56 protein-coding genes and 1 tRNA gene (2 of these 57 running past the window's edge) are annotated in these 55,689 nt (G+C 59.1%); 34 read left to right on the forward strand and 23 right to left on the reverse strand.

Translation table 11 applies throughout. The features are described 5' to 3' along the window. On the forward strand, positions 1-1,136 hold the 3' portion of the coding sequence (locus IB250_RS12895; protein WP_192344356.1) for a sensor histidine kinase. It extends 253 nt beyond the left edge of the window; 1,136 of the gene's 1,389 nt are visible here — the last part of the coding sequence; its start codon lies off the left edge, out of view; it ends in the stop codon at positions 1,134-1,136. 90 nt (positions 1,137-1,226) lie between these two features. Here the strand turns inward: IB250_RS12895 and IB250_RS12900 are convergent, their stop codons facing one another. Further along, positions 1,227-2,048, reverse strand: coding sequence for an HDOD domain-containing protein (locus IB250_RS12900; protein ID WP_192344357.1), 822 nt, complete (start codon positions 2,046-2,048; stop codon positions 1,227-1,229). Between the two features lie 35 nt (positions 2,049-2,083). Further along, positions 2,084-3,025 (reverse strand): YgfZ/GcvT domain-containing protein, encoded by a 942-nt coding sequence (locus IB250_RS12905; protein ID WP_192344358.1) that lies wholly within the window; start codon positions 3,023-3,025, stop codon positions 2,084-2,086. Positions 3,026-3,173: 148 nt separating this feature from the next. Between IB250_RS12905 and IB250_RS12910 the strand changes: the two genes are divergently transcribed. Together IB250_RS12910 and IB250_RS12915 are read left to right on the forward strand one after the other, a co-directional pair. After that, entirely contained in the window at positions 3,174-3,428 is a 255-nt protein-coding gene (locus IB250_RS12910; RefSeq protein ID WP_007898624.1) for a succinate dehydrogenase assembly factor 2, read from the forward strand. Beyond that, positions 3,412-3,864, forward strand: a complete 453-nt coding sequence (locus IB250_RS12915) for a protein YgfX (RefSeq protein ID WP_192344359.1) — start codon at positions 3,412-3,414, stop codon at positions 3,862-3,864. Before IB250_RS12910 ends, IB250_RS12915 begins: the two co-directional genes overlap by 17 nt. On the opposite strand, the gene nadB is transcribed toward IB250_RS12915, so the two are convergent. After that, positions 3,833-5,449 (reverse strand): L-aspartate oxidase, encoded by a 1,617-nt coding sequence (nadB, locus tag IB250_RS12920; RefSeq protein WP_008074472.1) that lies wholly within the window; start codon positions 5,447-5,449, stop codon positions 3,833-3,835. The genes IB250_RS12915 and nadB overlap by 32 nt on opposite strands. A 557-nt stretch (positions 5,450-6,006) precedes the next feature. Here nadB and rpoE point away from each other — a divergent pair. The 4 genes from rpoE to IB250_RS12940 all read left to right on the forward strand — a co-directional run bounded on the left by rpoE (position 6,007) and on the right by IB250_RS12940 (position 9,855). Further along, complete coding sequence (rpoE, locus tag IB250_RS12925; protein ID WP_003172477.1) at positions 6,007-6,588, forward strand: RNA polymerase sigma factor RpoE; 582 nt, start codon at positions 6,007-6,009, stop codon at positions 6,586-6,588. Between the two features lie 30 nt (positions 6,589-6,618). Continuing rightward, positions 6,619-7,206, forward strand: a complete 588-nt coding sequence (locus IB250_RS12930) for a sigma-E factor negative regulatory protein (protein ID WP_192344360.1) — start codon at positions 6,619-6,621, stop codon at positions 7,204-7,206. An 8-nt stretch (positions 7,207-7,214) separates the two neighbouring features. Further along, a complete protein-coding gene (locus tag IB250_RS12935) occupies positions 7,215-8,177 on the forward strand; it encodes a MucB/RseB C-terminal domain-containing protein (protein WP_192344361.1) in 963 nt (320 codons plus the stop codon). 247 nt (positions 8,178-8,424) lie between these two features. Beyond that, a complete protein-coding gene (locus IB250_RS12940; RefSeq protein WP_192344362.1) occupies positions 8,425-9,855 on the forward strand; it encodes a DegQ family serine endoprotease in 1,431 nt (476 codons plus the stop codon). A 77-nt stretch (positions 9,856-9,932) separates the two neighbouring features. Here IB250_RS12940 and IB250_RS12945 read toward each other — a convergent pair whose 3' ends face one another. Next, positions 9,933-11,366 carry a M48 family metalloprotease gene (locus tag IB250_RS12945; protein WP_192344363.1) on the reverse strand — a complete coding sequence of 478 codons (1,434 nt, stop codon included), beginning with the start codon at positions 11,364-11,366 and terminating at the stop codon, positions 9,933-9,935. Between the two features lie 97 nt (positions 11,367-11,463). Between IB250_RS12945 and IB250_RS12950 the strand changes: the two genes are divergently transcribed. Then, the gene (locus IB250_RS12950; RefSeq protein ID WP_007898654.1) at positions 11,464-11,703 is read left to right on the forward strand and encodes a sulfurtransferase TusA family protein; all 240 of its coding nucleotides are present in this window, start codon (positions 11,464-11,466) and stop codon (positions 11,701-11,703) included. Between the two features lie 31 nt (positions 11,704-11,734). Further along, positions 11,735-12,805, forward strand: coding sequence for an AI-2E family transporter (locus IB250_RS12955; RefSeq protein ID WP_192344364.1), 1,071 nt, complete (start codon positions 11,735-11,737; stop codon positions 12,803-12,805). 126 nt (positions 12,806-12,931) lie between these two features. Here the strand turns inward: IB250_RS12955 and IB250_RS12960 are convergent, their stop codons facing one another. Then, entirely contained in the window at positions 12,932-13,405 is a 474-nt protein-coding gene (locus IB250_RS12960; RefSeq protein ID WP_008074467.1) for a peroxiredoxin, read from the reverse strand. Positions 13,406-13,415: 10 nt separating this feature from the next. Continuing rightward, positions 13,416-13,976 carry a glycine cleavage system protein R gene (locus IB250_RS12965; protein ID WP_007898662.1) on the reverse strand — a complete coding sequence of 187 codons (561 nt, stop codon included), beginning with the start codon at positions 13,974-13,976 and terminating at the stop codon, positions 13,416-13,418. Between the two features lie 326 nt (positions 13,977-14,302). Here IB250_RS12965 and dapA point away from each other — a divergent pair, with 326 nt between their 5' ends. The 8 genes from dapA to IB250_RS13005 all read left to right on the forward strand — a co-directional run bounded on the left by dapA (position 14,303) and on the right by IB250_RS13005 (position 20,031). Beyond that, the gene (dapA, locus tag IB250_RS12970) at positions 14,303-15,181 is read left to right on the forward strand and encodes a 4-hydroxy-tetrahydrodipicolinate synthase (RefSeq protein ID WP_030132650.1); all 879 of its coding nucleotides are present in this window, start codon (positions 14,303-14,305) and stop codon (positions 15,179-15,181) included. A gap of 17 nt (positions 15,182-15,198) precedes the next feature. After that, positions 15,199-16,314 carry an outer membrane protein assembly factor BamC gene (gene bamC, locus IB250_RS12975; RefSeq protein ID WP_008074465.1) on the forward strand — a complete coding sequence of 372 codons (1,116 nt, stop codon included), beginning with the start codon at positions 15,199-15,201 and terminating at the stop codon, positions 16,312-16,314. Positions 16,315-16,318: 4 nt separating this feature from the next. Then, positions 16,319-17,077, forward strand: a complete 759-nt coding sequence (locus tag IB250_RS12980; protein ID WP_007898669.1) for an MBL fold metallo-hydrolase — start codon at positions 16,319-16,321, stop codon at positions 17,075-17,077. A 28-nt stretch (positions 17,078-17,105) separates the two neighbouring features. After that, positions 17,106-17,819 (forward strand): phosphoribosylaminoimidazolesuccinocarboxamide synthase, encoded by a 714-nt coding sequence (gene purC, locus IB250_RS12985; RefSeq protein ID WP_007898671.1) that lies wholly within the window; start codon positions 17,106-17,108, stop codon positions 17,817-17,819. An 83-nt stretch (positions 17,820-17,902) separates the two neighbouring features. After that, positions 17,903-17,992: transfer RNA gene (locus tag IB250_RS12990), tRNA-Ser, on the forward strand. A 333-nt stretch (positions 17,993-18,325) separates the two neighbouring features. Next, positions 18,326-18,517, forward strand: coding sequence for a YegP family protein (locus IB250_RS12995; RefSeq protein WP_008074435.1), 192 nt, complete (start codon positions 18,326-18,328; stop codon positions 18,515-18,517). Positions 18,518-18,681: 164 nt separating this feature from the next. Further along, positions 18,682-19,608: a LysR family transcriptional regulator gene (locus IB250_RS13000; protein WP_192344365.1), complete on the forward strand. Its 927-nt coding sequence runs from the start codon at positions 18,682-18,684 to the stop codon at positions 19,606-19,608. Between the two features lie 57 nt (positions 19,609-19,665). After that, positions 19,666-20,031 carry a 5-carboxymethyl-2-hydroxymuconate Delta-isomerase gene (locus tag IB250_RS13005; RefSeq protein ID WP_192344366.1) on the forward strand — a complete coding sequence of 122 codons (366 nt, stop codon included), beginning with the start codon at positions 19,666-19,668 and terminating at the stop codon, positions 20,029-20,031. A gap of 3 nt (positions 20,032-20,034) precedes the next feature. On the opposite strand, the gene IB250_RS13010 is transcribed toward IB250_RS13005, so the two are convergent. The 3 genes from IB250_RS13010 to IB250_RS13020 all read right to left on the reverse strand — a co-directional run bounded on the left by IB250_RS13010 (position 20,035) and on the right by IB250_RS13020 (position 23,265). Beyond that, complete coding sequence (locus tag IB250_RS13010) at positions 20,035-20,970, reverse strand: LysR family transcriptional regulator (RefSeq protein WP_192344367.1); 936 nt, start codon at positions 20,968-20,970, stop codon at positions 20,035-20,037. A 147-nt stretch (positions 20,971-21,117) separates the two neighbouring features. Then, positions 21,118-22,065, reverse strand: coding sequence for a DMT family transporter (locus tag IB250_RS13015; protein ID WP_192344368.1), 948 nt, complete (start codon positions 22,063-22,065; stop codon positions 21,118-21,120). Between the two features lie 15 nt (positions 22,066-22,080). Beyond that, positions 22,081-23,265 carry a cyanate transporter gene (locus IB250_RS13020; RefSeq protein WP_192344369.1) on the reverse strand — a complete coding sequence of 395 codons (1,185 nt, stop codon included), beginning with the start codon at positions 23,263-23,265 and terminating at the stop codon, positions 22,081-22,083. A 515-nt stretch (positions 23,266-23,780) separates the two neighbouring features. Here IB250_RS13020 and IB250_RS13025 point away from each other — a divergent pair. From IB250_RS13025 to IB250_RS13050, 6 genes are all read left to right on the forward strand, one after another. Beyond that, complete coding sequence (locus IB250_RS13025; protein ID WP_192344370.1) at positions 23,781-25,163, forward strand: glutamine synthetase family protein; 1,383 nt, start codon at positions 23,781-23,783, stop codon at positions 25,161-25,163. A gap of 326 nt (positions 25,164-25,489) precedes the next feature. Continuing rightward, positions 25,490-27,139 (forward strand): phosphoethanolamine transferase, encoded by a 1,650-nt coding sequence (locus IB250_RS13030; protein WP_192344371.1) that lies wholly within the window; start codon positions 25,490-25,492, stop codon positions 27,137-27,139. A 73-nt stretch (positions 27,140-27,212) separates the two neighbouring features. After that, the gene (locus tag IB250_RS13035; RefSeq protein ID WP_192344372.1) at positions 27,213-27,875 is read left to right on the forward strand and encodes a class I SAM-dependent methyltransferase; all 663 of its coding nucleotides are present in this window, start codon (positions 27,213-27,215) and stop codon (positions 27,873-27,875) included. Between the two features lie 123 nt (positions 27,876-27,998). Beyond that, a complete protein-coding gene (gene rnd, locus IB250_RS13040) occupies positions 27,999-29,132 on the forward strand; it encodes a ribonuclease D (protein WP_123499040.1) in 1,134 nt (377 codons plus the stop codon). Next, on the forward strand, positions 29,129-29,422 hold the full coding sequence (locus IB250_RS13045; RefSeq protein WP_007898694.1) for a YcgL domain-containing protein: 294 nt from the start codon (positions 29,129-29,131) through the stop codon (positions 29,420-29,422). Before rnd ends, IB250_RS13045 begins: the two co-directional genes overlap by 4 nt. Positions 29,423-29,540: 118 nt before the next feature. Further along, positions 29,541-30,473, forward strand: coding sequence for a D-2-hydroxyacid dehydrogenase (locus tag IB250_RS13050; RefSeq protein ID WP_192344373.1), 933 nt, complete (start codon positions 29,541-29,543; stop codon positions 30,471-30,473). Positions 30,474-30,609: 136 nt separating this feature from the next. Here the strand turns inward: IB250_RS13050 and IB250_RS13055 are convergent, their stop codons facing one another. Then, complete coding sequence (locus tag IB250_RS13055; RefSeq protein WP_192344374.1) at positions 30,610-31,203, reverse strand: nitroreductase family protein; 594 nt, start codon at positions 31,201-31,203, stop codon at positions 30,610-30,612. Positions 31,204-31,480: 277 nt separating this feature from the next. On the opposite strand from IB250_RS13055, the gene IB250_RS13060 reads away from it, so the two are divergent. Next, positions 31,481-31,930, forward strand: a complete 450-nt coding sequence (locus IB250_RS13060) for a YcgN family cysteine cluster protein (protein WP_192344375.1) — start codon at positions 31,481-31,483, stop codon at positions 31,928-31,930. A gap of 256 nt (positions 31,931-32,186) precedes the next feature. On the opposite strand, the gene IB250_RS13065 is transcribed toward IB250_RS13060, so the two are convergent. The 4 genes from IB250_RS13065 to IB250_RS13080 all read right to left on the reverse strand — a co-directional run bounded on the left by IB250_RS13065 (position 32,187) and on the right by IB250_RS13080 (position 34,711). Continuing rightward, a complete protein-coding gene (locus IB250_RS13065; protein WP_008073137.1) occupies positions 32,187-32,564 on the reverse strand; it encodes a DUF2892 domain-containing protein in 378 nt (125 codons plus the stop codon). A 92-nt stretch (positions 32,565-32,656) separates the two neighbouring features. After that, on the reverse strand, positions 32,657-33,127 hold the full coding sequence (locus tag IB250_RS13070; protein ID WP_007942196.1) for an RNA methyltransferase: 471 nt from the start codon (positions 33,125-33,127) through the stop codon (positions 32,657-32,659). A 210-nt stretch (positions 33,128-33,337) separates the two neighbouring features. Next, the gene (locus IB250_RS13075; RefSeq protein WP_007898702.1) at positions 33,338-33,709 is read right to left on the reverse strand and encodes a YajD family HNH nuclease; all 372 of its coding nucleotides are present in this window, start codon (positions 33,707-33,709) and stop codon (positions 33,338-33,340) included. A gap of 315 nt (positions 33,710-34,024) precedes the next feature. Further along, on the reverse strand, positions 34,025-34,711 hold the full coding sequence (locus IB250_RS13080; RefSeq protein ID WP_007898703.1) for a spermidine synthase: 687 nt from the start codon (positions 34,709-34,711) through the stop codon (positions 34,025-34,027). Between the two features lie 96 nt (positions 34,712-34,807). Here IB250_RS13080 and IB250_RS13085 point away from each other — a divergent pair, with 96 nt between their 5' ends. Then, positions 34,808-35,098, forward strand: coding sequence for a hypothetical protein (locus tag IB250_RS13085; protein ID WP_063342779.1), 291 nt, complete (start codon positions 34,808-34,810; stop codon positions 35,096-35,098). Here IB250_RS13085 and IB250_RS13090 read toward each other — a convergent pair. Continuing rightward, the gene (locus IB250_RS13090; protein WP_008067546.1) at positions 35,095-35,568 is read right to left on the reverse strand and encodes a cyclic nucleotide-binding domain-containing protein; all 474 of its coding nucleotides are present in this window, start codon (positions 35,566-35,568) and stop codon (positions 35,095-35,097) included. The genes IB250_RS13085 and IB250_RS13090 overlap by 4 nt on opposite strands. Positions 35,569-35,782: 214 nt before the next feature. Beyond that, positions 35,783-37,837 carry a S9 family peptidase gene (locus IB250_RS13095; RefSeq protein ID WP_192344376.1) on the reverse strand — a complete coding sequence of 685 codons (2,055 nt, stop codon included), beginning with the start codon at positions 37,835-37,837 and terminating at the stop codon, positions 35,783-35,785. Between the two features lie 223 nt (positions 37,838-38,060). On the opposite strand from IB250_RS13095, the gene IB250_RS13100 reads away from it, so the two are divergent. Genes IB250_RS13100 through IB250_RS13110 form a run of 3 tightly spaced genes read left to right on the forward strand, consistent with a single transcriptional unit; the run spans position 38,061 to position 39,923 of the window. Then, positions 38,061-38,558, forward strand: coding sequence for an MFS transporter (locus IB250_RS13100; protein WP_123501092.1), 498 nt, complete (start codon positions 38,061-38,063; stop codon positions 38,556-38,558). A 32-nt stretch (positions 38,559-38,590) separates the two neighbouring features. Further along, the gene (locus tag IB250_RS13105) at positions 38,591-39,367 is read left to right on the forward strand and encodes a class II glutamine amidotransferase (protein WP_192344377.1); all 777 of its coding nucleotides are present in this window, start codon (positions 38,591-38,593) and stop codon (positions 39,365-39,367) included. A gap of 13 nt (positions 39,368-39,380) precedes the next feature. Continuing rightward, positions 39,381-39,923: a DUF2937 family protein gene (locus tag IB250_RS13110; RefSeq protein ID WP_008067554.1), complete on the forward strand. Its 543-nt coding sequence runs from the start codon at positions 39,381-39,383 to the stop codon at positions 39,921-39,923. An 80-nt stretch (positions 39,924-40,003) separates the two neighbouring features. Here IB250_RS13110 and IB250_RS13115 read toward each other — a convergent pair whose 3' ends face one another. The 4 genes from IB250_RS13115 to IB250_RS13130 form a co-directional block, all read right to left on the reverse strand. Beyond that, entirely contained in the window at positions 40,004-42,115 is a 2,112-nt protein-coding gene (locus IB250_RS13115) for a TonB-dependent receptor (protein WP_063342782.1), read from the reverse strand. Between the two features lie 13 nt (positions 42,116-42,128). Continuing rightward, the gene (locus IB250_RS13120) at positions 42,129-43,340 is read right to left on the reverse strand and encodes an MFS transporter (protein ID WP_192344378.1); all 1,212 of its coding nucleotides are present in this window, start codon (positions 43,338-43,340) and stop codon (positions 42,129-42,131) included. After that, entirely contained in the window at positions 43,330-45,252 is a 1,923-nt protein-coding gene (locus IB250_RS13125) for an IucA/IucC family protein (RefSeq protein ID WP_192344379.1), read from the reverse strand. The genes IB250_RS13120 and IB250_RS13125 overlap by 11 nt, the downstream gene beginning before the upstream one ends. A gap of 111 nt (positions 45,253-45,363) precedes the next feature. After that, positions 45,364-46,293 carry a LysR family transcriptional regulator gene (locus tag IB250_RS13130; protein WP_192344380.1) on the reverse strand — a complete coding sequence of 310 codons (930 nt, stop codon included), beginning with the start codon at positions 46,291-46,293 and terminating at the stop codon, positions 45,364-45,366. 147 nt (positions 46,294-46,440) lie between these two features. Between IB250_RS13130 and IB250_RS13135 the strand changes: the two genes are divergently transcribed. From IB250_RS13135 to IB250_RS13150, 4 genes are all read left to right on the forward strand, one after another. Further along, positions 46,441-47,724 carry an MFS transporter gene (locus IB250_RS13135; protein WP_123501098.1) on the forward strand — a complete coding sequence of 428 codons (1,284 nt, stop codon included), beginning with the start codon at positions 46,441-46,443 and terminating at the stop codon, positions 47,722-47,724. 78 nt (positions 47,725-47,802) lie between these two features. Beyond that, positions 47,803-48,555: a 5-oxoprolinase subunit PxpA gene (locus tag IB250_RS13140; protein WP_192344381.1), complete on the forward strand. Its 753-nt coding sequence runs from the start codon at positions 47,803-47,805 to the stop codon at positions 48,553-48,555. Continuing rightward, complete coding sequence (gene pxpB, locus IB250_RS13145) at positions 48,552-49,256, forward strand: 5-oxoprolinase subunit PxpB (protein ID WP_192344382.1); 705 nt, start codon at positions 48,552-48,554, stop codon at positions 49,254-49,256. The genes IB250_RS13140 and pxpB overlap by 4 nt, the downstream gene beginning before the upstream one ends. Continuing rightward, positions 49,253-50,179: a biotin-dependent carboxyltransferase family protein gene (locus tag IB250_RS13150; protein WP_192344383.1), complete on the forward strand. Its 927-nt coding sequence runs from the start codon at positions 49,253-49,255 to the stop codon at positions 50,177-50,179. The genes pxpB and IB250_RS13150 overlap by 4 nt, the downstream gene beginning before the upstream one ends. Positions 50,180-50,313: 134 nt before the next feature. On the opposite strand, the gene IB250_RS13155 is transcribed toward IB250_RS13150, so the two are convergent. From IB250_RS13155 to IB250_RS13165, 3 genes are all read right to left on the reverse strand, one after another. Then, the gene (locus IB250_RS13155) at positions 50,314-51,492 is read right to left on the reverse strand and encodes a vWA domain-containing protein (protein ID WP_038979369.1); all 1,179 of its coding nucleotides are present in this window, start codon (positions 51,490-51,492) and stop codon (positions 50,314-50,316) included. A 25-nt stretch (positions 51,493-51,517) separates the two neighbouring features. After that, positions 51,518-52,363: an AAA family ATPase gene (locus IB250_RS13160; protein WP_038979370.1), complete on the reverse strand. Its 846-nt coding sequence runs from the start codon at positions 52,361-52,363 to the stop codon at positions 51,518-51,520. Between the two features lie 144 nt (positions 52,364-52,507). Beyond that, positions 52,508-53,584 carry a DUF748 domain-containing protein gene (locus IB250_RS13165; RefSeq protein ID WP_192344384.1) on the reverse strand — a complete coding sequence of 359 codons (1,077 nt, stop codon included), beginning with the start codon at positions 53,582-53,584 and terminating at the stop codon, positions 52,508-52,510. Between the two features lie 126 nt (positions 53,585-53,710). Between IB250_RS13165 and cysK the strand changes: the two genes are divergently transcribed. Both cysK and IB250_RS13175 read left to right on the forward strand, forming a co-directional pair. Next, positions 53,711-54,685 carry a cysteine synthase A gene (gene cysK / locus IB250_RS13170; protein WP_123501108.1) on the forward strand — a complete coding sequence of 325 codons (975 nt, stop codon included), beginning with the start codon at positions 53,711-53,713 and terminating at the stop codon, positions 54,683-54,685. 249 nt (positions 54,686-54,934) lie between these two features. Then, positions 54,935-55,689, forward strand: partial view of an aspartyl/asparaginyl beta-hydroxylase domain-containing protein gene (locus IB250_RS13175; RefSeq protein ID WP_192344385.1) — the 5' portion only. The gene runs 184 nt beyond the window's last position; only the first 755 of its 939 coding nucleotides appear in the window; the start codon lies at positions 54,935-54,937; its stop codon lies off the right edge, out of view.

Here is a 55,689-nt window from a genome sequence, read left to right on the forward strand (position 1 = left end):
TTTATCTGGTCAATGACATCAATCAGAAGCTGATCTCGGGCTACGAAAACCTGCCGCCACCGCCACCGGGAACGCCGCGCACCGATGATTATCCGGCGCTGGCGCGTTTCTATAACGCCACTTATCAGGGGCAGAACGTGCGGGTGGTCAGCCTGCTCAAAGCGGTCAGCGAGCCGAACATGAACGGCATGGCGGAAATTCGCGTGGCGGAAACCGATGAGGCGCGGGTCCGCATGGCTCGCAGCCTGATGGCCGACACCTTGTTGCGGTTGGGCATGCTGGCGATCGGTGCATTGCTGATGGTGTGGTTTGCGGTCAGTGCGGCGCTGCGTCCGCTGGAGCGCTTGCGCACGGCGGTGGAAGAGCGTCAGCCTGATGACTTGCGGCCTTTGCCGTTGGTGGAAGTGCAGCACGAGTTGGGGCCGCTGGTGCGTGCGCTCAATCACTTTACCGAGCGTTTGCGCGGACAGTTCGAGCGCCAGGCGCAGTTCATTGCCGATGCCGCCCATGAATTGCGTACCCCGTTGGCGGCGCTCAAGGCTCGGCTCGAACTGGGTATGCGGTCGAATGAACCCGAAACCTGGCGCAGCACCTTGGAAACCGTCGCTCAGGGCACGGATCGCCTGACCCATCTGGCCAATCAATTGCTCTCGCTGGCACGAGTCGAGAATGGCGCCCGGGCAATCGCCGAGGGCGGTGCGCAGTTACTCGATCTCAGTCAGTTGGCCCGTGAGCTGGGCATGGCCATGGCGCCGCTGGCCCATGCGCGTGGCGTGGCGCTGGCGCTGGAAGCCGACGAACCGGTGTGGCTGCGCGGCGAGCCGACGCTGTTGAATGAATTGTTGAGCAACCTGGTGGACAACGCACTGGCCCACACGCCACCGGGCGGCAATGTGATCTTGCGGGTCATGGCACCGGCGGTGCTGGAGGTTGAGGACGATGGCCCGGGAATTCCCCTTGAAGAGCGGGATCGGGTGTTCGAGCGTTTTTATCGGCGTAACGAACAGGTGGCTGGATCGGGGTTGGGGTTGGCCATTGTCGGCGAGATCTGCCGCGCCCACCTGGCGCAGATCAGCCTGCACGATGGCGAGCAGGCGGGGTTGAAGGTGCGGGTGAGTTTTATTGCTGGAGAGTGATGGTGTTTTTTATGGCCTCTTCGCGGGCAAGCCTCGCTCCTACAAAATATATACGATGCTTTTGTAGGAGCGAGGCTTTCCGCGAAGCTCTTAGTAAAACATCGAACGCGACTCTTCCAGATCCCTGCACATCGCCTCGTTCTCCGGGTCGATCCCCAGCTTCTTGAAGGCTGGCACGCTGAAGGGATCGATACGGGCCAGTGGATGATCGGTGTCCTTGTGGCAATACAGGCTGGCCACTTGCACCAGATCGACATAGTCGACCCGCTCCGATTGCCGTTTGAAATCTAGATACAGCCCCGGCAATTGCACCAGCATTTCCGGAAACTCCCAGACCCTGAGCAATTTATCGCCGAGCAGCGGGTGAATCCGGTCGATCACATGGTTGAGGCTGACCGGGTCAGACAGCAATTCATAGTGATCTTCGGCGTAGGTCAGGATCGGCAGTACACCAATCTGATGCACGAGCCCGCCGAGCGCGGCTTGATCAGGCTTGAGCTGTGTGTAATTGCGGCACAGCGCATAGCTGACGCCGGCGATCTCCAGGCTCTTGCGCCAGACTTCGCGCATTTTCTGTTCCACCACTTCGGAACGGGCATTGAAGATCTGTTCCATCACCAGGCCGATGGCCAGGTTGCTGCTGTAATTGACGCCCAGCCGGGTGATGGCCGTGTGCAGATCAGTCACTTCCTGGGTTGCGCGCAGCAACGGGCTATTGACCACTTTGATCAGGCGCGCCGACAGCGCGGTATCGCGGCCAATCACTTTGCTCAATGTGCTGACACTGATTTCCGGGTCTTCGGCTGCCTTGCGAATCTGCAGGGCCACTTCCGGTAACGTTGGCAGAACCAGGTCATCGTTATCGATGGCCTCAACCAAATCCTGTTGGACCTTATCCGCCAGCTCGCTCATTTCTTTTCTCTAGGGTATTGCGACAAGTGCTGCTATTAACGCTGGATTTCGCGATCGCGATCCAGTTGGTAAGGCAAGTCGAGCAGATGCAGGCCCGGACCTTCGAGTGCGCCAAGGTGCAGGTTGCCATCTTCTGCCGCTTCGGCTTGCAGCACGGCAAGGAGTTCAATGTTTTGCCCGGCGCGGGCGGCCAGCACCACTTCACCGATCGAACTGTTGTGGGTCGGGGAGAACAGTTGGGTACCGGGCTCCGGTAATTCGCTGGCTTCCAGCTGCAGGCGATACAGACGGCGCTTGAGTTTGCCCAGGTATTGCATGCGCGCGACGATTTCCTGGCCGGTGTAGCAGCCTTTCTTGAAGCTCACGCCACCGACGGCTTGCAGATTGAGCATCTGCGGAATGAACAGCTCGCGGGTGCTCGGCATGACCTGGCCGATTCCGGCGCGGATCTGGCCCAGCAGCCATTGGTTCAACTCACCTTCGGCCAACAGAGCGGACAGCTTGCCCTTGATGGCGTCGGCCTGATCGGCGCGAACCCAGAGTTCAGCGCGATCCGGCGAGACGCGAAGGACGATCAGGCCGTCATTGCGCACGACGCTGTCGGTTTCTGCCGGCAGTTCCAGGCCCAGGCTGGCCAGTGCTGCATCGCCATGCTCAAGGCCAAAGCGAGCCCAAAGGGCGCTTTCATCAGTCAGTTTCGATTTGGAGAACACCGCGTACTTTTTCAGGTCCGCCAGTTGCGGCTCCAGCAGTTCGCTGGCCATCGCCATGAGCACACCATCGCCTTCGAGCAGAATGCGGAAACTCGACTGCATCCGGCCTTTCTGCGTGCAGCGCGCGCCAAGGCTGGCCTGGGTGTCACTCAGGTAATTAAGGTTGCAAGTCAATTGGCCTTGCAGGAATTTGCCGGCATCCGCGCCGCGTACCGCGAGAACGCCTTCGTGAGACAGGGTGCAGAAAAAAGCAGAATCGGCCATGGGTCATCGCAGGGTAAAGAGTCCGAGGGACATCATAAGGGGGCGCCCATGAAATGGGTAGTTCACAAAGGATCGATGGGGGCGACCAACGCCGACTGTTCGAGCGGGCCGGGGGCTGTATACTTGCCGCCTATTTGAGGAGCGCTCCATGGTCGAAGATGTTGAACTGAATCGCCTCTACTGGCACAGCCGCCGTGGCATGCTTGAGCTTGACGTGTTGCTGGTGCCGTTTGTGAAGGAAGTTTACCCGCACCTCAACGAGGTCGATCGCGCGTGCTACGTCAGGCTGCTCGAATGCGAAGATCAGGACATGTTCGGCTGGTTCATGGAACGTGCCGAATCGGAAGATCCGGAGCTTCAGCGCATGGTTCGCATGATCCTGGATCGTGTCCAGCCCAAGTAACGCGTTCGAATGCCGCTGGCATGCCTCACGGCAGTTGCTGGCGGCGTATCTTCTGGCCCAGCTTTTCGCGCTGGGTTCGTTGTTTCTTCTTTCCATGCCGGTCTGGGCCAGTTTGCTCGGCGCTTTTTGCTGTCTGGCTCATGGCGTTTGGGCATTGCCGCGACAGATTTTGCTGACACACCCTCAGGCGTTTCGCGGCTTGCGTCGCGATGCCGATGGTTGGCAGTTGTGGAATCAGGCGGTAGGTTGGCAGCCCGTGCAGCTGCGGCCGGACAGTCTGGCGTTGCCATTGATTGTGGTGCTGCGTTTTCGTCTGCGCGATGAGCGACGGATCAGGGCGATCTGTGTGCCGCGCGATTCGCAGGCGGCGGATGTGCACCGACGCCTGCGGGTTCGACTCAAGTTCAGTCGGCGTAGGTGGGCGGCACCAGAATAGTGTCCAGGGCGACCGGCAACATGTTCGGATAGTCGAGGGTGTAATGCAGGCCGCGACTTTCCTTGCGCTCCATGGCTGACCGGATCATCAGGTCTGCTACCTGAGCCAGGTTGCGCAGTTCGATCAAATCCCGGCTGACTTTGTAGTTACTGTAGAACTCGTCGATTTCGTCCAGCAACAGTTGCACCCGGTGCTGAGCCCGTTGCAGGCGCTTGTTGGTGCGCACGATGCCGACGTAGTCCCACATGAATCGCCGCAGTTCATCCCAGTTGTGCGCAATGATCACGTCTTCGTCCGAATCGGTGACCTGGCTCGCATCCCAAACGGGCAGGGCGGTTGGAATCGATACTTCTGGCAACTGCTCAAGAATGTCCGCCGCCGCCGAACGAGCGTAAACGAAACACTCCAGCAGCGAGTTGCTGGCCATGCGATTGGCGCCATGCAGGCCGGTGAAGCTGGTTTCGCCAATCGCATACAGGCCCGGCACATCGGTGCGGCCCCGCTGATCGACCATCACGCCGCCGCAAGTGTAGTGCGCCGCCGGTACCACCGGGATCGGTTGCTTGGTGATGTCGATGGAAAATTCCAGGCAGCGTTCATAAACCGTCGGGAAGTGCGTCTTGATGAAATCTTCGGGTTTATGGCTGATATCCAGATAGACGCAGTCAATACCCAAGCGCTTCATCTCATGGTCGATGGCGCGGGCAACGATGTCCCGTGGTGCCAGCTCGGCCCGTGGGTCGAAACGCTGCATGAAGCGTTCACCATTGGGCAGCTTCAGATGGCCGCCTTCGCCGCGCAGGGCTTCGGTGATCAGGAAACTCTTGGCTTGTGGATGATAAAGGCAGGTGGGGTGGAACTGGTTGAATTCCAGGTTCGCCACCCGACAGCCCGAACGCCAGGCCATGGCGATGCCATCACCGCAAGCACCGTCGGGGTTGCTGGTATAGAGGTAGACTTTTGCCGCGCCGCCCGAGGCAAGGATCACGAAGCGTGCGCCGTAGGTGTCGACTTCACCGGTGCCGCGGTTAAGCACATAGGCGCCGAGGCAACGGTCGCCTTCAAGGCCCAGGCGCTTTTCGGTGATCAGGTCGACCGCGACCCGCTGCTCCAGCAGTTCGATGTTGGGGCGCTGCTTGGCCTGATCGAGCAGGGTTCTGAAGATCGCTGCGCCCGTTGCGTCAGCTGCGTGGATGATGCGCCGATGGCTGTGACCGCCTTCGCGGGTCAGGTGAAACTCGAAACCACCATCTTCGGTGCCGGACTGTTCATCGCGGGTAAAGGGCACGCCTTGGTCGATCAGCCATTGAATCGCCTCTCTGCTGTGCTCGACCGTAAAGCGCACGGCATCTTCATGGCACAGGCCACCACCGGCGTTGAGGGTGTCATCGACATGGGACTCGACAGTGTCGGTGTCATCCAGAACGGCAGCGACACCACCCTGGGCCCAGAAGGTTGAGCCATTGGCGAGGTCGCCTTTGCTCAATACGGCGATGCGCAAATGACCGGGCAAGGTCAGCGCAAGGCTCAAGCCGGCAGCACCGCTGCCAATTACCAGAACATCGTGTTGAAACTGTTGGCTCATTTCAGGATTCCGCTCAAAGCGACCCGGGACGGGGTTGGCGCAAGACAGCTGGATCGGCGAGTCAAGACAGCCACACAGCCCACTAGTATATAGAGGGGGGGAGCGGCACAATAGCCGGGCCAGCATGGCATTGTGAAACTACTGTGACGGAAAAGGCTGGACACTTCGTCGGAAGTTTTTTTGATGGCTTCGGCGACAAGAGGACTGTATCGCGGATTTAACAGTCTTTTTCTCTTCACGGTTGCACAATGTCGGTTTAGGGCAGCTATAAATATGGAACTTTTGCCAAAGGCCCAAGATCAATAGACGGTTGCCTGAAACAAGGGACAGCGTCGGCTTCGGTGCAGGACTTGCGATTGGGTCCTTGCTGATGAATCCGATGACAAGATTATTCGCGCAGCCGGGTTATCCCGCGCTGCGCTTTTCGTGCGTGCCAAATCAGAGCCCGCAGGAAACTTGCTTGGAGGGGGAGAACTTTTGCGAAAAGCCCGAGTCTATGTTTGCAAGTCTGGTCGTTCAGTAATGCAAGCCTCCTTCGAGCTTATCGAGGAGTGTTCATGCTAACCCAGGAAGAGGATCAGCAGCTGGTCGAGCGCGTTCAACGCGGCGACAAGCGAGCTTTCGATCTGCTAGTGCTGAAATACCAGCACAAAATTCTCGGGTTGATCGTGCGTTTCGTGCACGACACCCATGAAGCCCAGGATGTCGCACAGGAAGCCTTTATCAAGGCATACCGTGCACTTGGTAATTTTCGCGGAGACAGCGCGTTTTATACGTGGCTTTACCGCATCGCCATCAACACGGCGAAAAACTATCTGGTTTCACGCGGCCGCCGGCCGCCGGATAGCGATGTCAGTTCCGAGGATGCAGAGTTCTACGACGGCGATCATGGCCTCAAGGATCTCGAGTCGCCAGAACGTGCATTGCTGCGGGATGAGATCGAAGGCACCGTCCATCGAACCATTCAGCAACTGCCAGAAGATTTGCGTACGGCTTTAACTTTACGTGAATTCGATGGTCTGAGTTACGAGGACATTGCCAGCGTCATGCAGTGTCCGGTGGGTACCGTGCGCTCCCGGATTTTCCGCGCCCGGGAGGCCATCGATAAAGCCCTGCAGCCGTTGTTGCAGGAAAACTGAGACAGCGGCGACAGCCAAGAGAGGAACGCCATGAGTCGTGAAGCCCTGCAGGAATCGCTGTCCGCAGTGATGGATAACGAAGCGGACGAATTGGAATTGCGTCGGGTGTTGAATGCCTTCGACGATGTTGAAACCCGCGATACCTGGGCTCGTTACCAGATCGCTCGGGCAGTTATGCACAAGGATTTGTTGCTTCCTCGTCTGGACATCGCGGCAGCAGTCTCTGCTGCGCTGGCTGACGAAGCCGTACCGGCAAAAGCCTCTCGCGGTCCATGGCGCAGCCTGGGTCGTCTGGCAGTCGCTGCTTCGGTGACCGTTGCCGTGCTGGCGGGTGTTCGTCTGTACAACCAGGACGAGATCGCCGGTGTCGAGTTGGCCCAGCAATCCAGTCAACCGGGTCTGACCGCTCCTCAGGTCAAGGGCCCCGCTGTATTGGCAGGCTACAATGAGAGTTCGGAAACCACTGGCCCTATGGCCAACGGCGTATTGCAAGGTCAGCCAGGCTGGCACGATCAGCGTCTGCCAGGTTACTTGCGCCAACATGCTCAACAGGCTGCATTGAAAGGTACTGAGAGCGCTCTGCCTTACGCTCGTGCAGCAAGTCTGGAAAACCGTTAAGGAGGATCATGCGCGCCATACCTCTACTTACGCTTCTGCTCAGCGGCTGGTTTGTTGTTCCAGCCCACGCCGATGAAGCCCAGGACTGGCTGAAGCGTCTGGGACAGGCGGAGCAAACGCAAAGCTTCCACGGTACTTTCGTCTACGAGCGTAACGGTAGTTTCTCTACCCATAACATCTGGCATCGCGTCCAGGATGGCAAGGTCCGCGAGCGTTTACTCCAGCTCGACGGCTCCGCACAGGAAGTCGTGCGCATTGATGGGCATACTCAATGCGTGAGCGGCACCCTGATAGCAGGGCTGGGGGACTCACCCAACTCCACCGCTCGGGCACTCGATCCACAAAAGCTAAAGAATTGGTATGACCTTGCCGTCATTGGCAAGTCGCGTGTGGCCGGGCGTGCGGCGGTGATCGTGTCGTTAAAGCCTCGCGATCAGCATCGTTACGGTTTTGAGCTGCATCTGGACAAGGAAACCGGTTTGCCGTTGAAGTCATTGCTGCTCAATGATAAAGGGCAACTGCTGGAGCGGTTCCAGTTCACCCGACTGGACACTGCCGAGGTTCCTTCCGACAGCGATTTGCAGGCAGGTTCTGATTGCAAAACCATTACCCTCGACAGTGACAAGGCTTCCGCCGTCAAAACTGCGCAGGTCTGGCATTCGGACTGGTTACCGCCAGGTTTCGAGCTGACCAGCAGTACCTCTCACAAGGACCCGGAGACCAAAGCCCAGGTCAACAGTCTGATGTTCGACGACGGTCTGGCCCGATTCTCGGTATTCCTTGAGCCGTTGAATGGCGCAACAGTCACTGATACGCGCACCCAGTTGGGGCCAACCGTTGCTGTCTCCCGGCGATTGACTACACCGCAAGGCGAGATGATGGTGACCGTTGTCGGTGAAATACCGATTGGCACCGCCGAACGGATTGCGCTGTCCATGCGCAACGATGCCGCGGCTACCAGCAAGCAGTGAGTTGAGTCAGCCGTGCTCGCCTATCTGGGGCTGGTTGGAGCGGGGATCGGTAATGGCTGTCGCGCCATTAATGTCTCGAAATGTTTTGCCGAGCATTTTCATTTGCAAATATCCCGAATTTTTTTTATAGGTCAGAACCCCTCGGCTCTGGCCTTGTTTGTTGTTCCCGGAACAAAAATACCGGCGTATCGTTTCCGGTGTTCCTTGCTCCATATCGCTTAACCATGCTCGTCGTAACGGGAGCCGTATGTCGATACCACGCTTGAAGTCTTATCTCTCCATTTTTGCCACCGTGCTGGTGCTCGGTCAGGCGGTCGCTGCGCAAGCGGTCGAGTTGCCTGACTTCACGCAGTTGGTCGAGCAAGCCTCGCCCGCGGTGGTTAACATCAGTACTACCCAGAAGCTGCCGGACCGTAAGGTGTCCAGCGAGCAAATGCCTGACCTTGAAGGCTTGCCGCCGATGCTGCGCGAGTTCTTTGAACGGGGCATGCCGCAGCAGCCGCGTTCCCCCCGTGGCGATCGTCAGCGTGAAGCGCAATCCCTGGGCTCGGGCTTTATCATTTCGTCCGACGGTTACATCCTGACCAACAACCATGTGATTGCCGATGCCGACGAGATCCTCGTGCGCCTCGCCGATCGCAGTGAGTTGAAAGCCAAGCTGATCGGTACCGATCCGCGCTCTGACGTCGCTTTGCTGAAAATCGAAGGCAAGGACCTGCCGGTTCTGAAGCTTGGCAAGTCGCAGGACCTGAAAGCCGGTCAGTGGGTCGTGGCCATCGGTTCGCCGTTTGGCTTTGATCACACGGTAACCCAAGGTATCGTCAGCGCCATCGGCCGTAGCCTGCCGAACGAAAACTATGTGCCGTTCATCCAGACCGACGTGCCGATCAACCCGGGTAACTCCGGTGGTCCGCTGTTCAACCTGGCCGGTGAAGTGGTCGGCATCAACTCGCAGATCTACACCCGTTCCGGCGGCTTCATGGGCGTGTCGTTCGCGATCCCTATCGATGTGGCAATGGACGTTTCCAATCAGCTGAAAAGCGGCGGTAAAGTCAGTCGTGGCTGGTTGGGTGTAGTGATCCAGGAAGTGAACAAGGATCTGGCCGAGTCGTTCGGTCTCGAGAAGCCGGCCGGTGCGCTGGTGGCTCAGATCCAGGATGACGGTCCGGCTGCCAAGGGTGGTCTGCAAGTGGGCGACGTGATCCTCAGCATGAATGGTCAACCGATCGTCATGTCCGCCGATCTGCCGCACCTGGTAGGCGCGCTGAAGGCTGGCTCGAAAGCCGATCTTGAAGTGATTCGCGAAGGCAAACGCAAGAATGTCGAGCTGACCGTCGGCGCTATCCCTGAGGAAGGCAAAGAGCTGGAAGCCCTGCCTAAATCCAGCGTCGAGCGCAGCAGCAATCGCCTGGGTGTTTCCGTGGTCGAGCTGACCGACGAGCAGAAGAAAACCCTCGACCTCAAGGGTGGTGTGGTGATCAAGGAAGTACAGGACGGTCCTGCTGCCCTGATCGGCTTGCAGCCAGGCGATGTGATCACTCACCTGAACAACCAGGCAATCGGCTCCTCCAAGGAATTCACGGACATTGCCAAGGCACTGCCGAAGAACCGCTCGGTGTCGATGCGGGTTCTGCGTCAAGGTCGCGCCAGCTTCATCACCTTCAAACTTGCTGAGTAAACCGGTTGTCGGCTGAATAAAAAACCGCCTCGAAAGAGGCGGTTTTTTTGTACCTGGATTTTTTGTTTCTGAAGCGGTCAGCCCATCATGTCCTTGACCATGCGTTCCTGCTCCATCAACTCACGTTGCCGTGCGTCGATGCGCGATGACAGCGGGAAATTGGTGCCAGCCTTGCGCTTGGCGAAGTCCAGTTGCTGGATCGCCTGGCGATAGTCGCCGACCAGCGCAAAGTACTCCGCACGAGCCTGATGCAGACCGATGATGTTGCCCGACAGGCCACGAGTCTCGGCCACCATGTACCAGACGTCCGGATCATCGGGTCGGCTCTTGAGCAGGGTCTCCAGTGCTTTTTCCGCTTCGACCGCTCGATTCTGCTTGAGCAGCAGGTCGACGCGCACCTGATTCAGCGGGTAGTTGCCGGGGTATTGAGTGAGCATCCGGTCGACCCGTGATTGAGCATCGGGCAGACGATTATTGGTGATGTCGAGATCGACCTGCGCCAGGTTGTAGATGATCTCGTTCGGCGATTTGGCCAGCAGCAGCTTGAGGTTCTCCCGAGCCTCATTCAGCTGGCCGCCCTTGATCTGGGCGATCGCGAGGCCATAGCGCGCGACGTCATTTTTCGGGTTTTCATCGAGTTGGGCCCGGAAGCGCTTGGCGCCCAGGCCTGGGGTTTCTTCATAGATCAGCTGCACACGTGCGCGAATCAGCTGATAACGCATGCTGTCTTCGATACCGCCTGGTTTGGCCTGTTCGGCGCGGTTGCGGGTGTCGGCGATCCGCGATTCGGTTACCGGGTGAGTCAGCAGGAATTCTGGTGGCTTGGCGTCGAAGCGGTATTGGCGCATCAGCCGTTCGAACATGGTCGGCATCGAGCGCGGGTCGTAGCCGGCCTTTTCCAGATTCATGATGCCGATACGGTCGGCTTCCTGTTCGTTCTGGCGCGAGAAGCGTCGTTGTTCCTGAATCGCCGCTGCCTGGGTACCGGCAATGGCCGCGATCCCTGCATCGCCTGCACCGGCCGCGGCAATCACGATGCCAGCCAGCAGCGCAGCCATCATGGGCACTTGCATGCGTTGCGACGCTTCGACACCGCGGGCGAAGTGACGCTGCGACAAGTGAGCCAGTTCGTGGGCCATTACCGAAGCATATTCACCCTCGGTCTGGGCATTGAGGAACAAGCCACCGTTGACGCCGACAATTCCGCCCGGCGCGGCAAAAGCGTTGAGCTGCGGGCTGTTGATCAGGATGAACTCCAGACGCCGGTCATTGACCTGGCTGGTTTCTACCAAGCGGTAGACGCTGGATTCGACGTAATCCTTGAGCTGCGGATCGTTGAGCTGCGACACCTGACTGCGCAACAGCGCCAGCCAGGCACGGCCCAATTGGTGTTCCTGTTGCGGCGAGACGATGGCAGAACTGGCGTCACCAAGTGACGGCAAGTCGTCGGCGAAGCCCGGTGAGGCGAGCAGGCAAGCGAGCGTCAGCAGGGTAGGGCGCAAAAAAGTCATGCACAAAGCCTTAGTCGACAAAGACCTTACTGTAGCCGGACACTACGCTTGGGACCAGATATTCTAAGCGGCTTAACCCCCGCCCCGGAGTGATTCAATGACTGACGCAGTAACCCACGACGCCGAACTGGACGCCAGCGGTCTGAATTGCCCATTGCCGTTGCTCAAAGCCAAACTGGAACTCAACCGACTGGCCAGCGGTGCGGTACTCAAGGTGATCGCCACCGATGCAGGTTCCCAGCGCGACTTTCGCACCTTTGCCCGATTGGCCGGTCATACGCTGCTTCGTGAAGAAGATGAGGCGGGCGTTTACCGTTATTGGTTGAAAAAAGCCTGAAACCTGCTGCGTTCGTTTCTAAGGATTATTGATGTTCAAGGTGTTACGCGACTGGATTCAGCGCTACTTCTCGGATGAAGAAGCCGTGGTGCTGGCGGTGCTGCTGTTTCTGGCATTTACCGCGGTGCTCACCCTGGGTGGAATGCTCGCGCCCGTACTGGCCGGTATGGTGCTGGCGTATCTGATGCAGGGGCTGGTAGTGACCCTCGAGCGCCTGCGCGTGCCAGGGGGCGCGGCGGTGGGGCTGGTTTTCGCGTTATTCATGGGGTTGTTGCTGGTTTTTATCATCATCGTGGTACCACTGCTCTGGCACCAATTGATCACGCTGTTCAACGAATTGCCCGGCATGCTCGCCAAGTGGCAGTCGCTGCTGTTGCTGCTGCCCGAGCGCTATCCGCATCTGGTATCGGATGAGCAAGTGCTGCAGGCGATCGAGGTGGCACGGGGCGAGATCGGCAAGTTCGGCCAGTGGGCGCTGACATTCTCGCTGTCGAGCCTGCCGCTGCTGGTGAACATCATGATCTACCTGGTGCTGGTCCCGATCCTGGTGTTCTTCTTTCTCAAGGACCGGGAGATGATCGGCCAGTGGGTCCGCGGTTATCTGCCGCGCGAGCGGGCGCTGATCACCCGGGTCGCCCAGGAAATGAACCGGCAGATCGCCAATTACATTCGCGGCAAGGTCATCGAAATCTTCATTTGCGGTGGCGTGACCTACATCGCGTTCGTGGCGCTGGGGCTCAACTATTCGGCGCTGCTGGCGTTGCTGGTGGGTGTGTCGGTGGTGGTGCCTTACGTCGGGGCGGTGGTGGTGACCGTGCCAGTGCTGCTGATTGCACTGTTCCAGTGGGGCTGGAGCGATCAGTTCATCTATTTGATGGCGGTCTACGGGATCATCCAGACACTGGACGGCAACGTGCTGGTGCCGCTGCTGTTCTCGGAAGCGGTCAACCTGCACCCGGTGGCGATCATTTGCGCGGTGCTGTTGTTTGGTGGGTTGTGGGGCTTTTGGGGTGTGTTCTTTGCGATTCCCCTGGCGACGCTGTTCAAGGCTGTGCTGGATGCCTGGCCGCGCAAGGAACCGATGGTGGCGCCGCTGCTTTAACGGTCAGTACTGGTTATGCGGTGAGGCTGATGGCCTCATCCCGAGCAGGCTCGGTCCCACAAGATTTGCACAAATCCTGTGGGAGCGAGCTTGCTCGCGATGGCGTCCGAACGGGCACTAGATGAATCAGGCTTTATTGAGGGCCTGAGCAGCAGCCAAAACCGCATCCACATGCCCCGGCACCTTCACGCCGCGCCATTCCTGACGCAGTACTCCGTTCTTGTCGATCAGGAACGTGCTGCGATCAACGCCCATGTATTCCTTGCCGTAGAGCTTTTTCAGCTTGATCACGTCGAATTGCTGGCACAGCGCTTCTTCCTTGTCGCTGATCAGCTCGAAGGTGAACGCCTGCTTGGCCTTGAAGTTCTCATGGGATTTCAGACTGTCGCGAGACACGCCGAAAACTTCGGTATTGGCGGCTTTAAAGGCATCGAGCTGATCACGAAAACCCTGGCCCTGGGTGGTGCAGCCTGGCGTGCTGTCCTTCGGATAGAAGTAAATCACCACTTGCTTGCCTTTGAGGCCCGCGAGGCTGACGGATTGCCCGCTGGTGGCGGGTGCTTCGAAGTCGGCAACCGGTTGGTCGATGGCTACGGCCATGAAAGCTTCCTTACATTGGGTTTTGTGGGCGCCACGGTTCAATCAGTGCGTCCAGATTCATGGCGTCGGCAAAATCCAGGAACTGGTCACGCAACCAGCTGATCTGGGTGCCGGCCGGCAAGGTCACGGTGAACGTGGCGTTAAGCATGGTGCCGCCGGTCTGCGGAGCCTGATAGGTGTCGCAGGTCAGGTTTTCCAGTTCGACATTGTGATCCATGAAGAACTGGCACAGCTCGTTGATGATGTCCGGACGGTAGGCCGAGCTGACGTAGGCAACGTATGGCAGGGCCTGGGGACGGTTCTCCAGGGCCGCGCTGCGAACCACGTTAACGGTGAAGGCGTGCCGTTTGGCCAGCACGGGCAGGCTGCCTTCGAGGCGCGCCAGGGCGTCCCAGCTGCCCGAGATTTCAAGGATCAACGCACTGCATTCACCATGACGCGTCAGGCGGGAGGTGACCACGGCGCAGCGGTTTTCATGGCTGGCGCGGCACAGGACGTTAGTCAGCTCCATGGGGTTGGCGCCGAGGGCACTGATGACAAGGAATTGTTCGCGAACTGTGGGGGTGGACATGCAGCATTCCTAAAGCGATGAGCGGTCGATACTTTTAAGGGCTTTTTTTACCGGGACGAGCCTGCGGATGCGAATTCAGAAAACCCGGCCGAAGGTTGCGACGTGCTCCAGAGTGGCGAGAGCGAGGGGTGGCAACGCTGGATCGGGGCTTGTGATGCCGAAAATGGAGGCTGGAACACGGCGTACGAGCTTATCAGTACCGATCAAAGTCTGAAGGGTAGCGAAAAGCAGCGCCAAGGGGAATGGCAGCAGCGCAGTACTTCGCTTGTACAAGCATCTTGGCGCCAGTACCATTACCGCTCTCTTTTTCCGGCAGGAGCGGTTGCATGATTGCGGGCAGTATGGTGGCACTGGTCACACCCATGGATGCACAGGGTCGTCTCGACTGGGACAGCCTGAGCAAACTGGTGGACTTCCACCTGCAAGAGGGCACCAACGCCATCGTGGCGGTCGGCACTACAGGTGAGTCGGCCACGCTTGACGTGAACGAGCACATCGAAGTGATTCGTCGCGTGGTTGCCCAGGTTGCAGGGCGTATTCCGGTGATCGCCGGTACGGGCGCCAATTCGACGCGCGAAGCGATCGAACTGACGACCAACGCGAAGAACGCCGGCGCCGACGCGTGCCTGCTGGTAACCCCTTATTACAACAAGCCGACGCAAGAAGGCCTGTACTTGCACTTCAAAGCAATCGCCGAAGCCGTCGACATCCCGCAGATCCTTTACAACGTGCCGGGCCGTACCGCCTGCGACATGCAGGCCGAGACGGTGATCCGCCTGTCGACCGTGAAGAACATCATCGGCATCAAGGAAGCCACGGGCGACCTGCAGCGCGCCAAGGACATCCTGGCCGGCGTAAGCAGCGACTTCCTGGTGTATTCCGGTGACGACGCGACCGCGGTCGAGCTGATGCTGCTCGGCGGCAAGGGCAATATTTCGGTGACCGCCAACGTCGCACCGCGCGCCATGAGCGAGTTGTGTGCCGCGGCCATGGCCGGTGATGCCGTCAAAGCCCGGGCGATCCATGAAAAGCTGATGCCGCTCAATAAAACCCTGTTTATCGAATCCAACCCTATCCCCGTGAAATGGGCACTGCATGAAATGGGCTTGATGCCGGACGGTATCCGTCTGCCGCTCACCTGGCTCAGCGCTGCCTGTCACGAACCGCTGCGGCAGGCCATGCGCCAGTCCGGCGTCCTGGTTTAATTGAGGAAGTACTACGCATGAAGCGATTGGCCGGACTTTCCGCACTTGCCTTGATTATCTCCAGCACCAGTGGCTGCGGATGGATCTGGGGCCCGGAAGGTTATTTCCGTGACCGTGGTAGCGACTACCTGGAAGCGCAACAGACTGCACCGATGCAACTGCCACCGGACGTCAGCACTGCCAAGCGTCTGGATCCGTTGTTGCCGATCCCGCGCAACGTGGCTGACGACACCGCCAAGGGCGAATACATCGTGCCTCGTCCGCAGCCGTTGTCGGCCGCGGCTGATGCCAGCGACTACACCCTGCAGAAGAGCGGCGATTCGCGTTGGGTCATGGCCCAGCACCCACCGGCTGAAGTCTGGCCCGTGGCCGTGCAGTTCTTCCAGGACAACGGTTTCCGTCTGGACGAGCAACGCCCGCAAACCGGCGAATTCACCACCACCTGGCAGCGTTCCGACGAACTGTCCGCAGCAATGGCCAAGCGCCTGAGCGCAGCCGGTGTCGGCGCCGACAGTGAAAGCCGTGTGCGGGTGCGTATCGAACCAGGCGTGCAGCGCAACACCAGTGAAGTCTACGTGGTCAGCGCCGAGCGTCCTGCCGGCAGCACCGCCAATGTGGATTTCACCAATCGTTCGGTTAACACCGGCCTGGACGCAGCACTGGTCGACGACATGCTGGCAAGCATGAGCCGCACCTCGGAGAAGGGCGGTTCGGTCTCCATGCTGGCCTCTCGTGATTTCGATACGCCAAGTCGTGTCAGCCTGACCGAAGATGGCAGCGGCAACCCGGTGCTCAACGTCGGTTCCGACCTGGATCGTGCCTGGTCGAGTGTCGGTCGTGCGCTGGAACAGGGCGAATGGCGTGTTGAAGACATCAACCGCAGCCTGGGCCTGTACTACATCAACCTCGCCGAAAAAGCCGAGAAAAAGGACGAGAAACCAGGTTTCTTCAGCGGTCTGTTCGGCAGCAAGCCGGACAAGGAAGAAGTTGAAGCCCGCGCCGAGCGTTATCAGGTTCGCCTGAGCAAGGTTGGCGAGAACGTCCAGGTAACCGTCGAGAAAAACATCAACACCGTGGCGCCAGCAGACGTGGCGCGTAAAGTGTTGAGCGTGATTCAGGACAACCTGGGCTGATCACATGCGTTTTGCCGTTCTCGGCAGCGGTAGCCAAGGGAACGGCACGCTGATAGCCAGCGACGACACGTATGTACTGGTGGATTGTGGTTTCTCCCTGCGAGAAACCGAAAAACGCCTGCTGCGACTGGGTGTGAACCCTTCGCAGCTGAGCGCGATACTCGTGACCCACGAACATGCCGATCACGTGCATGGCGTGGGTTTGCTGTCTCGGCGTTACAATCTGCCTGTCTACCTCAGTCGCGGGACCCTGCGCGGGATGCGCAAACCGATTGAACCCGCAGGCTTTCTGGCTGGCGGCGAGCAACTGCAAATCGGTAACCTGAGCATCGGCGTCATTGCCGTGGCCCATGATGCACAGGAGCCGACGCAGTATGTCTTCAGCGACGGTCAGCGGCGTTTCGGCCTGTTGACCGACCTGGGCTCATATTGCAACAAGGTGCTGGACGGCTACCGGGACCTCGATGCATTGATGATCGAGTCCAATCATTGCCGTGACATGCTGGCTCGCGGTCACTACCCGTACTTTCTCAAGCAACGGGTGGGCGGTGAATTGGGACATTTGAACAACCATCAGGCGGCATTCCTGGTGGCCGAGTTGGGCTGGCAAGGCCTGCAACACCTGGTCCTGGCCCATCTGAGCAGCAAGAACAACCTGCCGCAGCTGGCCCGGCAATGTTTTGTCGACACCCTCGGGTGCGACCCGGACTGGCTGCAACTGGCCGATCAAGATTCAGGGCTCGACTGGCGACATATCGCCTAGCCCACCTACTTAGCAAGCGGAGCCCATCATGGAAAAACGTGAAGAACTCTACCGCGGCAAAGCCAAATCGGTTTACAAGACCGATGACGCTGACCGCTTGATCCTGCTGTTTCGCAACGACACCTCGGCGTTCGACGGCAAGCGCATCGAGCAGCTCGACCGCAAAGGCATGGTGAACAACAAGTTCAACGCCTTCATCATGCAGAAACTCGAAGCAGCCGGCGTGCCGACTCAATTCGACAAACTGCTGGGCGACAACGAATGCCTGGTGAAGAAGCTCGACATGATCCCGGTCGAGTGCGTCGTGCGTAACTACGCCGCCGGCAGCCTGGTCAAGCGCCTGGGCGTCGAAGAAGGCATGAAGCTCAACCCTTACACCTTCGAACTGTTCCTGAAGGACGACGCCAAGGGCGACCCGTTCATCAACGAATCCCACGTCGTGGCATTCGGTTGGGGCACCGCCGAGCAACTGGTTCGCATGAAAGAACTGTCGCTCAAGGTCAACGAAGTCCTGAGCAAACTGTTCGACGACGCCGGCCTGCTGCTGGTCGACTTCAAACTGGAATTCGGCGTGTTCTCCGACGGCTCCATCGTCCTGGGCGACGAGTTCAGCCCGGACGGCTGCCGTCTGTGGGACAAGGCCACCGGCAAGAAAATGGACAAGGACCGCTTCCGTCAGGGCCTCGGTGACGTCATCGAAGCTTACGAAGAAGTCGCCAACCGTCTGGGCGTACCGCTTTAATCGACGCAAGCATCTGATAGCACGGAAAAATTTCGCTTAGGGGGTTCGCTTCCGGCAAAAGTGTTGTTATGATGCGCGCCGTTGGAGAGATGCCAGAGTGGCCGAATGGGACGGATTCGAAATCCGTTGTACCTTCACCGGTACCTAGGGTTCGAATCCCTATCTCTCCGCCATTACATAGAAAAAGCCCCGTAGATGAAAATCTACGGGGCTTTTTCGTTTACGCGGATTTTTCCGACCGGCCACTTTCACTGCGTTTGCCTCAGCTTTTCAGCGTCGGATAAATCAGCCCAACAGCGTAAGAAAAATATGCCTGTTCCCGAGAAAAGTACCTCCACTGAGTCGCTTTAATTACCACCCCCTGTATTTGTTGATCGCTTCGTGAATCAAGAAGTTATCTTCGAAATATCCCCTCACATTGAAAGACATTGCCGCAAAAATTCCTCATCTACTCTGGTTCTGCAGGTCACTGACCTGTCGTAATCAGCAGTCGCAAGGAGCGATCAATGTATTTTGAGATTTACAGGCAAACCCGTGGTATCGCACAAACTGGCAAGGGCCAATGGCGCTGGCGTTTGCGGGCGGGGAACCATGAAACGATTGCCAGTGGGGAGGCTTACGTCAACAAGTCTGATTGCGTGCATGCCATCAGTTTGATCAAAGGGACTCATGATCAGACCCCGGTCAAGGAGATATAGACTCCAGGGTGGTGAAGCTGCTCAGTCAGAGCAGCTTCTTTTTTTTTCCGAACGCTCGTATAAGTGCCCTGGATTTTTAGGGATCGGGTCATTTGCCAACCTGCATAGACGCCGATCGCAACACCTCCCTAAACTGTCCGCCGTCTGGGATCGGGGTGCAACAGATGAATCGCAATGAACTGCGCAAGGCCGATATCAACCTGATGGTGGTATTCGAGACATTGATGCTCGAACGCAACGTCACACGGGTGGCGGAGAAACTGTTCCTCGGTCAGCCGACCATCAGTGCGGCGCTGAACCGCTTGCGGACGATGTTCAATGATCCGCTGTTCATTCGGGTCGGCCATCGCATGGAGCCGACGGCGCGGGCCGAGGAGATTATTCAGCACCTGTCACCGGCGTTGGACTCGCTGTCGGTGGCCTTGAGCCTGACCCATGATTTTGATCCGCTCAGCAGCACCATGACGTTTCGCATCGGGCTGTCGGACGATGTCGAGTTCGGCCTGTTGCCGCCATTGCTGCGTGCTTTGCGCCAGGAAGCGCCGAAGGTGGTGTTTGTGGTTCAGCATGTCGACTACTGGCGCATTCCCGACCTGCTGGCGTCTGGTGATATCACCGTTGGTATCAGTCAGACCCGCGGCCTGCCCGCCAACGCCAAGCGCAAATTGCTGCGGCACATCCAGCCCAGTATTTTGCGCGCAGACGCCTCGGACACACCGCTGACCCTCGATGAATATTGCTCGCGGCCGCACGTGCTGGTGTCCCATACCGCGAATGTCAGTGGCTACGCCGATGAATGGCTGGCGGAGATCGGTCGTACACGCCAGGTAGTGCTGTCCGTTCCGCAGTACAGCTCGTTGCCGGCCTTGCTCGCCGGTACCGATCTGATCGCCAGCCTGCCGGATTACACGGCTGAAGCGATGGCCGCGTCCGGCCAACTGTTCAAGGAGCCGTTTCCGTTCAAGACGCCCACCCTGGACCTGTCCATGGTCTGGCTCAGTCATGTCGACAGCGATCCGGCCGAACGCTGGCTGCGCTCGCGTCTGGAGGCGTTCATGAGTGAGCGTGCGACTCTTGCGCCGTCCCAGTGAACAGGGCGGCTCTGTGTTATATGTACGACCTTTCTGCCAATCTTCAGGAGCCCCGTCATGCCCCACCTGCACATGGAATACACCGCCAACTTGCCCGAGTTGAATGCCGATCTGGCGTTGATGCGACTCAACAACGCGTTAGTCGCGTCCGGCCAGTTCGGTGCTGAGTTCGATATCAAGTCTCGTGCCGTGAAGGTCGAGACTTTCAGGGTGGGCACGGCACTGGGCGAGCGGGGGTTTGTGCATGTGAAACTGGCGCTGTTGAGCGGTCGTTCACCGGAGATCAAAAAGCAGTTATCTGAAAGCCTGCTGGCCGTGGTGCAGGATGTGTGTGAGTGGCCGACAGAAGTTGAGGTCCAGCTGTGCGTGGAAATCCTCGACATCGATCGAGAGTCCTACACCAAGACCACCATCGGCCACTGAGTTTCAGGCCATCTCCTGCTCGGCGCAGGCTTTGATCACTTGCTCGCGTAGCCAGGTGTTGGCGCTGTCCTGATCGACGCTTTGACTCCACTGCATGTCCAGGGTGAAGCCCGGCAAGCCGTTGGGCGCTTCGCAGTGATTGAAGATTGCCTCGTTGGCCAGCAATTGCTGGATGCGTCGGGGCAGGGTCAGGATGAAATCGGTGCCGGTGATCATCTTCAGCGCCGCGCTATAACTGTTGGAACGCGCGACTATCTGTCGTTTGTGGGCCTGTTGAGCAAGCCAGCCGTCGACCATATTGGTGGTAGATGTCCAGGGCGTCGGGAACACGTGCCGGCGTTGAGTGAATGCTTGCAGGCTCAAGCGCGGTTCCAGCGGCGTGGCGCGTTTGTCGAAGACACACACCAGATCATCTTCCAGAAGCCTCCTGGAGTTGAAATCGGTGTGGCTGCGATGAAAATTCGGGCCGAAACAGATCACCAGGTCGAGACTGCCGTCGCGCAGTTCTTCGGCCGGGATGTCGGTTTCGAACTTGTGCATGTTGACCATTACTGGCAGGTCGGCGAAATCGAAGCTCTTCAACAGGCGCGGCAGGATCAACTGCTCGAAGTACTCCGGCGCGCAGATATTGAAGGTGACTGGTTGCAAGGTCGGGTCGAACGTCGGAGCTCCGGCGTGACACAGGTTGATGCTTTCGAGGATTTTCAGCACATGGGTATGCATGGTGCTGGCTTTGTAGGTGGGGCGCATACCCATACGGGTATTGATGAATAACTCGTCTTCGAAACTGGTGCGCAGTTTTTTCAGGCAGTAACTCACGGTGGACTGGCTGACGCAGAGCGCCTCCGACACACCGGTGACGCTGCTTTGCTCATACACGGCGACAAACACCATGAGGTCCTGCATGTCGAGCTTTCTAAGCAAGTTACTGTTCAGCATCCGTTCTGTCTCGCTGTGCTCCTTGCGCTGATTGTGCGCAAACGTGTGCGAACGATCCTAACGGAACGATGGTGCCAAGAGAATGCCTTGTAGGATTTTTCATGGTCAGTTGTGGGACAGAAAATGTTATGAACACGACCTCTGAATTCAATCCCCAGAAAGCTGGCCAGAGGCCTTTACCGCTGATTGATGCGCGGGGATCGCGTGGCGGCTGGATGTTAGCAGCGCCAACATGCCGATGCCCACCAGTAATGCACCGATGATTTCCAGGGGGAGGGGCGACTGGTGTAGCCAGAACCAGTGGAACAGCGTGATGAACAGAGTGCTCAGGTAGATGTAGGAAATGACCGAGGAGGGAGCGATGACGCCAATGGCGCGATGCAGCAGCCAGAACGTCGCCAAGGTGGCGAACAATGCCAGGTACATTAACCACCAAAAATCGCTCGCGGTCAGCAATGACGCCGATCGCCAGCCGCCGCTGAACCCACAGAACGCCAATAGAAACAGCGCGCCGAACAGCATGTTCCAGAAGGTCATGCCCACCGGGCCGCGCCCCTTGAGGCTATTGGCCTTGAGCCGTTGGCTCAGGGGTGAGTAGAGCGCCATTGCCAAACAACCGACCCCGTACACCGACACCGCATACAGCGACGGCAGTTCGCCGGGGCCAGCACCTTTCAACACCAGCAGCACGGCACCCGCTGCGGCAGTCAGCATAGGTAATACGCGTTGTTTCAGGCTGCTGTCGGGCATCAGGAAGGCTTCGAACAGCAGCGTCAGCAACGGCACCAGAGTGAACATCGTTCCGGTGCTCACAGCCGAGGTGTAGCGCAGCGCTTCGAACAACGAGCCGAAATACAGCGCCAGCAGCATACCGAGCACCGCATGGCCGAGCAGTCCCTGGATGTTCATGGCGGTGTCGCCCTTGAACATCAGCAGGGGAAAAAACACCAGGGCGCAAAACAGCAAGCGCAAACCGGTCAGCAGAATCGGGTCGATGGCCTGGCTGACTTGGGCTGCCGCGGAAAACGAGACGGCAATCAATAGGGCCCAGAGCAGCATGCCGACGTGAGCCGCAGCAAAACCTGTGCGTTTCATATTGGGGCTTCCTGGTCAGTTAACGTATTTGGCGTAATGCCGCGGATCGAATCGCAGAGCCATCAGGATCATCAATGCCATGACGCCGGTCAGTGACCACCAGGCCCATTCGAAACTGCCCAACTGATCGCGAATTATCCCGGCCATCAACGGCGAGAGGCCGGCAATCAGGTAACCGATGCCCTGCACGAAGGCAGTCAGCCCGCCCGCGCGCTGGGGATTGTCCAGATGATCCAGCGACACGATCAGACTCATCGGGAACAGCCCGCCGATGCCCAGTCCGAGAAGGCAGGGCCACAACAGGCTCAGGTGTTGCGGGCTCAGAATCAGCCCGCAGAAACCGGCCATGATCAGCGCCAGTAACACCACCAGAACCAAGCGCCGGTCTCGGCTGCGGTTGGCGATGGCGGGAACCAATAGACCCGACAACACTTCCATGGCCGTCAAAAAGCCCAGCAACAAACCGGCCTGTTGTTCGCTCCAGCCTTTTTCCACGTAGTACGGCGCCAGCCAAGCCAGCACACAGGTGTAGGACGCGGTGCCGAGGCCGAAGAAGATCGCGAGCAACCAGGCGCGGGAATGGGTGAAAAAGGATTCTTTGCCTGATGATCTGGCATCCCGCGTCGGCATTCCCGAGCGTTGAGCGCACCAGAACAGCAACGCCACCAGCGCCAGCGCCGCCCAGATCGCCAAACCCACTCGCCAACTGTCGGTGCGGGTCATCACCAGCGGCGCAAACGACGCGGCAATTGCCGCCCCGCCCATGATCGACGTCACGTAGAGGCCCATGCACACGGAAACGTTGTCGCTGAAACGGGACTTGATCAGGGTGGGCATTATCGCCTGGATCAACGCAATGCCGATGCCAGCCAACACGGCACTCAAGATCAGTTCCGCCGCCGAATCAAGAAACAGCCGCGACACCGTGGCCAGGCCGATGATCAGCAGCGACAGCACCACGGTGCGTTGCTCGCCCAGCCGCTGACTGACGCCGATACCGAAGAACATCGCCAGTCCCATGGCCATGACTGGCAACATTGTCAGGAGCGAGGCCAGGCTGAAACTCAGCGGGATATCACCGCGAATGGCTGATAGCAAAGGACCGACAGCGGCCATGGACGGACGCAGGTTCAGGGCGACAAGAATGATGCCGAACATCAGCCAGAAGGCAGGACGGGAGGTTGCGCGAACGTTTTCCATAATCGGACCTTCAGGAACAAGGCGCCGATTAGGCGCGCGAGCCCCGGAGGCGGCAAATCAGAAAGTCTGGAGTGGTATTTAGAAATTAAATAGCTGTATCGCACCCCCAAAATTCCTGTGGGAGCGGGCTTGCCCGCGATAGCGGTAGATCAGTCAACATCTTAGTTAAATGTAAATCCGTCATCGCGGGCAAGCCCGCTCCCACAGGGATGGAGGGCGTTTGGGAAATTGATTGTTTAGTCTGTCCACATCCAAAGTTCTTTAAATCCCGATTTAACGACTTAACCACCCGTGTGACGCTGCTGGTCATCTGTTTTCTGCGGTCTTCTCTATGGACGGTTGTCCGGTCGCACTCCCTTCCAAACTGGCCTTCTGGGCATTGTGGCACTGCCGCCACGCCCGCCCGCCGGATTCTTGCCTGTCCCGCTGATTGTTCTGACAGGTCCCGCGCTGTGCGCCGGGATCAAACCGGCGGCGCCTGTGCGTTTGCCTGACGCGGATAGACGAGAATTCCCATGAGCTGTGCCACGACATCCTTCGCCACGAAAGAAGAAGCCCTGTCCTTCCTGGAACACAATCCGGATATCGAGATGTTCGAGCTGTTCATCCTCGACAACAACGGTGTGCCACGGGGCAAGTTGCTGCATCGCGATGAACTGCTGGCGGTGTACGAGAGCGGGCGGCCGCTGCCGAGTACCATTCTGGGTCTGACCATCAATGGCGATGACGTGGAAAATTCCGGGCTGGTCTGGGACGTCGGTGATATCGATTGCCGGGCTTACCCGATCAGCGGCAGTTTGCAGCGTATGCCGTGGCGATTGATTCCCACGGCGGCGGTGCAGGTCAGCATGCATCCAAAAGAGGGCATGCCCGCGACTATCGCCGATCCACGGCACCTGCTGGCCAAGGTCATCGAAGGCTTGCAGGCCGACGGTTATTACCCGGTGATGGCGGCGGAGCTGGAGTTCTATTTGCTGGATCAGCAGCGCGACAGCAACGGTCGGCCGCAGCCGGCGCGGGATGTCGATGGTGGGCGGCCATGTGGGACTCAGGTCTATGGTTTGCGTGAGTTGGAGCAAATAGAGCCGTTTTTGGTCGACCTCTACAGCGCCTGCAAGCTGCAGGGCATTCCGGCGCGCACGGCGATTTCCGAATACGCGCCGGGGCAGGTGGAAATCACCCTCGAACACCGCGCCGATGCTTTGCAGGCGATGGACGAAGCGGTGCGCTACAAACGATTGGTCAAGGGCGTGGCCCACAAGCATGGGATGGCGGCCTGTTTCATGGCCAAGCCTTTTGATGATCTGGCCGGCACCGGCATGCACATGCACGTCAGCCTGGCGGACAAGGAGGGCAATAACCTGTTCGCCAGCGAAGCCCCGGACGGCACGCCGCTGCTTAAACAAGCGGTCGGCGGAATGCTCAGCACGTTGCTGGATTCGTTGCTGCTGTTCTGTCCGAACGCCAACTCGTACCGTCGTTTCCAGACCAACAGCTACGCACCACTGGCGGCCACTTGGGGGGTGGACAACCGCACCGTGAGTTTGCGGGTGCCCGGTGGGCCGGCATTCTCCCGGCATATCGAGCACCGCATCTGTGGTGCCGACGCCAACCCGTACCTGGCGGCTGCGGCGATCCTGGCCGGGATTCATCGCGGCATCCGCGAGCAGATGGATTCTGGTGCACCGGTCGAGGGCAATGGGTACGCCCAGGCCACGGAGTTGTTGCCGACTGACTGGTTGACCACGTTGCGAGCACTGGAAGCTTCGAACTGGGCGCGGGAAGCATTCGGCAGTGAGTTTCTTGGCGTGTATCTGGCGGTGAAACGTGCCGAATACCGGCAGTTCATGGGCGAAGTCGGTGAGCAGGATTGGCGCTGGTATCTGCATCAAGCCTGAATTTAGTGTCCTGTCTCGCCAATACTGTTCCTTTTTGACGGCGTCTGTTGCCGTCATGCTGCGTTGCCGCTCCTCGCCATAGCGGGCTATGACTCGTCGCGGCGCCTTGCCTGACGGCAACAGCCACTCGTCAAAAGAGGAACGTATTGGTGAGACAGGACACCAGCCTTCATTGTTGAAAGTTTGGACCTAATGCCATGAGCCAACTAATCGTTGGCTTCTTTTTCACGAAAAATTGATGGTTGGCTGCTTAAGATTTGTGTTGTCGCGGTAAATGAAATTTTCACATTTGCCGCGGGCACTTCTTTCAGGAACAGCCGATCATCATGTTGAAGTTAAAAGCCGTGCGCCCCGAATGGGTGACGTTGATTGCCAGCGCCTTTTTATTGGCTGGGTTCAATTCAGTGCTCTGGCAACACTTGTTCGTTATCACCGTGGCAGACGGTCAAGGCATCGTCATGCGTGTTGCATTCGGGGTAATGATCCTGGCGGCCTTCAACATTGTGCTGACCTTGCTGGCGTTTCGATCTGTGATGAAACCCGTGTTGACGCTGATCTTTTTGGTCAGTGCCGGCGTGGCCTATTTCATGAGCCAATACGGTGTGTTGATCGACGCCGGTATGTTTCGTAACTTCGCAGAAACCAATGCCACAGAAGTGCGTGACTTACTGTCCGTGAAGTTGTTTGTTTATATTGTGTTTCTCGGAGTTCTACCGTCGTGGTTGTTGTGGAAGACGCCGGTTAATTACCGCCGTTGGCACCGTGAGTTATTAAGTAAAGTGCTGGTGAGTGTCGCATCGGTTGCGGTGATCGGCGGTGTCGCCCTGGTCAACTATCAAGGCTTGTCGTCGTTGTTTCGCAATCACCATGAATTGCGCCTGATGGTGGTGCCAAGCAACTACATCGGTGCCTCGCTCGGTTATCTGCGCGAGCAAGTCGTTTCTGCCCGGCAACCCTTTGTCAAACTCGGTGAAGATGCCGAGAAAAACCCGGTCTGGCAAACCCATGGCCGTAAATCCCTGACGGTACTGGTGGTGGGTGAAAGTGCCCGGGCCGAGAACTTCGGCATCCTGGGTTATAACCGCGACACCACCCCCCAACTGGATAAGGAAACCGGCCTGATTGCCTTCACCGATGTGCATTCTTGCGGCACGGAAACGGCCGTGTCGGTGCCCTGCATGTTCTCCAACATGGGTCGCAAGGATTACAACGCCAGCAAGGCGAAGAACGAGGAAGGTCTGCTGGATGTGCTCAAGCACGCCGGTCTCGAGGTGATCTGGCGGGATAATCAGTCGGGCTGCAAAGGTACTTGCGATCGGGTCACTGTCGACGACGTGAGTAACCTGAAAGACCCGGCGTTGTGTGCCAATAGCGAGTGCCGCGATGAAATTCTCCTGCAAGGTTTGCAGCACTTCATCGACACCCTGGATAAAGACACCGTGCTGGTACTGCACCAAATGGGCAGTCACGGTCCGGAATACTTCAAGCGCTACCCCAAAGAGTACGAACACTTCACCCCGGTGTGTGAAAGCAATGCACTGAACAATTGCAGCCGCGAAAGTATCGTCAATGGCTACGACAACACGTTGGTGTACACCGACCATGTGCTGTCGACCCTGATCGATCTGTTGCGCAGTAATCAGGACAAAGTCGATACCGCCATGCTCTATCTGTCGGACCACGGCGAATCCCTGGGCGAATACAACCTGTTCCTTCATGGCACGCCTTACATGCTGGCGCCGGAACAACAGAAGCATGTAGCGATGCTGGCGTGGTTTTCCGACAGCTATCAAAAATCGTTCTCGGTGGACACTCATTGCCTGCAATTGAGTCGCGAAAAACCCTTGAGCCAGGACAACCTGTTCCATTCCATGCTTGGCCTGCTGGAGGTCAACAGCAAGGTCTACGACCCGGGGCTGGACATGTTTGCCGGCTGCCGCGGCGCAGTGATTGACGGTGTGCTGGCCAAAAAATGAGTCCGTCGACCTTTTTTTCACGCGCCAGTCGTTAACCTGCCGCCAGTCAATATTCCAACAAGAGCCCTTGCACATGTCCGCGCTGCCCCCATCCGCCATCGAACTTGAGTTCGCCCGGCGCTATGATCAGGAACACGCCCGCGTCTGTCTTCAGTCGCGACCGCGTGGGCTGGCGGGGCGTTTGACGTTCTGGCGCGACGAGCAACTGGTGCGTAATGCGCTTCAGGTTGCTGGCGAACCGGGATTGATTCTTGATGTAGCCTGCGGTGTCGGGCGCTTCTGGTCGATACTGGCCGAGCATGCGAATCGGGTGATTCTTGCGACCGATCCGTCTCAGGACATGCTCGATCATGCCCGTACCCACCATCCGCAACCCCTGCTGGAACGGGTCAAGACCTTTCAGAGTTCGGCCTTCACGATCGGTTTGTCGGCGAACGCAGTGGACTGCATTTTTTGCATGCAATTGTTTCAACATATCGCCAGTCCTGAGCATCGGTTGGCCCTGCTGGGCGAGTTCCATCGGGTCAGTCGCGATACGGTGATTGTGGCGGTGCGAGTCAATGCGCATTTCACGCTGCGCCGATCGGGTGTGGAAGGTGCACACGTCCAGCCACAGGCGAGCAAGGCCGAGCTTGAGGCCGAGTTCAGGCAGGCGGGGTTCCGCTTGCTCAGCCATCAGGACTTCTTGCCGGGTTGCGCGCGAATGCGGGTCTACGTGCTGCGTAAGACCAGCTAGCTCCCTCCTGTCAGACAATTCTTGCGATCCAGCAGGTATTTTCGCTAAAGCTCTTGTTCAGTGGAGGCGCGGAAATTGCCGGGGGCGATATATACTGCGCGCCATTCTTCAAGGGAGAGCCGTGTGGCCATCGATATTCACTGGATTCGCGACAACGATAGCCTCGGTCAGTTTTGCGCCGAGTGGCAGCAGCTGCCATTCGTTGCCCTCGACACCGAATTCATGCGGGTCGACACCTTTTACCCGATTGCAGGCCTGCTGCAGATCGGCGATGGCGTACGCGCTTACCTGATTGACCCACTGACCATCGACAACTGGCAGCCGCTGGCGGCGTTGCTGGAAAACCCGGCCGTGGTCAAAGTCGTGCATGCGTGCAGCGAAGACCTCGAAGTGCTGCTGCGTCTGACCGGCAGTCTGCCGGCGCCGCTGTTCGACACCCAGCTGGCCGCCGCTTACCTGAACCTGGGTTTTTCCATGGGCTATTCGCGGCTGGTGCAGGAAGTGCTCGGCATTGACCTGCCCAAGGGCGAAACCCGTTCCGACTGGCTGCAACGTCCACTGTCCGACACCCAGATCAGCTACGCCGCCGAAGATGCCTTGCACCTTGCGGAAGTTTTCGTACAGCTGCGTCCGAAGCTTTCTGACGATAAATACGCCTGGGTCCTGGAAGACGGCGCCGAGCTGGTGGCCAACCTGCGTCGCGAGGTCGACCCGTATGAGGTCTATCGCGATGCCAAACTGGCCTGGAAGCTGTCCCGCGCCCAACTCGCCGTATTGCGTGAGCTCTGTGCCTGGCGCGAGCGCGAAGCCCGCGCCCGTGATCTGCCGCGCAACCGCATCATCCGTGAACATTCCCTGTGGCCGTTGGCGCGCACGCAACCGGACAACCTCGGCGCGCTGGCGAAAATCGAAGACATGCACCCGCGTACCGTGCGTCAGGACGGCGAATTTCTGCTTGATCTGATCAAGCGCTCTGGCAGTGTGTCGCCTGATCAATGGCCGCCAGCAGTGCCGGAGCCGTTGCCGGTGGAAGCCGCCGCACTGGTCAAACAGCTGCGCGCCATCGGCCAGGCCGAAGCCGAGCGACTGAACATCGCCCCAGAACTGATGCTGCGCAAGAAAACCCTGGAAGCGCTGCTCAAGAGCGGTTTCCCCAATGGTCCTTACCAATTGCCTGATTCGCTGCGTGGCTGGCGCCGCGAATTGATGGGCCAGGCGCTGCTCGACAGCCTGGCCACCGCCGGAGAACAGCCTTGAAACGTATTTGCTCCATCTATCGAAGCCTGAAGAAAAACGAGATGTACCTCTATGTGCTCAAAAGCGATGCACTGGAGCGCGTTCCGGAAAGTCTGATGGCGGCCTTCGGCAAACCGCACCACGCTTTCGATCTGGTGCTGACGCCCGAGCGCAAGCTGTCGCGCGAAGACATCACCGTGGTGCTGGAAAACCTCGAGAAGCAGGGCTATCACCTGCAAATGCCGCCGGCCGAAGACGAATACATCGAGCATCTGCCGGAAGAATTGCTGCGACGCAACGACCCGATGTAATCGAGACAGGCTCTGTTCAGAGCCTTTATGAAACACTGGAATGATTTTGGCGATGGCCAGGGCGATGGAGTGATACTCCGTCGGCGGCCGTCTGCACTGTTTTTGAAAGGTTTGAACCATGCGCGTTCTGATTGCTGAACACGACCACCCTGTGTATGCCCAACTGTTGCGTCAGGCAGCGCCTGATCTGGAAGTACTGACCAGCGGCGACTCCGCCGAACTGGCCCGTCAGGCCGCCGAGTGCCAGGTCTGGCTCGGCCAGCCGGACCTGCTGGCGACGCTGTTGCGTCAGGGCCACACGCCGGCATGGCTGCAGTCGACCTGGGCCGGCATCACGCCGTTGCTGGCCGACGGCCTGCCACGGCACTATCGCCTGACTCGCGCGGTAGGGATTTTCGGTCAGGTCATGGCCGAATACGTACTGACTTACATGCTCGGCCATGAGCGCGAAGTACTGCCCCGGCTGGTCAGCCAGGTCGAGCGCAAATGGGACAGTCGCCAAGGGCAAAGCCTGGCTGGACGCAAGGTGTTGATCGTCGGCACCGGTGACATCGGCCAGACCGTGGCACAGTTCCTTGTGCCATTTGGCGTCGAGTTGTACGGCATCGCCAGCGAAGCCCGCGAGCAGGCGCCCTTTGTCGAAGTCGGCGCGCTGAGCGACTTGCCGCGACTGGTCGGCGAAGTGGATTACGTGATCAATCTGCTGCCGAACACCCCGAATACTCACGACCTGTACGACGCCGCGCTGTTCAAGCAGTTCAAGCCGACCGGGTTGTTCATCAACGTCGGGCGCGGCGTGGCGGTGGTCGATGCGGATCTGGTGGAAGCCCTGAAGGAAGGGCATCTGGCCGGGGCCGTGATCGATGTCTGCCGTCAGGAACCGCTGCCACAACGCCATCCGTTCTGGACCGCGTGGGGCCTGCTGCTGACGGGGCACAGTTCGGCACCCACTTCGCCACCCATGATGGTGAAGTTGTTCGTCGAAAACCTGCGGGCCTATCAGGCGGGCGAAGCGTTGCGTGGGGAAGTGGATTTTTCACGCGGGTATTGAATTCACTCAGCTGATCATTCCCACGCTCCGCGTGGGAATGCCGCCAGGGACGCTCCGCGTTCCGCTTCGGATGTGACGCAGAGCGTCACGGGATGCATTCCCACGCGGAGCGTGGGAATGATCGAGTCCGGCGCGTTTAGAGGGTGAAATCACCCTCGGCCGCCAACTCGCTCAGCGGACGGCGCGGGCTTGGCTCTTCGCGCGCTTGCAGGTAGTCCGCCAGCGTCGCCTTGTCGCCCAGCTTGCCAATCGCCACCGCCGCGTGCAGCGCATAGCCCTCAGGAATATTCAGCTCTTTACGGGTCAGCTCCTGATCGAAACCGGCCATGCCGTGGGTGTGCCAGTCACTGATGCTCGCTTGCAGCGCCAGGTGGCCCCAGGCCGAACCGGTGTCGAAGGTGTGCCATAGCGCTGGTGTTTCTTCGGTGGCGCCAGGTATCGCAAAAGTGGTTTTCGAGATCACGATCACCAGCGCCGAGGCGTGCTGCGCCCAGCTGCGGTTGAACTCGTTCAGCAGACCCAGATAACGCTCCCAGTTCGGCGTGTCGCGACGCGCATAGAGAAACCGCCAAGGCTGCGAGTTGTACGCCGATGGCGCCCAGCGTGCGGCTTCGAAGAAGCTCAGCAGGGTTTCGACGGGAATGGTTTCGCCGGTGAACGCGCGGGGCGACCAGCGATCAGTGAACTGAGGGTGAATGGCGTAGTCGGCAACGCGTGGGTTAGCACTCATAAAGAGATTCCTTTACGTTTGAAAGTGAGGGGCGTCTGAAACCTTCGGGCGCAGTCGAACTGAGCGATACGGTTTTTCAAGACCCTGGGTAGTTCACCTGAATGCAACGCGGTTGAGCGTTAATGGCATTTGAGCATGGCTCCTTGCGACGGCAAAGCTACTTGGCGACGCTATAACTGACAAGTTCCGTTGTACCGGCAGTCGCCAATGCTTGGCCCGCCGGTGCCTTGGCACTAAACTGGCGGCCTTTTCACCACCTGATGTTGATGCTTGAGCCATGGCCGCCAAAGTCGAACCGTTCTGGATACGCAAAACCCTCGATCAACTCGATCAAGAGGAATGGGAATCGCTGTGCGATGGCTGTGGCCTGTGCTGCCTGCAAAAACTCGAGGACGAAGACGACAACTCCGTGTACTACACGCGTATCGCCTGCAAATTGCTCGACCTCAAAACCTGTCAGTGTAGCGATTACCCCAACCGTCGCGACTCGGTGCCCGATTGCATTCAGCTCACGCCGGGCAAGGCCGATGAGTTCAAATGGCTGCCGCCGACCTGCGGTTATCGACTGGTCAGCGAAGGCAAGGATTTGCCGCTCTGGCATCATCTGGTGTGCGGTGATCGCGAGGCGGTGCATCACGAACGTATTTCCCAGTCCGGGCGCATGCTCGCCGAGGGCAGCGTGGCCGAAGAGGATTGGGAAGACCATCTGATTTTTCGCGCGGGTTAAGCGTCGCCGTTTAAATGGCAAACAGGCCCGTGGTGTCTGGAGCCCGGTCGCCGACAAGGCCAGCCTGACCTACGCTACAGGAACTGGCGAGTCTTCCTGGGGGCTCGATACCGGGTTGCTTCAATAATACCGCCATCGCGGGCAAGCCCGTTCCCACAGGATTTGTGGCGTACACAACAGGTGTGACCACCACCCCATTTACTGTGGGAGCGGGCTTGCCCGCGAAGAGGCCCTGAGCCCCATCGCAACGTTCGGATCAGACTCCAGCCTTCGGCGAGTTCAACGAATCATTACCCGTTACGGTCGCCGTGCTGGTCGCCGCTTCGGCATTGGCTTTCATGCGGGCCAGCTCATCCCCGGCGCGTTCGATCCTCGCGCGTGCGTTTTCCATGTCCTGACGGTTCTTTTCCAACAGTCTTTTCGCCGAGCAATGCCCGGTGATTCCCCGGGCCAGGGCCATGCCGCCAATGGCTATTTCAATCAATCCGAACACGCCGCCGCGTCGCAGACCTTTGCTTAGCATGACCACACCACCCGCCAGGGAGCCGGCGCGTTCCCAACCATGAACGTTCTGTTCGGAAGGGCTCTGGAACGGGGTGGTTTCGATACGTTCTACAGGATTGAACTCGCGCATGATCGGTCTCCAGGCAGGGAAGGGTTGCTTCAGCAATAGATATTTAGCTGACTGCCTGGGCGAGCGGCTTGTTCCATCGAATATTCGGCACTTCAGCGGAATTTTGGCCCGGAGCGGGTGTTGTTGCCCTTGGCCATGCGGTCGTACAGCACAACGTTGACGGTGGCCGCCAGATTCATGCAGCCGGTGGTCGGGATGTAGACCACGTCTTCGCACCAGTCGCGGATCTCTTTATCCAGCGAACCGTCTTCGGGGCCGAAGATGTAGAGGGCGCGATCCGGGTGGGTGTATTCCGGCAGCGAGCGGGCACCGTCGACCAGTTCGACCGCGACCGGCACACAGCCAAGAGGCAGGATTTTCTTCAGGTCGTCGATGCCGATCAGAGGAATGTCGTAGTGGACTTTCTTGGTGTCGGTAACGAAATCCGCGGCGCGTTCATAACGCTTGCCAGTGTAAAACACCGATGCCACGCCATAGCAACCGGCGGCGCGCATGACCGAACCGACATTCTCCGGTGATTTGGGGTTGTACAAACCAATGCAGCTGTACCGTTTGTCTGCCACGAGCGGGGTGCCTTCGGGGAAAAAACGGCGATTATACGGGGATTGGGGGAGGGGGGGCAGTTTGGAGATTGGTGGTGATTGTTCGATCGCTTTCGCGAGCAAGCCCGCTCCCACATTGGATCTCGGGTGTTCACAAATATTATGTTCACCCGAGATCCAATGTGGGAGCGGGCTTGCTCGCGAAGGGGCCAGCGCAGGCACTGAAGATCTTTAATCTTCTTTCTTCATCAACCCCGCCAACGCCGCAAACGGGTTGTGCGTCGCCTTGGCAATCTTCGGCGTACTCAGCGAACCTTCGTCGAAATACTGCTGATCGGTATAGCGCGAGTGCTCGTTATCGTGGCAATACAGGCACAACAGTTCCCAGTTCGAGCCATCCTGAGGGTTGTTGTCGTGGTTGTGGTCGCGGTGATGCACGGTCAGTTCGCTCAGGCGTTTGCCGGAGAATTCACGGGCGCAGCGGCCGCACACGTGCGGGTACATCTTCAGGGCCTTGTCGCGGTAACCCATTTCCTTGTCGCGCTGGTTATCGGCGAGGATGCGGTCCAGCTTCGATGTGTTGGTTGGGGTGGACGAACTCATGGGTTCACCTTTGTAAAAAGACTAATGGCGGTTATGACGTGAGTGTAGGGCCTGTCATCACTTATTTACTAGGCCGCGCCGGGTCTGCTGTGACGCAGGGCAAGGCGCGAGGAGCGTGGTTTGGTCATTCCAAACGAGCTCCGAGCAACGCAGCCCTGCGCCACAGCAGACCGGCCCTTCGGGTTGTGCCTGAAAACGAGCCAGGCTGCGTTGCAGTCCTTGGCAAGGGAGCGACCATTACCAGCGGACTGCGCCTTGCCTGGCTCGTTTTCAGGCGCAACGCGGCCTAGTAAATAAGTGATGACAGGCCCACGCTCAGCCCTTGAGCTTCTCGGCAATCCAGATGGTGTGGCGGGTGCCCTTGTTGCCATGAGCGAAGACTTGCACTTCCTCGGCCTTGAAGCCGGCCTTTTTCAGCTTGTCGGAAAACTGCCGGTCGGCGCTGGCCGACCACACCGCCAGCACGCCTTTTGGCCGCAAGGCCTTGGCACACGCGCTCAGGCCGCCCGCGGAGTAGAGCCAGCTGTTGGCTTTCTGGGTCAGGCCTTCGGGGCCGTTGTCGACGTCGAGCATGATCGCATCGAAACCTTGTGGCTCGGCTTGCAGCACTTTGGCCACGTCTTCCATGCGGATCACCGTGCGCGGGTCGAGCAGCGGGTTGCCGGCTTTTTCGCCCAGCGGCCCGCGATTCCACTCCACCACGCCGGGCACCAGTTCGGCGACCACCACTTCAGCCGTCTTGCCCAAATGCTTGAGCGCCGAGGCGAGGGTGAAGCCCATGCCCAGGCCACCGATCAATACTCGCGAATTCGGCCGGCCGGCGACCTTGCGGCAGGGAATTTCGGCCAGGGCATCTTCGGAGCCGTGCATGCGAGTATTCATCAACTGCCCGCCGTCACCACCCTGAATCTTGATAACGAAGTCCTCGCCGTATTCGAACAGGCACAGGGCACCGCCGTTTTCAGGGATGGGGGTGGTGTCGAGCAGAACGAAACGTTTCATGGGGCGCTCTTGAGGAGAAATTGACAGATGGAGGAAGGCAAACGCGCGCAGTTGGGAGTAGCCTGCAAAAAGACCACAAGGCCAACGGAGCCATTGATGAAGCGCACCATTCTAACGGTCATTGCCCTGGCCGCGCTCTCGATAACTGCAGTGCAGGCCCAGGAGCTGCAGACCATCCCCACCAGTCCCGCGCCGATACCCGGTTCACCCGGCACTGCCACTCCGACGCCGTATCCGCAGATCACCCCGACCAGCGTGCCCAAGGCCGGTACCGGCAGTGGCGGGCCACCGCTGTTGCCGCCGATCGAAATGCCCAATCCACCCAAGGACCAGACCTTGCCGGGCCTTGAACCGAACACGACGAAAATCAAAACACCGGGAGGCTAGACCTGTTGCGAGAGCAGTTGCCCATCGGCCATGCGCAAGCGTTTGGAAAGGGAGACGGCGAGGGCGCGGATGATCTTGGCGGCGATTTTCGGCGCGTCGTTGAGCATCTTTTCCAGGGAGTCCTTGCCCAGGTTGAGCAACTGGCAATTGCTCGCGGCCACGCAACTGGCTGAGCGTCGTTCACCGTCGAGCACCGCCATTTCGCCGAACGCCCGACCGCTGCGCAAGGTGGCCATGGTCACCCGTTGCCCGTCGCTGTTGGTCTTCTGCACAGCGACCTGGCCGGTGTGGATGATGCACATGAAACTGCCGGCATCGCCCTCATGGAAAATCTCTTCACCTTCGGCGATGGTGCTGATGCTGAAGTAACCCGAAGCCGCCACAAAGTCTGCCGGCAACAGTTGATCGAACAGGCCGCAGTCCATCAGCCAGTCGCGAATTTCGTTGTTCAGTAAGGTCGGTTCTGACATGTCGTCACGGTCTTTTTCTTGTGTCTGTGTCTGTTCCGGGCCTTCAGTCACCCATCATCCCTGTGGGAGCGAGCCTGCTCGCGATGGCGGAGGCACATTCAACATGGATATTGAAGTGATGCCCTCATCGCGAGCAGGCTCGCTCCCACAGGGGATGTGTGTTGTATCGGCATCCGGTGTCTGGTGTTAAGACCGGCACACCGGGCCAAGTTCCTCAGGCGATGCCCAAAACCTTGAAAACAAATGCGTATTCGAGGGCTACGTCACGTAATCCCTGATAACGACCGCTCATGCCGCCATGCCCGGCGCCCAGTTCAGTCTTGAGCAGCAGGGGATTGGTGTCAGTTTTGGTCGCGCGCAATTTCGCCACCCACTTGGCCGCTTCCCAGTACTGCACGCGACTGTCGTTGTAACCGGCGATCACCAGCGTTGCCGGATAGGCTTGCGCGGTGACGTTTTCGTACGGGGCATAGGCCTTGATCCGATCATAGACGTCCGGCTCTTGCGGGTTGCCCCACTCGTCGTATTCCGTGACGGTCAGCGGCAGCTCCGGGTCGAGCATGGTGTTGAGCACGTCGACGAACGGCACTTCGGCAATCGCTGCACCGAACAGCTCCGGCCGTTGATTGAGTACCGCGCCGATCAGCAAACCACCGGCGCTGCCACCGCTGATCGCCAGCTGCGATGGGGTGGTGAAACCGTTGGCGATCAGGTGTTCGGCGCACGCGATGAAATCGCTGAAAGTGTTGTGCTTGTGTTCCTGCTTGCCGGCGCGGTACCAGGCTTCGCCCAGCTCACCGCCACCGCGTACATGGGCGATGGCAAACGCCATGCCGCGATCCAGCAGGCTCAGGCGCGCGTGGGAGAACCACGGGTCAAGGCTTTCGCCGTAGGCGCCGTAGCCGTACAGATAAAGCGGCGTCGGCTTGCCGAGGAACTCGCGTTTGACCACAAGGCTGATCGGCACTTGCGTACCGTCCGGTGCCGTCGCCCACAGTCGCTGGCTGACGTACGCATCGGCGTCGAACGGGCCGAGCACCGGGGTTTCCTTGAGGACTGTCTGCTCGCCGGTGGTCAGTATCAGTTGGCGAATCTGCGCCGGACGGTTCAAGGCTTCGTAGCGCAGACGGATCCGGTCGCTGACAAATTCCAGGCTGTTCTGCACGTGCAGGCTGTAGGCCGCATCCGGCAACTGCACGCGATACGGCACCAAGTCCCGTGGGCGCACTTCGATGATCGGCAGGCCGCCTTCACGCAGGCTCAGGGTCATGGCCTCGGCGTTCAGGCTCATGCCTTCGAGCATCACTGTGTCGCTGTGGGGAATCAGGTTCTGCCAGTCGGCTTCGGTCGGCGCGACGCCGGTATCGGCGGCCTGGTACAGGGCGAAGTTGATGCCGTCGCGGTTGGTGCGGATCAGCCACGTCCACTCGCCATCGAGTTTGCCGTGGTCGACATCGTACTCATGATCTTCGACCCTCGGCGCCAGGCAGGTAAAGGCCTGATGCGGCAGCGAGGCGTCGAGCACCCAGACTTCGCTGGTGGTCTTGCTGCCCAGCGACAACAGCAGTTGCCGTTCAGAGCTTGAGCGATAGCAATGCAGGAAGAATCGGCCATCCGGCTCATGGAACACTTCTTCGGCCGCGGTGCCGTCCAGCCGATAGCGCAACAGTTTGTGCGGGCGATGGGTGTCGTCGAGCTCACCGAAGAACAGCGTCAGGCTGTCGTTAGCCCAGGTCATGCTGCCGTCGCAGTTCTGGAACTCCAGCTCGCTGACACGGCCGCTGGATAATTCCTTCACGAACAGCGTGTAAATCTCTTCGCCGCTGGAGTCGATGCTATAGGCCAGACGCTGGTGGTCCGGGCTGATGCTGAATGCACCCAGGGAAAAGAAGCCACCCTTGGCCAGCACGTTCGGATCAAGCAGCAGTAGTTCCTGGCTTTCGTCGATCTGCAGGCTGCCATCGGCCGGACGCGGGCAGCGGTAGTGGCGGGCGTATTCGTCGCCAGCGGTGGTGCGTGTGTAATACAAGTAGGGACCCCAGGGCGAGGGCAGCGACAGGTCGGTTTCGAGAATCCGTCCCTTGATCTCTTCGAACAGGGTTTCACGCAGGCCCGCCTGATCGGCGGTTTGCGCCTCTTGATAGCGGTTTTCAGCTTTCAGGTAATCGAGCACCGCGTCGGTGTCGCGCTCCTGCAGCCAGGCATACGGGTCGCAACCGTCGGCCTTGTGGGCAATCGGAGCGCTGGTGACGTTGGCGGATAGGGGCATGAATGGCTCTCGAACAATGTACGGAATAAGGGCTTCGCAACCTGTGGGAGCGGGCCTGTGGTGAGGGGGCTTTTGTGGCGAGGGAGCAAGCTCCCTCGCCACAGATAAGCCCTCTCACCACACAAGCCCGCTCCCACAGGGTCTGTGTCTTGCCCGACTGGTATTGGGACAAGCCTGACGTGCGAAAAGTCGTTACTATAAGCGCCTCTTTGCCTGCCTTGCCATGGACACCATGACCGAGAACGACTATCTGATCGCTTGGGGCCTCTACGCCTTTGCCGCTTTAGGCTGCCTGTTGGTGTGGATGCGCATCACCCGCTGGATGTGGCGTTGGCTGCGTGAGCCGCTGCGGCTGCTGGTGGCGGTGTTGCTGTTCAGCCCGACCATCATCGACCCGGTGAAAGAAAAGGTCGCCCCCGCCATCGCCATTACGGCCCTCGACTTGCTGTTCAAGGTCGGCAACAACGCCTGGCGGGCGGTTTCCGATCTGTTCATGTACGGCATGATTGTCTTCGGCATTTACCTGGTGTTCGTGGCCATCCGTTTTCCCATCGAGCGCGCCTCCAACGCTCGCAAGGAACAGGCGGCTGCCGCCAAAGCCGCCGCGCGGGCCGACGAGCCTGACGACGATCAGCCTTTCGGCGGCGCCGGCGATGATCGTTACGGCCGGCCACCGGTGCCGAGCAATCCTCAGCGTTCGCGGGTCGAACCGCGCCTGTAACCGTGCCCCTGTACTGAATCGAGAGTCCGAGCATGTGTGAGTTATTGGGCATGAGCGCCAATGTCCCGACCGATATCGTGTTCAGCTTCACCGGGCTGATGCAGCGCGGCGGCCGCACCGGGCCGCACCGTGACGGTTGGGGCATCGCTTTTTATGAAGGCCGTGGCCTGCGGCTGTTCCAGGACCCGGCGGCGAGCAGCGAGTCGGAAGTGGCGAACCTGGTGCAGCGCTATCCGATCAAAAGCGAAGTGGTGATCGGGCACATCCGCCAGGCCAATGTCGGCAAGGTCTGCCTGTCCAACACCCACCCGTTCGTGCGCGAGTTGTGGGGGCGCAACTGGTGTTTTGCCCACAATGGCCAGTTGGCCGATTTCAACCCGACCGCCAGTTTTTACCGCCCCATTGGTGATACCGACAGCGAAGCGGCGTTTTGCGATTTGCTCAATCGGGTACGCGCTGCGTTCCCCGAGCCGGTAGACATCGAAGCACTGTTGCCGGACCTGGTGGCCGCCTGCGCCGAGTACCGCAGCAAAGGCGTGTTCAACTGCTTGCTCAGCGACGGCGACTGGCTGTTCTGCTACTGCTCGAGCAAATTGGCGCAAATCACCCGCCGCGCACCCTTCGGGCCGGCGCGGTTGAAGGACGTCGACGTGATCGTCGACTTCCAGGCCGAAACCACGCCCAACGATGTCGTCACGGTGATCGCCACCGAACCCTTGACCGAAAACGAAACCTGGACCCGCTACGAACCGGGCCAATGGAGCCTCTGGCGACGCGGTGAATGCGTCAGCCAGGGCAAGACCGAATAAGGATCTCTCCCCCATGTTGCTCAGTTATCTTCGGCTGGTGTTGTTCGCGGCAGGCCTGTTGATCGGTGTCCAGGTGCCTGGGTTCATCAGTGATTACGCCAAGCGGGTCGAGGCGCATCTGATCGAGGCGCAGACCGGTTTGAGCGGTTTTCAGGGCACCGCCAATCAGTTTTTCAAGGGCGATATGCAAGCGCTCGTGGCCCATTACCGTGCCAGTGAAGACCCGATCTTTCGCAGCGATGCCGACAGCCTGAGCACCTTGCTCACCCGTCAACTGGCCCTGGACAAGCAATTCCAGGCCATGCAGGGGCCGTGGTACATACGCGTCCTGCAAGTTGCACTGGCCGCCGACCCGGATATTCGCAAGGAAACCTGGAACGGCTACAGCTACCAGATCCTGCTGACGCCGGAAGCGATGATTTGGGGCATGAGCGGCGCGTTGCTGCTGTCGTTCGGCATTGAATGCCTGTTCCGGCTGATCGACTGGGTGGTGCTGGGCGGCAAGCGTTTGCGCCAGAGCCGGCCGATTGAAGACCGGGATGTGCGCGGCCTGTAACCCTGTAGAGCCAGCTTGCCGGCGATTGCCGCGACACGAATGCCCGGCAGATCGCATCGCTGGCAAGCCGGCTCCTGTTTTTACCAATCCACCGAGTAGCTCATGCTCAGCGTGCGGCCTTCGGCGTTGGCGTACGGCGCTCTGGCGTTGGCCTGGGTGAACAGGTTCTGGTACGTGCGGTTGGTCAGGTTGTACACGCCGCCTTCAAGACGACCGACCGGCAGTTGCACGGAGCCGAGCAGGTCCACCAGCGTATAACCTTCGATCTCGCGCCCGTTGTTGTCCTTGGCGGCGGCGTCGTAACTGGACAAATGCATGCCTTGCAGGCGCAGGGTGTAGTCGTCTTCGGTGTAGCCGACGAACAGTGTGGTCTTGGCTGGTGAGATGCGCGTAGCCGGCAGATCGATCCATTTGCCGTTCTGCTCGGTCTCGCCTTTGGCCCAGGCATAAGTGCCACCCACCGACCAGTGATCGGTTGCGCGGTAGGTCAGGCTGTTTTCGATGCCGCGAACTCGCTCTTTCTGGTTGATCAGGCGCAATACGCGATCATTGGCATCGTAGAACTGGGTCACGTCCGAGGTGTTTTCGTACACGGTGACATCGGCCTGCCACTGATCCCAGTTACCGCGCCAGCCCAGTTCATAACTGTCGACCTTGATGGCTTGGGCGTTGAGGGTCTGAATGTCGAAGGTGCTGCTGACATCACGCATGAAGCGCTGGATATCCGGTAGCGAAAACCCCTGGCTGTAATTGGCGAAGACGTCCTGGTTTTCACTCAGGTGGTAGACCGCCCCCAGGTTGTACAGGGTGGCATCGTATTTGAGGGTGTCGCCAGGCAGCGTTGCGCGTATGCCGGTCTGGACGATCTGACCATAAGCGATGCTGTCGGAGACGTCGCTTTCGATCCATTCACGGCGCACACCGCCACGCAACGTCCAGTCACCGATGTCCCAGGACATCTGCCCGAACAGCGACTTGGTGGTGGTTTCGATGTCCGGGCCCAGCTCGTAGGTGGTGCCGGTCTTGGAGTAGGTCAGGCCATTGAGCCTGTATTGATCACCTCGTTGGCGGGAGCGCTCATTATCATAGTCGGCGCCCCAGACCAGATTACCCGTGGCACTCCCGATCGCCGGCAGCGGCGTGTCGATGGCCGCGCGCAGGCCGTAGACATCTTGCACACTGTTGTTGTCGGAGATCCCGGCCCTGCCTCGCGACAGGTCTGGAAAGAACAGTGCATCGGCGCGGCGCCAGTAGCTTTCCAGTTGCAGGCCCTGACCGTAGAAGTCCTTGTCGGTGTAGTTGAGGTTGACCGCCTGGTTATGGGTATAGGGCTGGTCGTCGAGTTTCAGCCCTTTGACTGCCACGGCTTCCTGCCGGTTTGTCGGGTCTTTTGTGTAGCCAGTGTCCTGCTGGTCCTTGTAGTCCTGCAGCGACAGGCTGAGTTTTTTGTCGGCATCCAGTTCGTAACCGAAACGACCTTGCAGGTCATAGGTTTCGGTATCCATGTTGCTGCCCTGGGAAGTGTCCTGAGGGATGCGGTTGCCGTTGCCATCGTACTGATCGTTACGCTGAGTCAGGTCGGCGGAGACGTACCAGTCAAGAGCATCCTTGCGCCCCGTCGCACTCTGAAAGGCTTCGTAGGCGAAGCCTTTGCGGTTGAGGTTGTTGCCGCTGGTCAGGCCCAGTTTGCTGCTATAGGCAATGTCCTGGCCCTGATTACGCTTGGTGATGATGTTGATGATGCCGCCTGAAGCACCGGCACCGTAGATGCTGCTGGCGCCGGAGATCACTTCGATGCGTTCGATGCTGGCCGGGGCGATGCTGTTGAGCTGGCGGTAGTTGTCGCGCGTGGCGTTCTGCGATACGCCGTCGATCAACACCAGCATGTTGCGCCCGCGCAGGGTCTGACCGAAGTTGCTCATCCCGCCGCTGGACGGCGCAAGACCTGGGACCAATTGTCCGAGAATGTCGGAGACCCGGCGACCCGCGCCGCTCTGCTCACGGACCTGCTGTTCGTCGATAACCTGGACCGAGCCCGGAATCGAAGCAATGCTCGCTTCACTGCGAGTAGCGGAGACGACGGTGGGTTGCATGTTCAAGGTGCCGGGTTGCTGCTCGGTATCCTCGGCCCAGGCCTGGGCGCTGAAGGTACCGAGCAGCGGGATCAACAGAGAGAGTTTGGTTCGGATCATGACGTGGTCTTTTTTAGTTGTGATAAGTGTGGGGCGATAAGGTCGAGCGGTCGGGCGCAGAGTTGAACGAGCGCACCCAGCGGATCCCGATGGCGGCTATGGCGTAGGTCAGCGCCACCAGCCAGAAACTGTGAGCCAGGCCAACCAGGCCCATGCCGATCCCGCCAAGGACGACACCGAGCAGAGCGCCAGCCTTTGCCGCGCTATTGCCGAGGCCGAGCGCGAAGCCCTGCTGGGTGATGGAAATGGAGTTGGCGATCAGGGCATAGGCGACGGGCAACAGGGCGCCTTGCCAGATGCCCCAGACGAGTCGACTGACGAGAAACCCCAGCCATTCGTTGGCCAATGCCGTGGCCGCCAGCGTCAGCGCACACAGCCAGGCCACGCCTTCGATAACACGCAACGTGTAGGCCGGCTGCCAGCGGTCGAACAGGCGTCCCCACAGCGGTGCTGAAATGGCCAGGGTCGCGGCGCTCGCCGCGTAGGTGGCGCCGATCAGCCAGCTTGGGGCATGCAGAATGTTCGCGACATACAGCGCGTAAAACGACTGCGGCATCATCTTCGCGGCCTGAATCAACACGATCACCAACAGGATTCCACCGAGCCAGCCTTTGGGCAGGGCGACCGCTTCAACGGCTTTTTTCTTCGAAGTCCTGGCCTTGTCGGCCGGCAGGAAAAAACTCCCCAGTGCGCACAGCAGGCAAATCGCCGTCGCGCCATAACAGAGCAGGGCAAACCCCGAGACGTCCATCAGCCAGCCACCCAGCACTGGGCCGATCAATGAGCCGACGGCGGTGGCCGATTGCAGGCGCGCCAAGGTGTGACCACGGCTGGAACTGTCGCAGCAGGCCAGGGCATAGGCTTGCGCGGCAGCGAGAAAACCGGCCAATGCGCCTTGCATCACGCGAATACCCACCAGCAGCCACGGATCGAGAGTGATGGCCGCCAACCCTTGGCACAGCGCGAGGGCCAGCAACGCCCGGACAATCATCGGTTTGTGTCCGGTGCGATCCCCCAACCGGCCCCACATGGGCGTCAGGAGCATGGCCGCCAGCATCGGACCGGCATAGACCATCGCCGATAACAGCGCTGTGTAGCCGGCGCCCTCCGGTCCGAGCAGATGCTGGATCTGCAAGGGCCAGAACGGGCCGCTCATTTCCATTGCGCCCATGGAGACAAACTGGATGACGATCAGCAGTCGCAAGGCGCGACCGTCAGCGAGCATGGGTGTTGGGTCGCAGCGGGTTACTCAGGCGTCCGACGATGTCGGCATGACTGTCGAGCAAGCGCATGCGCATGAACGATTTGGCGGGCCAATCCTGTTCCAGCAAGGCCCGGCGCTCGTTTTCCCAACGTGCCGGTTCAACGCGCTCGCGCAAGGTCTCGAAGCACTGTGCAACGTGCGATGCCAACCGCTCCCAAAGGCTGCTTTCCGGCACATTCCAGTGACGGGCACAAAGCAACGTCAGCTCACCGAGGTGGCACATGAAGGTGGTATGCAGGAGTTTGTCACGGACAAAACCTGAGTCGTCATACAGGGTCATTTTCGGATCGTGCAACTGGATATCCAGGCCCTTGGCGTGCAGGGTTTTGCGATCGATACGAACGTCGCCGAAATCACGCAATAGCAGCCGATTCAACTGCCCGTCAGCGCCCATCACCATGAAACTGTTTTGCTGATGCGCTTCGAACGCCACGCCGTACATCAGGTAAATGCCCAGCAGGCTCGGTACGGCAATCGACAGGTAATCCTCGAAGAACGCCAACATGGCCTCGCTGTCGTCACGGCCCTGAGCCAGCCTTACCCAATCACGCAGCAACGGTTGTTCGAATTCGTTGACGGCGAACAGACTGCCGACCGGCACCGCCAACTCGCCTTCTTGCAGGAGGGTAAGCGGGTTGTCGCGATACAGCACGCCAGCATGCCGGGAGCGCTCGTCATCGGCCGGCAGTGGTGCGTAGTGCACGCCGATGCGCTCTGGAACGATGTTCAGCAGACGCTGAATCTGCGGCTCCTGATCGAGAATATCCAATACCAGTTGGCTGATGCGCGGCCCCATCCGGGCGGAGCGCGGCGACACGGTGCGCTGCACGCTGGTCAGTCGCAGAGCCACCGGCAGTTTGACCATCGGCGCCGTGCGACTGGCCTGCGGCAGGACCGTGCGGAAGGACATGGTCGGGTGGCCGGTAAAAGCCACGATGTCAGTGACGATCAGCAGGTTGTCGGCGATCTCGTTGGCGAACGAATGTGGCAGTTCTTCATGGGCTTGCCATGGGTGCGACGGGAGCGGGAGGTAGTCCTTTGCGTCCAGGCCCAGTTGCTGCAAGTGGCGTTGCAATTGTTCGGCGGCCTGTGGGAAGTGACCTTGCCACCAGTCCCAGTAATCGGTGGTACCGGCCAGCGCTTCGACGTGTGCGTACTGGCGGTGCAGGGCGCACAGGACAATCGGAAAGCTCGCTTCGAATTCTGGCGAGAAAGCGATGACCTGAGCGGCGCTCAAGCCCAGTTTGGTCTTGTAGTTCGGGTGCCACGGATGGCCGAGAGTGCCCCACTGTTCGAGCAATGACGTAGGGTTCTGGTGGCTCGGGCCGGTTTTGAGCCACGCGAGCAGATTGTCGTCGTATTCGGTATCGATCTGCTCTCTCAGGCGCTCGGTCCATCCATGGTGAAACGCCAGGCACAGGGTGTCGTTGCTGAAGCTGTCATCCAGCTCCCGGGCCAGACGCTCCAGTACCTGCGGGGAGGCTGGCGGGTTGAGCTGAGTGCTCAGATGAGCGAGCAGTTCGCTGGGCAACTGGATTTTTTGGGGCAGTCTGTCGGGGGTGTGCAGGACGATGCTACCGCGTACGTCCCAGCTGTTCATTCTGCCGCCGGACAAGTGCTCGAAGCAAAGATGCGCGCCATCGCCAAGTGGCAGCCAGCAACGGCTGGCGTCGTCGTATTCGCAGGTGGCGGGGTTGATCAGATCTTCACGAAACAGCGCCTGGATCAGGCGTTGGAAACAGCGTTGAGCGGCGGGCTCCAGCGCATTGCTCAAATGATCGAGAGTGATGCGGTGGGACTGGAAAGCCTGAGTGCCAAGCGCTTCGCTCCAGTGAGCGAGCAATTGTTGCTGTTTTTGCGTGTAGCCGCGCATCAGGTCCGACTCCTTCTGGACAATTGTTTAGCTGAAAGCGCGCAGAGAATACCGGTTTGAAAAAATAATGCAAATGATAGTGGTTAGTATTTAGGATTTGAGAAATGTCCTTCAGATTCGGGCCTGTGGTTTGCTCAAGACGATGTACTGCTCGCCCACTTTATGCGCATAGCGCTCCACGACTTGCTGACATAACGCCACGATTTCTTCGACCCATTCCACGCCAATCCGCCACGACACCACCACCTGCAAATTCGGCGGTCGTTGATCAATGGCCAGCAAGGTCAATTCCCCTCGTGCCAACTCTTCGGCCACCAGTACCGGCGGTAACGCACCAATGCCGAAGCCGTCCCTCAGCAATCGGGTAATCGCCGACACTGAATTCACGCAGTTGAGCCGGGGCGCCATGACCCCGTTGGCCTGCATCAGGGCAAGAATCTCTTGGTGTGGCTGGGAATTTTTCGAATAGGTGATGATCCGCTCCCGCGCCAGATCGGCGACACCCGAATACTCGCGGTTGTAGATGGAGTTGCTGGCCACGATCCAGCCTATCGGATGACTGGCCAGCTCCAGGCTGCGCACGCTCTCCTGGCGCAACAGGTCGGTTTGCAGGATCAGATCGAGAAAGCCTTTTTGCAGCTGATCGCAGAGGTTGAGCGCCGTATCGGCCACCAGCTCGATTTCCACCAGCGGGTAATGATCCATCATCTGCGCCACCAACGGGCTGAGCCAGGTGTGGATGACGGTGTCCATGACACCGATCCGGACCCGCCCGACCTTGCTTGAGCGAGTCTCGATCGAATGCTTGAGCGCCTGCATCGTGTCCATCATCTGCTCGGCATATTCGAGCACTTTCAGGCCTTCGGGCGTCAGGCTCACGCCGCGAGAATCGCGCAGGAACAGCTTCACCCCGAGCTCGCCTTCGAGCACGGCGATACGGCTGGAAATCGACGCCTGGGTGGTGAAGAGTTTGTCTGCCGTCAGGCGAAAACTCTTGAGTCGGGCGACCCAGACAAAGGTCTCAAGAAACTTCAGGTTCATGGGATCAACTTTTTCTTATGCCTTGGCCGGGTTTTTATTAGTTGGACGCAGCAGGGCCAAGCGTCCAAAAATCGATGCATCCGGTTCCCACGATAGGCGTCGTCGGGGCTCAGAACAATACCAATAAAATTTGCACGGAGACTTGCCATGAGTGCGCCCGACACCCTCGTTTCAAAAGCCACGGCTCGCCCGGGGCCCTTCGATTGGTACCACAACATCAACAAGCAGGAACGTCGTACTTTCTGGAGTTGCAAGATCGGCTATGGCCTGGACGGCATGGACACCCAGATGCTCAGCTTCGTGGTGCCGACCTTGATTGCCATGTGGGGCATTACCACTGGCGAAGCCGGGCTGATTCACACCAGCACCCTGATCGCCTCGGCCATTGGTGGTTGGGTGGCGGGGATTCTCTCTGACCGCATCGGTCGGGTACGCACCCTGCAACTGACGGTGCTCTGGTTCGCCTTTTTCACCTTCCTCTGCGGCTTCGCCCAGAACTACGAGCAGCTGTTGATCAGCCGCACGTTGATGGGCTTCGGTTTCGGCGGTGAATGGACCGCCGGCGCGGTGTTGATGGGCGAAGTGATTCGCGCCAAGGACCGTGGCAAAGCCGTCGGCATGGTGCAATCGGGCTGGGCGCTGGGTTGGGGGCTGACGGCGATTCTGTATGCGCTGCTGTTCTCGGTGCTCCCGCCGGAAGACGCCTGGCGCGCTCTGTTCCTCCTCGGCATCGTGCCGGCGATCTTCGTGATTTTTGTTCGTCGTTTGGTCAAGGATCCGGAGATCTATCGCGAAGCCAAAGCTAAACAAGAGCCAAGCAACCCGGCCAAGTTCTACGAGATTTTCGCCCCGGGCATCCTGTTCACCACGATCCGCGCGTCGATCCTGACCACCGGCGCCCTCGGCGGTTACTACGCGATCACTTCCTGGCTGCCGACCTTTCTGAAAAACGAGCGGGGCTTGAGCGTACTCGGCACCGGTGGTTATCTGGCGATGGTGATCGTCGGGTCCTACGTCGGGTACGTGATCAGCGCCTATTTGACTGACATTCTCGGTCGTAAAAAGAACTTCATTCTGTTCGCGGTCGGCTCGTTCACCATTGTTCTGCTGTACACCCAATTACCGGTCAGTAACGGTGTGATGCTCTGGCTGGGTTTCCCCTTGGGCTTCTTTGCTTCGGGGATTTTCAGCGGCATGGGCGCGTTCTTGACTGAGCTGTTTCCGACGCGGATTCGTGGTTCGGGCCAGGGTTTTTGCTACAACATCGGTAGGGCATTGGCGGCGTTGTTCCCGCTGTTGATCGGCTTGCTCAGCCAGAAGGTGCCACTGAGCGTGGGAATCGGCGCCTTTGCGGCAGTGTCCTACGGGGTAGTGATCCTGGCGGCCCTCAGCCTGCCGGAAACCCGTGGCAAGCAACTCGACGCTCAATAACCGAATAGCCGGTAACTGATAATCTGAGGGGCATATGTCCTTCAGCTAAGAAGATAAAAGCCTACAGGAGTGTTCACCGTGAACCGCCTGCTATTGAACTGCGACATCGGCGAGAGTTTCGGTAACTGGACCATGGGTCTGGACGCCGAGGTCATGCCCTTCATCGACTGCGCCAACATCGCTTGTGGCTTCCACGCCGGCGACCCGAGCATCATGCGCAAGACCGTCAGCCTGGCCCTGAGCCACGGGGTGCAGATTGGCGCTCATCCGGCCTATCAGGATCTGGTGGGGTTCGGTCGCCGATCCATGGCTTACACCGCCCAGGAACTGCAGGACCTGTTGCATTACCAGATCGGCGCCCTCGACGGCATCTGCCGGGCACAGGGCGGGCGGGTGAGTTACGTCAAACCCCACGGCGCGATGTACAACGACATGATGGCCAACCCGGCGCAATTGCGCGCGGTGATTCAGGCCGTGGCGGCCTACGACCGGACGCTGCCATTGATGTTGATGGCGACCCGTGACAACAGTGCCGCGCAGCAACTCGGCGATGAATACGGCGTGACACTGTGGTTCGAAGCCTTCGCCGATCGCGCTTACGACAGCGCCGGCAGGCTGGTCTCGCGGCAACTGCCGGACGCCGTGCATCACGATCCCGAGAAAATTATCGAACAGGCGCTGATCATTGCTCGCGGTGACAACCTCACGGCCAGCGATGGCAGCGCCTTGCACTTGCAAGCCAATACCTTGTGCGTACACGGCGATAACGCCAGTTCGGTGGCCGCCGTGCAGCGCATTCGCCAAGCCTTGAATCAGCAGAGCGCGTCATGAAAGCACGGGTGGAAGTGGTGGCGCTGGATTGCCTGATGGTGCGTCTGTTCGATGAAATCAGCGAAGCCAACATGCCGTGGATGCTCGCCGCCAGCGAGCGTCTGCGAGAAGCGTTCGGCAACCATTTGATCGATCTGGTGCCGTCCTACACGACACTGATGGTGCATTACGATTTGATGGCGCTGAACCCGGCCCAAGCGCGGGAATTGATTGCTGAAGCCTTGATCGATCTGTCGCCCAACGCTCGGGCCAGGGGTAAATGCCATGTGTTGCCGGTCTGGTACGACCTGAGTGTTGGTCCGGAACTGACGTTACTGTCTCAGCGCAGCGGATTAGCGGTGGAAGAGGTCATCCGTCGTCACAGCGAGCGCGAGTATCAAGTGTTCGCATTGGGCTTCGCACCGGGGTTTGCCTTTATGGGATTGGTGGAGGAAGTGTTGGCTGCACCGCGTATGAATACTCCGCGCAAAAAAGTGGCTGCCGGTAGTGTTGGCATCGCCGAACGCCAGACCGCGGCTTATCCGGTGGTATCCCCCGGCGGCTGGAACCTGGTCGGCCGCACCCCGGCCAAATTGTTCGACCGCGAGCGCGACGGCTACAGCCTGTTGCAACCGGGGGACACTGTGCGCTTCGAAGCGGTCAGCCATGCCGAGTTCATCAACTTGGGCGGTGATGACTCGCCGTTGGAGGCCCTGGCATGAGCCGACTGACGATTGAAGCAAGTACACCGCTGTGCCTGTTGCAGGACGCCGGGCGATTTGGCGTGCGGCATCTGGGCGTGACCCAGGGCGGGGCGGCGGATTGGCGGTCGATGTCGTGGGCCAATTGGCTGCTGGGCAATGGGCTGGATGCATCGGTGATCGAAATCACCCTCGGCGGGTTTACGGTCGTTGCCCAGGAAGATTGCGTGCTGGCATTGGCCGGGGCGGATCTGGGGGCGCAAGTGGATGGCGAGACATTGACGCCATGGCGCAGTTTCAGGCTGAACAAAGGTCAGCAATTGCAATTCACCCAGCCACTGCTTGGCGCTCGGGCTTATTTGGCGGCCCCGGGCGGATTTGATGCGCCAAAGGTGTTGGGCAGTAGCGCAACGGTGGTCCGTGAGGAGCTCGGTGGGCTGGATGGCATGGGTCGGGCGTTGGCCAAAGAGGCGCAGTTGAGCTACTCGGGAAACTCGTTGCTACTGCTGCGGGAGTTGGCGCCCGAACAAGTGCCGGATTTCAAACTCAATGCGCCGCTGGACCTGGTGCTCGGCGCACAGATCGGCGAGTTCAGTGGACAGAGTTTGTTCGACGCATTCAACAGCGTCTGGACCCTCGACAGCCGCGCCGACCGCATGGGTATTCGCCTGTTGGGAACGGCGTTGCAGTATCAGGGCAAGCCGATGATCTCGGAGGGCATCCCGCTGGGCGCGGTCCAGGTGCCGCCGGACGGGCAGCCGATTGTGTTGCTCAATGATCGGCAGACCATTGGCGGTTATCCGCGCCTGGGGGCGTTGACGCCATTGGCCTTGGCGCGATTGGCGCAGTATTTGCCGGGGGCGAAGGTGCGGTTGAGGCCGGTGGTGCAGGATGTCGCGCATCGGGAGCAAGTCGAGTACCTGCGCCGGTTTGCCTCGCACTGATCGTTCCCACGCTCCGCGTGGGAATGCCGCCCGGGACGCTCCGCGTCCCTGTGACGCGGAGCGTCACTTGATGCATTCCCACGCAGAGCGTGGGAACGATCAACGATCAGCAGTGTGGGAACGATCAACAGAGATTATTTGGAAAGAAACCGCATCCCTTCCTCCAACCCCCGCAACGTCAGCGGGAACATCTGGTCATCAATCAAATCCCGCACGATGTTGGTCGATGAGGTATAGCCCCAAGTGTCTTTCGGGTATGGGTTGATCCAGATGAGCTTCTTGTACTTTTCCTTGAAACGCTGCATCCACACGTACCCGGCTTCTTCATTCCAGTGCTCGACGCTGCCGCCGGCCTGGGTGATTTCATAGGGCGCCATGGCGGCATCGCCGATGAAGATCACTTTGTAGTCGGCGCCGTACTTGTGCAGCAGGTCCTGGGTGGCGGTGCGCTCAGAGGTGCGACGCATGTTGTTCTTCCACACCGATTCATAAATGAAGTTGTGGAAGTAGAAGTACTCCAGATGCTTGAACTCGGTCTTGCAGGCCGAGAACAGTTCTTCGCAGATCTTCACGTGGGCGTCCATCGAGCCGCCGATGTCGAACAACAACAGCAACTTGACGGTGTTACGGCGTTCCGGACGCATCTGGATGTTCAGCAGCCCGGCATCGCGTGCGGTGTGGTCGATGGTGCCGTCGATGTCCAGTTCTTCCGCCGCACCCTGACGGGCGAATTTACGCAGGCGCCGCAGGGCGACCTTGATGTTGCGCGTGCCCAGTTCGACCGAATCGTCGAGGTTCTTGTACTCGCGCTGATCCCAGACTTTGACCGCTTTGCCTTGGCGCTTGCCGGCATCGCCGACCCGAATGCCTTCCGGGTTGAAGCCACCGGAGCCAAACGGGCTGGTGCCGCCGGTGCCGATCCACTTGTTGCCGCCGGCATGGCGTTCTTTCTGTTCTTCCAGGCGTTTCTTGAACTCTTCGATCAGCTTGTCCAGGCCACCCAGGGACTGGATCGCGGCCCGCTCTTCATCGGTCAGGGAACGCTCGAATTCCTTGCGCAGCCAGTCTTCCGGAATCAACGCCTGGAGGTGATCGTCGAGCTTTTCCAGGCCGTTGAAGTAGGCACCGAAGGCCCGGTCGAACTTGTCGAAATGCTTTTCGTCCTTCACCAGAATCGCCCGCGACAAGTAATAGAACTCGTCCATGTCGGCGAAGGTCACGCGCTGTTTCAGCGCGTTGATCAGGTCCAGCAGCTCACGTACCGAGACCGGCACCTTTGCGGCACGCATTTCATTGAACAGGTTGAGCAGCATGGCGATCGCCTCTCTCTATCGGGGCTTAGCGAGAGCCGCGACGGCTCATGAACGCCAGACGCTCAAGCAATTGCACGTCTTGTTCGTTCTTCACCAAGGCGCCGGCCAGTGGCGGAATGGCCTTGGTCGGATCGCGCTCGCGCAGTACCGCTTCACCGATGTTGTCGGCCATCAGTAATTTCAGCCAGTCCACCAATTCCGAGGTCGATGGCTTCTTCTTCAGACCCGGCACCTTGCGCACGTCGAAGAACACGTCCAGCGCTTCGCTGACCAGGTCTTTCTTGATATTCGGGTAATGCACGTCGACGATCCGCTGCATCGTGACGCGATCCGGGAAGGCGATGTAGTGGAAGAAGCAGCGGCGCAGGAAGGCGTCCGGCAGCTCTTTCTCGTTGTTGGAGGTAATGATGATGATCGGGCGCTTCTTGGCCTTGATGGTCTCGTCGATCTCGTAAACGTAGAACTCCATCTTGTCGAGTTCTTGCAGCAGGTCGTTGGGAAACTCGATGTCGGCCTTGTCGATTTCATCGATCAGCAAGATCACCCGCTCTTCGGACTCGAAAGCCTCCCAGAGCTTGCCCTTCTTGAGGTAGTTGCGAACGTCGTGAACCTTTTCCGTGCCCAGCTGCGAGTCTCGCAGGCGGCTGACCGCGTCGTACTCGTACAGGCCTTGATGCGCCTTGGTGGTGGATTTGATGTGCCAGGTGATCAACTTGGCGCCGAAGGACTCCGCCAGTTGCTCGGCGAGCATGGTCTTGCCGGTGCCTGGCTCGCCCTTGACCAGCAGTGGCCGTTCCAGGGTGATGGCGGCATTGACCGCCAGCTTCAGGTCATCGGTGGCGACGTAGGCCTGGGTGCCTTCGAACTTCATCTGCTAATCCTCGAACGGTAACGCCGACCTGAACGAGGCAGGGCGGGGCGCAATAAATGGTCAGGCTCGACTATAACGCGCTGCCCGGTCGACTGTGAACGCAGACGGCTTATTCAGTCTCTGAATGGGGCGTCACATCTTGACTCATTCCGCATCCGGCTTGGGCCGCTCGTACTGGGCATTGAACGCCTCGATGAAACCATTACGTAAAATCTGCAAAAACGCCTCGAATGCGCTGATATCTTTCTGATGCACGCTCCCTCTGAGCTGGACGCGAGTGGCGAACTGGTTTTTCGGCTGGTTCTTCAGCACGTTCTCGGTGCCACCGACGAGTGCTTCCCAGATGGAACGGAATATTCCTTTGTTCTTGTTCTCCACATCCTGTTGCCAATTGAACACATCGACGTCGCGCAATAGCGGCTTGATGTAGCCGGTGAGTTGGCCCTTGTTGGCTTCGGCTTCGATGACCACGTCTCCATGGCCGGCATTGAAGTCGAACTTGCCGTAGGCCGAGGCGAAGTCGTTCATGCGTTTGAGTTCAAGGTTCCTGGCGCGCAGGCGAAATTCGAAGTCCTGGAAGTCGCTCAGCGGATCGAAGGTCGCCGTGGTTTCCAGCGGTGCATGCCCCAGCAACAGCGCCTTGCCGTCGAATCGGGCATCGCGTTTGCCTTTGGTGTCGACCACGTTGGTCAGGTTGTAAATGCTGGCATTGACCTGAGTGGCATTCATGTTCACGGGCGGTTTTGAATTGAAGTTTCGGAAGGTGACCCGCCCGTCGTTGATCCGCACTTCGTTCAGGGTAATCGGCAACAATTTTTCCAACTGTGCCCGCCAGTCGGTGCCCTCACCGGTCTGGGAGTTTTTCTTGTTGGCACCGCCGTCGACGAAGTTCACCTCGGGTTTGTCGAACTGCGCCTCGGCCACCACCGCGTGGTCATACCAGAGCGAGTGCCAGCTGACGGAGAGGTCAATCAATGGCGCGTTGACGAAAGGCACGGGAACCTTGCCATTGACCTTGACGATTTTCAGTCCATTGATTTTGTAGGCGCCGCGCCACAGGGCCAGGTCTACGTCGGTAATCTGCCCGCGGTAGTCACCCATGTTTGCCAATCTTTCGTTGAGGTAATCGCGCACCACGTAGGGCAGGGCAATGTGCAGGGCAACCAGCAGCAGAACGAGGCCAGCGAGGGTCCATAGGGGCCAACTGTATCGACGCTTCATGGCGGCAAATCTCTGGCGGTATAAAGCGATTGACTGCGGGGGTAAGCGGACGTTCGACTGACTGGACGACCACGGGTAACAGGCATACCTTGGACAGCTAATTCAACGCTGTATAAGGACCCAGCCATGAGCCGTATTTATGCTGACAACGCCCATTCCATTGGCAATACGCCGCTGGTTCAGATCAACCGTATCGCCCCGCGCGGTGTCACCATCCTGGCCAAGATCGAAGGGCGTAACCCCGGCTATTCGGTCAAGTGCCGGATCGGCGCGAACATGATCTGGGAGGGCGAAAGCAGCGGTAAACTCAAGCCCGGCATGACCATCATCGAACCGACTTCGGGCAATACCGGCATCGGCCTGGCGTTCGTTGCCGCTGCCCGCGGTTACCGACTGGTATTGACCATGCCCGCGTCCATGAGCATCGAGCGGCGCAAGGTGCTCAAAGCCCTTGGCGCCGAACTGGTGTTGACGGAACCGGCCAAAGGCATGAAAGGCGCGATCGAGAAAGCTGCCGAAATCCTCGCCAGTGATCCATCGACCTACTTCATGCCGGCGCAGTTCGAAAACCCGGCCAACCCGGCCATCCACGAAAAGACCACCGGGCCGGAAATCTGGAACGACACTGACGGTGCGGTCGACGTACTGGTGGCGGGTGTCGGGACAGGTGGAACCATTACCGGGGTTTCGCGGTATATCAAGAATACCCGGGGCAAACCGATTATCTCGGTGGCGGTGGAGCCGGTGGTGTCTCCAGTGATCACCCAGGCGATGGCTGGAGAGGAGATCAAACCGAGCCCCCACAAAATCCAGGGCATCGGCGCTGGTTTTGTGCCGAAGAACCTGGACCTGTCGATGGTCGACCGGGTCGAACTGGTCAGCGACGAAGAGTCCAAGGCGATGGCCCTGCGCCTGATGCAGGAAGAAGGAATTTTGAGCGGTATCTCCTGCGGCGCCGCCATGGCGGTGGCTGTGCGGCTGGCCGAAACCCCGGAAATGCAGGGCAAGACCATCGTGGTGATTCTGCCCGACTCTGGCGAGCGCTACCTGTCGAGCATGCTGTTCAGCGATCTGTTTACCGAACAGGAGAATCAGCAGTAGGAGCTGCCGAAGGTTCGGGTCGCGTTCGGACGATCTTTTGATCTTGCTTTTGAATCTCGTATGAAAGGGGGGTGATTCAGGTCAGCCCCCGTTCAGGAACCTTGTGTTAATAAGTGTTTGTTGCGTAATCCTTAACACTGAATGTTGAATGATGCGGGTATTTCCCGAGGCCGGTAGTGTTTATCATGGCTGATTGCCACGTCGGGTAAATGGCGTTGTGCAAAGTTACCTACTATCAAGGAGTTGTAGATGAACTTTTCCTTTGTCGCGAAGGCGTCGGTGTTGTTGCTGTTTCTCGGAAGCACGCTCTATGTGCACTTGCGTGGCAAGGCGCGTTTGCCGGTTCTGCGTCAGTTCGTCAATCACTCGGCCCTGTTCGCACCTTATAACGCCCTGATGTACCTGTTCTCCAGCGTGCCATCCAAACCCTACCTGGACCGCAGCAAGTTCCCCGAACTGGATGTGCTCAGGGACAATTGGGAAGTTATTCGCGACGAAGCGATGCATTTGTTTGACGAGGGCTACATTCGCGCCGCAGAAAGGAACAACGACGCCGGGTTCGGTTCGTTCTTCAAGAAAGGCTGGAAGCGCTTTTACCTCAAGTGGTACGACAAACCACTGCCATCAGCCGAAGCCCTATGCCCGAAAACCGTGGCACTGCTCAGCACAATTCCCAACGTCAAAGGCGCCATGTTCGCGTTGCTGCCAGGCGGCAGTCACCTCAATCCGCATCGCGACCCATTCGCCGGCTCCCTGCGTTATCACTTGGGGCTGTCGACGCCGAACTCCGACGATTGCCGGATCTTCGTCGACGGTCAGGTCTATGCCTGGCGTGATGGCGAAGACGTGATGTTCGATGAAACCTACGTGCATTGGGTCAAGAATGAAACCGAGCAAACTCGAGTCATTCTTTTCTGCGACATCGAACGGCCGCTGAGCAATCGTCTGATGACCCGCATCAACCGCTCGATCAGCGGCTGGCTGGGGCGCGCCACTGCACCCCA

This window comes from Pseudomonas sp. PDM09 (assembly GCF_014852305.1).
Lineage (GTDB): Bacteria > Pseudomonadota > Gammaproteobacteria > Pseudomonadales > Pseudomonadaceae > Aquipseudomonas.

Bases quoted from the DNA above. Each gene is read 5' to 3' on its own strand.
- IB250_RS12955 (WP_192344364.1), top strand. From the start codon at position 11,735: ATGTTCAAGGTGTTACGCGACTGGATTCAGCGCTACTTCTCGGATGAA.
- IB250_RS12930 (WP_192344360.1), top strand. From the start codon at position 6,619: ATGAGTCGTGAAGCCCTGCAGGAATCGCTGTCCGCAGTGATGGATAAC.
- IB250_RS13030 (WP_192344371.1), top strand. From the start codon at position 25,490: ATGTTGAAGTTAAAAGCCGTGCGCCCCGAATGGGTGACGTTGATTGCC.
- IB250_RS12965 (WP_007898662.1), bottom strand. From the start codon at position 13,976: ATGTCCACCCCCACAGTTCGCGAACAATTCCTTGTCATCAGTGCCCTC.
- IB250_RS12950 (WP_007898654.1), top strand. From the start codon at position 11,464: ATGACTGACGCAGTAACCCACGACGCCGAACTGGACGCCAGCGGTCTG.
- rpoE (WP_003172477.1), top strand. From the start codon at position 6,007: ATGCTAACCCAGGAAGAGGATCAGCAGCTGGTCGAGCGCGTTCAACGC.
- IB250_RS13020 (WP_192344369.1), bottom strand. From the start codon at position 23,265: ATGGAAAACGTTCGCGCAACCTCCCGTCCTGCCTTCTGGCTGATGTTC.
- IB250_RS13075 (WP_007898702.1), bottom strand. From the start codon at position 33,709: ATGAGTTCGTCCACCCCAACCAACACATCGAAGCTGGACCGCATCCTC.
- IB250_RS12980 (WP_007898669.1), top strand. From the start codon at position 16,319: ATGCGTTTTGCCGTTCTCGGCAGCGGTAGCCAAGGGAACGGCACGCTG.
- purC (WP_007898671.1), top strand. From the start codon at position 17,106: ATGGAAAAACGTGAAGAACTCTACCGCGGCAAAGCCAAATCGGTTTAC.
- IB250_RS13105 (WP_192344377.1), top strand. From the start codon at position 38,591: ATGTGTGAGTTATTGGGCATGAGCGCCAATGTCCCGACCGATATCGTG.
- IB250_RS13010 (WP_192344367.1), bottom strand. From the start codon at position 20,970: ATGCTGAACAGTAACTTGCTTAGAAAGCTCGACATGCAGGACCTCATG.
- IB250_RS13055 (WP_192344374.1), bottom strand. From the start codon at position 31,203: ATGAGTGCTAACCCACGCGTTGCCGACTACGCCATTCACCCTCAGTTC.
- IB250_RS13065 (WP_008073137.1), bottom strand. From the start codon at position 32,564: ATGCGCGAGTTCAATCCTGTAGAACGTATCGAAACCACCCCGTTCCAG.
- dapA (WP_030132650.1), top strand. From the start codon at position 14,303: ATGATTGCGGGCAGTATGGTGGCACTGGTCACACCCATGGATGCACAG.
- bamC (WP_008074465.1), top strand. From the start codon at position 15,199: ATGAAGCGATTGGCCGGACTTTCCGCACTTGCCTTGATTATCTCCAGC.
- IB250_RS12935 (WP_192344361.1), top strand. From the start codon at position 7,215: ATGCGCGCCATACCTCTACTTACGCTTCTGCTCAGCGGCTGGTTTGTT.
- IB250_RS13015 (WP_192344368.1), bottom strand. From the start codon at position 22,065: ATGAAACGCACAGGTTTTGCTGCGGCTCACGTCGGCATGCTGCTCTGG.
- IB250_RS12945 (WP_192344363.1), bottom strand. From the start codon at position 11,366: ATGACTTTTTTGCGCCCTACCCTGCTGACGCTCGCTTGCCTGCTCGCC.
- IB250_RS13000 (WP_192344365.1), top strand. From the start codon at position 18,682: ATGAATCGCAATGAACTGCGCAAGGCCGATATCAACCTGATGGTGGTA.
- cysK (WP_123501108.1), top strand. From the start codon at position 53,711: ATGAGCCGTATTTATGCTGACAACGCCCATTCCATTGGCAATACGCCG.
- IB250_RS13095 (WP_192344376.1), bottom strand. From the start codon at position 37,837: ATGCCCCTATCCGCCAACGTCACCAGCGCTCCGATTGCCCACAAGGCC.
- IB250_RS13005 (WP_192344366.1), top strand. From the start codon at position 19,666: ATGCCCCACCTGCACATGGAATACACCGCCAACTTGCCCGAGTTGAAT.
- IB250_RS13025 (WP_192344370.1), top strand. From the start codon at position 23,781: ATGAGCTGTGCCACGACATCCTTCGCCACGAAAGAAGAAGCCCTGTCC.
- IB250_RS12900 (WP_192344357.1), bottom strand. From the start codon at position 2,048: ATGAGCGAGCTGGCGGATAAGGTCCAACAGGATTTGGTTGAGGCCATC.
- IB250_RS13050 (WP_192344373.1), top strand. From the start codon at position 29,541: ATGCGCGTTCTGATTGCTGAACACGACCACCCTGTGTATGCCCAACTG.
- pxpB (WP_192344382.1), top strand. From the start codon at position 48,552: ATGAAAGCACGGGTGGAAGTGGTGGCGCTGGATTGCCTGATGGTGCGT.
- IB250_RS13090 (WP_008067546.1), bottom strand. From the start codon at position 35,568: ATGTCAGAACCGACCTTACTGAACAACGAAATTCGCGACTGGCTGATG.
- IB250_RS13085 (WP_063342779.1), top strand. From the start codon at position 34,808: ATGAAGCGCACCATTCTAACGGTCATTGCCCTGGCCGCGCTCTCGATA.
- IB250_RS13060 (WP_192344375.1), top strand. From the start codon at position 31,481: ATGGCCGCCAAAGTCGAACCGTTCTGGATACGCAAAACCCTCGATCAA.
- IB250_RS12960 (WP_008074467.1), bottom strand. From the start codon at position 13,405: ATGGCCGTAGCCATCGACCAACCGGTTGCCGACTTCGAAGCACCCGCC.
- IB250_RS13100 (WP_123501092.1), top strand. From the start codon at position 38,061: ATGGACACCATGACCGAGAACGACTATCTGATCGCTTGGGGCCTCTAC.
- IB250_RS12940 (WP_192344362.1), top strand. From the start codon at position 8,425: ATGTCGATACCACGCTTGAAGTCTTATCTCTCCATTTTTGCCACCGTG.
- IB250_RS13110 (WP_008067554.1), top strand. From the start codon at position 39,381: ATGTTGCTCAGTTATCTTCGGCTGGTGTTGTTCGCGGCAGGCCTGTTG.
- IB250_RS13130 (WP_192344380.1), bottom strand. From the start codon at position 46,293: ATGAACCTGAAGTTTCTTGAGACCTTTGTCTGGGTCGCCCGACTCAAG.
- IB250_RS13165 (WP_192344384.1), bottom strand. From the start codon at position 53,584: ATGAAGCGTCGATACAGTTGGCCCCTATGGACCCTCGCTGGCCTCGTT.
- IB250_RS13120 (WP_192344378.1), bottom strand. From the start codon at position 43,340: ATGCTCGCTGACGGTCGCGCCTTGCGACTGCTGATCGTCATCCAGTTT.
- IB250_RS12995 (WP_008074435.1), top strand. From the start codon at position 18,326: ATGTATTTTGAGATTTACAGGCAAACCCGTGGTATCGCACAAACTGGC.
- IB250_RS13160 (WP_038979370.1), bottom strand. From the start codon at position 52,363: ATGAAGTTCGAAGGCACCCAGGCCTACGTCGCCACCGATGACCTGAAG.
- IB250_RS13125 (WP_192344379.1), bottom strand. From the start codon at position 45,252: ATGCGCGGCTACACGCAAAAACAGCAACAATTGCTCGCTCACTGGAGC.
- IB250_RS13150 (WP_192344383.1), top strand. From the start codon at position 49,253: ATGAGCCGACTGACGATTGAAGCAAGTACACCGCTGTGCCTGTTGCAG.
- IB250_RS13035 (WP_192344372.1), top strand. From the start codon at position 27,213: ATGTCCGCGCTGCCCCCATCCGCCATCGAACTTGAGTTCGCCCGGCGC.
- IB250_RS13135 (WP_123501098.1), top strand. From the start codon at position 46,441: ATGAGTGCGCCCGACACCCTCGTTTCAAAAGCCACGGCTCGCCCGGGG.
- IB250_RS12910 (WP_007898624.1), top strand. From the start codon at position 3,174: ATGGTCGAAGATGTTGAACTGAATCGCCTCTACTGGCACAGCCGCCGT.
- IB250_RS13115 (WP_063342782.1), bottom strand. From the start codon at position 42,115: ATGATCCGAACCAAACTCTCTCTGTTGATCCCGCTGCTCGGTACCTTC.
- IB250_RS13155 (WP_038979369.1), bottom strand. From the start codon at position 51,492: ATGCTGCTCAACCTGTTCAATGAAATGCGTGCCGCAAAGGTGCCGGTC.
- nadB (WP_008074472.1), bottom strand. From the start codon at position 5,449: ATGAGCCAACAGTTTCAACACGATGTTCTGGTAATTGGCAGCGGTGCT.
- IB250_RS12905 (WP_192344358.1), bottom strand. From the start codon at position 3,025: ATGGCCGATTCTGCTTTTTTCTGCACCCTGTCTCACGAAGGCGTTCTC.
- IB250_RS13080 (WP_007898703.1), bottom strand. From the start codon at position 34,711: ATGAAACGTTTCGTTCTGCTCGACACCACCCCCATCCCTGAAAACGGC.